The organism is Bacteroidales bacterium (genome assembly GCA_014860575.1).
Taxonomy (GTDB): domain Bacteria; phylum Bacteroidota; class Bacteroidia; order Bacteroidales; family JAAYJT01; genus JAAYJT01.
In genome coordinates this window covers 57,672-115,342 of record JACZJK010000043.1, presented here as the reverse complement: position 1 = coordinate 115,342, position 57,671 = coordinate 57,672, and the positions used below count along the sequence as shown (strand labels likewise).

The window sequence follows — 57,671 nt, the reverse complement described above, 5'->3', positions numbered from 1 at the left end:
CAAGCTACTAAGCATGACCGCACTGATAATCAGCACCGACTGGCCGGCAACCTCACGGGCTTCGTCGGTCTGGTGGTTCACAAGCAACACTTCATCGCGTTCGAGATTTGAAATTATATCCATGATCTGACTGATGATCAGTGAGTTGTTTTTAAGCAATTCCAACTCTTTATCAAAAAGCTGTTGCTGTACCTGGGCTTCTTCTTCCCTGATATCAGTAAGTATTTTCTGAAGGCGGTAATAAAGTAATGTATCAGTTTGCACCAACATATTGGTATCGCGTACGATGACAGTTTCCTGCAGTACCTGATCATTATTTTCAGCAGTTTCTGACTTCTTTTCTTCTTTACTCGAAAAAAGGTCAGCGATTTTTGAGAAGAAGCCTTTCGACTGCTCTTCTTTGGTTACCGGAACCGGAGGGGGGCTCAAACGCAGTGTGTCAATAAGAGAAGTGGTAGTTGAAGTGCGTGTATAAACCCGTGTACGCGTAGTATCATAAGGGGATGTGCGCAATTCCTCCAATGCACGCCAGGCATAATCAACGGTATCGGCAGCGCGCTTGAACTTCATAAATTCATCAATATTTCTTAGCCTGGTATTGAGCAGCACAGAGATTTGCCTCACTTTCCGGTGTTGGTCTTCATGGTCGGCTGTGATCGTCTTCAGTGTATCAATGTTCAGGTTGGCCCTAAAGATATACGTGAGATAGGCTTCAAAGTAATCTTCATCTTTCAGCAGGGCATAAATCCGCATATTGTTTTCTGCTTCAGTGAGATCTCTAAGTACCTCGCGAAGTTTGGTAAGTTTTTGATCGGGCTGGGAGAGTTCAATTACGCTGCTCAGAAGCTTGGAAGTGCTTATGTAAGTGAAATAGCCGGCAGCCACCACGGCTATGATAGCAAAAGTGAAGCCAAGGATCACATTGGTCCTGATTCCGTAGGTTTTGGGTTTAGGTTTCTTTTCAGCCATTTTCCTTCAGGCTAAGCTTTTAATTTTGAGGCTAAAGATACATAAAAACGTTTGATAGCTGGGAATTGATATAGAGATCATGAAAAATGCAAGACAGATGTCGTTGAGTGTAATTGTTAAATGTGGCGAGGGACGAGGGGCGGATTGGAGAGATGGAGTAATGGAGTAGTGGATGGTTGATTGGTTAATTTGTAGATTGGTTAAGACGTTAAGACGTTATGAGGCGAACACCATAGTCGAATCTTAAACCTTGAACCCGGAACCTTGAACCTTGAACTTTGAACCCGGAACGCCAAACGTCAAACTTCGAACTCGGAACCTTGAGCCCGGAAGGCTGAGCGTTCCGTGGCGGATGCTAGCGCTAAATATCAATATCAAGTACTACTGGGCAGTGATCGGAATGCACGGCCTGTGGAAGGATTCGTGCCCCGGTAAGGTTTTCGCGCAGGTTTTCGCTCACCATGTTGTAATCTATTCTCCAGCCCAGGTTTCTTGCGCGTGCTGCTGTCCTGAAGCTCCACCAGGTATACTGGTGTGGTTCCTGGTTAAAAACCCTGAAAGTATCAACAAAGCCGCTATCGAGGAATTTACTCATCCATTCGCGCTCTTCGGGTAAAAAGCCTGAACTGGTGGCATTGCGAATAGGATCGTGAATGTCAATGGGTTTGTGGCAAATATTAAAGTCGCCTGAAATAATCAGTTTTGGCCGGGATTTTTGCAATTCAATAATATAATTATGGAACTCATTGAGCCATATCATTTTGAACGCCTGGCGCACATCGCCGCTGGAGCCGGACGGATGATAAACACTTACAATGCTTACATCGCCAAAATCTGCTCTTAAAAAACGGCCTTCGAAATCATATGCCGACATATTCATACCGGTAACAACCGCGTCGGGTGTTTTCTTTGTGAGCATTCCCACCCCGCTGTATCCTCTTTTCTGAGCCGAGAACCAATACGATTGATAGCCGAGCGCCTCAAAATCCAAAACCGGGATTTGATCCGGCTGCGCCTTGGTTTCCTGGAAGCAGACCACATCAGGATTGGCGGCCTGCAGCCATTCCAATAAACCTTTTGAAAGCGCCGAGCGGATTCCGTTAACGTTGTAGGTGATGATTTTCATGCGAGGTGAATTGGTTTTATTATAAAGGTTCAAAGAAAGGAAAAGTTTGGGAGAACTAAAAATTGCGCAAAATGCGTTACGCATTTTGCGTAATTTTTATAAAACACTGATTAACCGCGCTCCAAAATTTGCCACCCCATCCAAATTTGTAAATTTGCCCGATGAAAAAGCACAAGCGTAAAACATATATTCTTACATGGCGTCGCGATCGCTTCAGCGAGCGCCAATGGTTGATCGTTCTCAGTTTTGTGATCGGAATTCTTAGCGGTGCCGCGGCTGTGATCCTGAAAAACACCGTACACTATACCCACGAATTTGTTACCACCCAGTTTGACGTTAGCCGTGTGAACCTCCTTTACCTCGCAACCCCGATGCTTGGCATCATTCTTACGGTCTTGTATGTCAAGTTCTTTGTTAAAGATAATATAGGTCATGGGGTCAGCAAGATATTATATGCTATCTCAAGAGGTCGTGGAAAGTTAAAACCACATAATACCTATTCATCCATGATTGCCAGTACACTTACTGTTGGTTTTGGCGGATCCGTGGGTCTTGAAGCGCCTATTGTTCTTACAGGTTCGGCTATAGGTTCCAATATCGGAAGCTTTTTCAGGATGAGCCAGCGGAGCATTATCCTACTGATTGGTTGTGGCGCTGCCGGTGCCGTTGCCGGCATTTTTAAAGCCCCCATTGCAGGTGTTTTGTTCGCACTCGAAATTCTGATGCTGGATCTGACCATGACAGCCCTCATTCCTTTGTTAATTGCTGCTGTTACTGCTGCTGTTCTCGATTATTTCTTTATGGGAGAGAATGTCCTCTTTTCTTTCGGCGAGGTTCAACCATTCCTGCTGAATGAAATCCCCTGGTTTATTGTACTAGGTGTTTTTACTGGACTTGTTTCGCTTTATTTCACCCGGGCAAATATTAAAATTGAGTCGTGGTTTTCAGGAATCAAAGAGGATTACAAGAAATTCCTTGTCGGCGGGGTGGCGCTGAGTGTAATGATATTTCTGTTCCCGCCACTTTTTGGCGAAGGCTATGGAGCACTAAAAACCATACTTGCCGGCAACGGTGAAGAGCTGGCCAATAACAGCCTTTTCTTTCCTTTGAAGGACAGTTTCTGGCTTTTTCTCGGCTTTCTTGGTTTAATACTGACATTTAAGGTGGCAGCAATGGCCGTTACTACCGGTAGCGGCGGGGTTGGGGGTATATTTGCCCCTTCGTTGTTTATGGGCGGAGTAAGTGGATTTTTTGTCGGACGTGCACTTAACCGGCTCACCTTTATTGATATCTCAGAAAGTAATTTTGCTTTGGCAGGCATGGCCGGTGTGATGGCTGGTGTAATGCACGCACCGCTGACTGCCATCTTCCTCATCGCTGAAATTACCGGAGGATACGGTTTGTTTATTCCACTCATAATTACTGCCACAACCTCCTATATAGTGATTATGTATTTCGAACCGCACTCCATTTACACAAAACGCCTGGCGAAAAGAGGTGAACTGGTTACCCATCATAAGGATAAATCGGCGTTGGCGATGCTGAGGATTGACAAACTGATAGAAACCAACTTCCAAACCATCAATCTGGATGCGAACCTCGGCGAGTTGGTAAAAGTGATAGAACAGTCTGAACGCAATGTTTTTCCGGTGGTGGATGAGGATAATAATTTTTATGGTGTCGTGTGGCTGAATTATGTCCGCGATATTATTTTCAAGCCTGAGAAATACGAAACTACGATGGTAAGAGATCTTTTATACATGCCTGATGTTCCGGTTGATATCAATGAAACCATGGAGGAGGTGGCCATGAAATTCCAGAACTGCGGGCATTATAACCTTCCTGTGCTGGAGAATGGCAAGTATCGGGGCTTTGTTTCACGGGCCAATGTATTTTCGTCGTACAGGCAGATTATTCATGAGTTTTCGGAAGAGTAGAGAAGAGAGGCTAAGGCTGAGGCTAAGGCTAAGGCTAAGGTGAAGGCGTAGGCAGAATGAAATGTTGCAAAAACCTGCTTTTCAAACCTGACAGCGTGCGAAGCACCTCTCAGCGTTTAATTCCGGTAGCGTAAAAAACTTATTTATAGGAAACTCCTAAAAATTATTTGCGCCTTGTTTTGTGATAAGAAAATTAAATTCTACCTTTGCACCCCTTTTTAAAGGGAAATTATGTGTTGTACTGAACTATAAAATAACAATGGACACAACAAGTTATAAAACAAAATCTGCCAATGCGGCTACTGTTCAGAAAGAATGGTTACTCGTTGATGCAGAAAATCTGGTGTTAGGTCGCTTCGCGACCAAGGTGGCGGTGATGCTCAGGGGCAAGCACAAACCATACTTCACACCTCACGTGGATTGCGGCGACAATGTAATCATTATCAATGCTGATAAAATCAGGCTTACTGGTCAGAAATGGGATGACAAACTCTACATCAGGCACACCGGTTATCCGGGCGGACAGCGGTCTTTCACTGCAAAACAGATGTTGAAATCAAAGCCTACTTCAATAGTTGAGCATGCCATAAAAGGAATGCTGCCCAAAAATCGCCTTGGCAGCGAGTTGTTCCGCAACCTTAAAGTATATACCGGTGCCGAGCATCCGCATGAAGCACAAAATCCCAGGTTAATAGATCTTAATTCAATCAAATAGCTAACATGGAAATTATCAATAGCTTAGGCAGAAGAAAAACCGCTGTTGCACGCGTATATATGAAAGATGGCAGCGGCGCAATCACAGTAAACGGAAGAGATTTTAAAGAATATTTTCCAATCTCCACACTTCAGTACGTTGTTAATCAACCATTGGAGATTACCGAGATGAGTGGCAAATTCGATATTATGGCCAATCTTGACGGTGGTGGCGTTAGCGGACAAGCAGAAGCATTACGTTTGGCAATCAGTCGTGCACTATGCGAACTCAACCCTGAATTTCGTCCCCCACTTAAGGCCAAAGGCTTGCTAAAACGCGATCCAAGGATGGTTGAACGCAAGAAACCGGGACAAAAGAAAGCCAGGAAAAAATTCCAGTTCAGTAAACGTTAATTTCAAAATAATTATCTGTTTAGTATCCAAATTGCCGGGACTCCCACTTTTACGGACTACCTGGCAATTGATTTTTAAGGAAGGTAAACCAATTTAAACAAACATTATGTCGAGAGTAAACTTCGAAGAACTTCTGGATGCCGGTGTGCATTTCGGACATTTAAAAAGAAAATGGAATCCCAACATGGCGCCCTATATTTTTATGGAGCGCAACGGAATCCACATCATTGATCTTTATAAGACCCAGGCCAAGCTTGAAGAAGCTGCCGCAGCGGTGAAACAGATTGCCAAATCGGGAAAGAAAATCCTGTTTGTAGCAACAAAAAAACAAGCAAAAGACATTGTTGCCAACCTGGCCACCAGCGTTGGAATGCCCTATGTTACCGAACGCTGGCCAGGTGGCATGCTGACCAATTTTGCAACCATCCGTAAGGCGGTTCGTAAAATGTCATCCATAGATAAATTAATGGTAAACGAAAATTTTACCAGGTTTTCAAAACGCGAACGGCTCCAGATTGCCCGTGAACGTGCAAAACTTGAAAAACAACTTGGCAGTATTGCCGATTTGAACCGCCTGCCCTCAGCGCTTTTTATTGTTGATATCCTGAAGGAACATATTGCCGTGGCTGAAGCCCGCAAACTCAATATCCCAACGATTGCGATTGTTGATACTAATTCCAACCCCAACGAGGTTGATTTTCCAATTCCAGCCAACGATGATGCAGCAAAATCAATTCAACTGATTTTGTCAAAACTCACCCAGGCCATGGAAGAAGGTTTGACAGAGCGTAAACTTGACCGCGACAAACGTGCTGAGGAAGACGATCACGAAGAGTACGAAGTTGACGATCAGGGCAGAAGAATTTACGCTGACGATGAAGAAGAAGAAAAAGTTGTTGGCACCCGCGAAAAAGGCGAAAAAGCACCAGCACGCCCCCGGGGCGAAGAAGGTGACGATCGTTCACGCCGTCCGCGTAAAGCCATAGCCAAGCCTTCACCAAGAAAAGGCCCACCGAGAAAATAATTTTTAAACAACGCATAAACGCTAAAATTTCTATAAAATGGTAAATATTACTGCGGCAGAAGTAAACAAACTGCGACAAATTACTGGTGCAGGTATTATGGACTGCAAACAAGCCCTCAAGGAATCAGAAGGAGATTTGGAAAAAGCAATCGAATATCTGCGTAAAAAAGGACAAAAAGTTGCCAACAAACGTGCCGATCGCGATGCCAACGAAGGTATTGTGCTCGCACAGGTGGCCAATGGAAATAATTTTGGAGCCATGATCATGGTTAATTGCGAAACTGATTTCGTTGGCAAAAACCAGGATTTCACTGATTTCGCCAAATCAATTCTGGAGTTGGCTATAAAAGAAAAGCCCAATACAATAGATGAGCTGAATGCCCTGACTTTGAATGGTGTAACCGTTGCCGACAGAATCATGGAAATGACTGGCAAGACCGGTGAGAAAATTGGTCTGAACCATTATGAGGTTATTTCAGCACCCATCGTGTTTACATATAACCACCACGGAAACCGTCTTTCAAGCATGGCTGGCTTTAGCAAGGCTGATGTCAAGGAAATAGAATCGTTCGGACATGACATTGTTATGCAGATTGCAGCAATGAGCCCTATTGCAATTGATAAGGATGACGTTTCTCAGGAAGTTGTTGCCAAAGAAATTGAGATTGGCAAAGACATTGCCATCCAGGAAGGCAAACCTGCTGAACTGGCTGAAAAAATTGCTATGGGAAAACTCGGCAAGTTTTTCAAAGATAATACCTTGCTCAACCAGGATTTCATCAAGGAAAGCAATATTACTGTGAAAGAATACCTTGCACGTTTTGATAAAGAGCTCAAGATTACAGCGATCAAGCGATTGATGCTTGGAGCTTAAATCCAGACTCTAAAAAAAAAATAGCCGCCATCGTTGATGAGCGGCTTTTTTTTTGGGCTTAAGACCCTAAGGGTTCTGAAAAACCCTTAGGGTCTTTTTACAGTTTAAGCAGCAACATCTACCTTTTTGAGTATCAGGTTGGCCCAGGCAATAATCACTCCGGCAGTCAAGAACATAATCAAGCTGTAAATAGCTGGCGAAATAGCGATCACATTATTATGCAAGAGTGTGCTGGCTATGGTAATCCCTAGGGTACCGTTCTGAATTCCGGACTCAATAGAAATAGTTATGCTTTGAGGTCTTTTTAGTTTCAGTAAACTTGCCGAATAATATCCAATAAAAAGCATCAATACATTTAAAGCCAATGCAATTGGACCTACATCCCTGAACGAGCTCAAGAAAATTTCTTTATTCGACACGATCGCAGCAAGGATGATTACAAAAAGAAGTATGCCCGAAACCAATTTCACAGGTTTGTCCATTTTCTTTGCGAAGTTGATGGCTTTCGCCCTGATAGCCATTCCAATAGCTACAGGCAACAACGTGATGAGCATGAGCTTGATAATCGTATCAAAAACCGGCAACGGGATATACTCGCCTTGTTGCATAAAATGCGACAGCGCAAAATTGACAATCAATGGAATTGTTATCACCGCGATCAGGCTCGAAATGGCAGTGAGCGTGATAGAAAGCGCTGTGTCACCTTTTGAGATATGACTGATAAGATTTGAAGTTGGACCGCCAGGACAGGCAGCCAGTACCATGATGCCTACTGCCAGTTCAGGGCTTTCGAGCCGGAAAACAAGTAGAAGCAAATAGCCAACAACAGGCAGTACAATGATCTGGTTGATGATACCGATCGTGGTTGCTTTCGGATAAAGCACGACCCGTTTAAAGTCAAACGGCGTAAGCGATAAACCCATGCCCAGCATAATAATTGCCAGGGATAAAGGCAGCATAATGTCAGTAAGATAGTTTGTTTCCATACTAAGGGGTGAGTTAGTTGGTAAATAATGCGGCAATAATACAACTTTGTTTTGAACCTGACCAATACGCGTTGACTGTAGTTCAGTTCAGGATATAAGTTGAAGTCTTTTCTGGTAACGTAAGCCCGGATCAGATACTTTCCTTATCAACCAGTATCATGATTGAGCGTGGAGGGATCATGGTCTTGTCGGTTTGGTCTTTCCCGAATCCTTTTGCTGTGAACCCTTCTTCGACAACAGCATCTTTGGTAGCTACGATCACCCATTCACCGACTGGGAGCTCAACTTCAACTACTTTTGGGTTCGCGTTATAGAAAACGAGGATATCTTTCCACTTGTCGCCGTTGGCATTCTCTGAAATCTGATATCCCACCAGCAGAGTTTTTTCGAACTCAAAGAAGCTGATATGCTTCTGAATCATTTCTGTGGTGGTCATGCGGAATGCGGGATGATTCTTCCGAAGTTCTATCAATGCTTTGTAGTAATCGAAAACATCCTTGTAAATGGATTTGTCATGCCAAACCAATTGATTGATTGAATCGGGCAGGTTGTATGAATTATGCTCCCCGAATTTGGTTCGCACAATTTCCTCGCCGGCATGAAGCAACGGCACTCCCTGCGAAGTGAGAACTATGGCATTCGCAAATTTTTGAATATCGAGTTTGTCTTTTTTCGTGCAGTTGATACATGTGCTGACAATCTTATCCCATAAGCAGGGATTGTCGTGGCAGGTTACGTATGTAATTGTCTGGAGCGGGCTGGGTGCGTAGGGTTCATCAGAATAATTCACCTTTGGGAAGTCAATTTGCGGATGATTGGTTGATGCCACTACGCCAAATTTGATACTTTCTTCCAAATCTTTGCGGCCAGTCATAAATCCAGGGGCATCTTGTTCCCACCATGCACCGCGGATCGCATCGCGGATATCATCACTGAAAACGGCAATTCCATTAAGTTGTTCGGCCTGGCCCTTCAGTGCGCGGTTTTCCAAATGCAGCGGGGTATCACCGGCTGTCCAGCCTTCGCCATACATAAAAATCGTGGTATCAATTTTATCTAACTCAACCCTGATAAGGTTCATGGTTTCAATATCGTGTAAACCCATGAGGTCGAACCTGAAGCCGTCAATGCGGTATTCTGTTGCCCAATATTTAACGGATTCAATCATGAATTTGCGCATCATTGTTTTTTCAGATGCTGTTTCATTACCGCATCCCGAGCCATTAGAAAACAATCCATTCGCGGTCAAACGGAAATAATATCCTGGAACCAGTTGCTCGAATGATGAGAGTTTGGCATCAAAAACATGGTTATAAACAACATCCATAATTACCCGGATGCCATTGTTGTGCAGGGCCTGAACCATTTTTTTGAACTCATTGATGCGCACATTGCCATCGTAAGGATTGGTCGAGTAGGAGCCTTCGGGCACATTGTAATTTTGTGGGTCGTAGCCCCAGTTAAACTGTGGTACATCAAGACGGGTTTCGTCAACGGTAAAGTAATCGTAAACCGGCAGAAGATGCACATGTGTGATGCCGAGTTCTTTCAGGTGGTCAACACCGGTTGTTTCGCCTTCGGGGCTGCGCGTTCCGGTTTCGGTGAAGGCCAGGAACTTTCCTTTATGCACGACCCCTGAACTTGGATGGATTGAGAAATCCCGCACATGGATTTCCCAGATAACCATGTCAGCGAAGCTTTGAAGTGGTGGGCGGTTGTCGTTTTCCCAACCTTCCGGATTGGTTGAATCCAAATCCACAATCATTCCCCTCTTCCCATTTACACCCACAGCCTTGGCGTACATGTCAGGAACTTCTTCCATCCAATTTTCTCCGATCCGGGCCTGTAGCGTGTAATAGCGATTTTTCCAATCGCCTTTGAGTTTAAGCAGCCAGGTGCCGTCCTCATCGGATTTCATATTATGGGTCTCAAGCAGATTTCCTTCATGGCCCTGATCATAGATGCGAACCAGCAACTCCGCAGCAGTTGGCGCCCAAACGCGAAAACTTGTTTTTTCAGGAGAGTAAATTACTCCGAGATCATTGCCGTGATAAACCGGATAACCGTCGGAAGTTTCTTTTGTTTCAGCAGGCTGGCAACCGCTTTCTAATAGTACTGTAGCAGTAATCATTATAAGTGTTAATGTTTTAAATGTTTGCATCGCTGATGGTTTATTAATGCCATTAATATTGTTTCGGTGTGATTAAACAAGAAGCCAAAAGTAAGATTTTTCCGGAGTTCTGAAGACAAGTTCATACTTCCAAGCATGATTTTCCTACTTTTACCGGCGCAAAACATGGCCAAATCAGAGCTTGCCGGGATGAAAAAAATCTTTACTTATTTTGTTGATTTTCACAAAACATACTTCCAGGCAAAGTTGTATCTGCTTGCGCTCTTGTTTATTGCACTGCTGGTAACTTTCAATTATTTGCTGGATTTTGAAGACCACTATATTGACACGTTGCCAAAGAATTTGCGAGTGTTTTGCTATTTCCTTTACAATTGTGTTGCATACTATGGAATACTGCTTATCATCTGGGTTTTTGGAAAAGAAAAGCTCAAGCTGACGAGAAACTTCTGGATCAAAAGCCTGTTAGGCTTTCTTATTCTGGGAATTGATAATTCATACGTTTCCTGGTACGGTGTAATCAGGGAAATCGCTCCGGCAGCCACTGTCACCTTTTATAACAAATTGGTAGTTAACAGCGTGGGTTTGCTTACCATGTTTTTCCCTCTACTTATTGTAAAACAAATCTTCGACCGTGGCGATCATCAGGGGCTTTATGGCTTAACATTCAGCAAAGTGGATTGGAAGCCCTATTGGATCATGCTACTGGTTATGGTTCCATTGATCTATGCGGCTACTTACCTTCCCGATTTCCTTGATTACTATCCAACCTATAAACGAACCGGAGGCGACAGGTTCGCAGAGTACTACAACATTTCAGAAAACTGGGCCATTACCTGGTATGAGGCCTTTTATATTGGCGATTTCCTTTTTACGGAACTCTTTTTCCGTGGTTTTCTGATCATTGGAATGGCAAAACTACTTGGTAAGAACGCTGTGCTGCCTATGGTAGCCGCTTACTGCATGCTGCATTTTGGAAAACCGCTGGGCGAAGCGATCAGTTCAATTTTTGGTGGTTATATCCTTGGCATTATCGCCCTTTACAGCCGGAATATCTGGGGCGGAGTGTTCGTGCATGGCGGTATCGCCGGATTGATGGAGTTGTTTGCGTTTTGGCGGATGAATTGATTTTGCTTAGCTTTGGGCTGGCAAATTCAAATATTTTTTTCCAGTTGCAGAATTAAGCATTTTCCTTGAAAAGTTTTTATACAGTCTCTTACGATTGACAAACATTCACTTCAAATCCTAAACAATGAAAATTAAAATCAGGTTATTCAGTTTTTTTGCAACCGCACTTTTTGGAGTTTTATTCATCAAGCAGGTTCAGGCCCAGATCAGCCTTGATCTTGAAACCGGCATCGTATTTACCGGTCTGAACCATGCCCGCATTCCTGGCAATGATGGCACATTTATATCCTTTTCCGGTGAGTTGGATGCCGACCCAAAGCCATTTGCCAGGTTTAAAGCGGGCTACCGCTTCGGCAAGCGCAGTGAAGTATTGATTTTGCTGGCGCCACTAAAGTTCACCTACGAGGGTTCGGTTAACAGGGATGTGGTTTTCCAGGGCGAAAACTATTTGGCGAACACAGCATTAACCGCTAACTACAAGTTCAATTCTTATAGAGCAACATACCGTTATTACCTGACGGACCGCGAAAATCTTACAATAGGCCTGGGTCTGTCCCTTAAGATCAGGGATGCATTGATAGGCCTTGAAGGAGGCGGTTTGCAATCCGAAAAAACTGATTTTGGTTTTGTGCCTTTGATCAACTTTATTGTTCACTGGCAGCCAACAAAACGTTTCGGACTGCTGCTTGATGGCGATGCCCTGGCTGCTCCACAAGGGCGTGCCGAAGATGTGCTGGCTGCTATCACTTATCAGGCAACCGAAAAATTATACCTCAAAGCCGGTTACCGCATCCTCGAGGGCGGCGCCGATAATAAAACGGTTTATACTTTCTCGCTGTTTCATTATGGGGTGGTGGGGGCAGTTTTGAAGTTTTGATACCGGTTGCTTTGTTCTAAGGAATATCATTTAATTGACATATGGATTTTTATTACCGATAGCATCGCTTTGAGCGATACTATCGGTTAAACAGATGAAATTTGCAATACCCTTCTTCAATCCTCCAATGCAGATTTCAGCTAAACCACATTTTCACGTATCAATTGAAATACTATCTTTGGCCGTCAAACCAAAACCATTACTGCTATGACTGACAAGAACAACGAAATCAAAGGCCTGCCCGAAAATGCGTATCGTGAACTCAAGCCTGGTGAAACGTATGAACCAATTATGTCGCCTTACAAGGTTTACCCCGAAGTGAACCTGCGTTCGGTTTTGTTAGGCCTGTTGATGGCAGTCGTTTTTTCAGCGGCAGCCGCTTATCTTGGACTTAAAATCGGCCAGGTTTTTGAAGCCGCTATTCCCATCGCCATCATTGCAGTTGGACTTTCCACACTCGGGAAACGTAAAAATGCGCTGGGCGAAAACGTAATTATTCAATCCATAGGGGCCAGTTCCGGGGTCATAGTAGCAGGCGCCATTTTCACCCTTCCGGCGCTTTATATTCTGGATCTCCATGCTGAGTTTTCCCAGGTCTTCCTTTCTTCTTTATTGGGCGGGTTTCTGGGAATTCTTTTTATGATCCCATTCCGCAAGTATTTTGTTGATGATATGCACGGCAAGTTCCCTTTCCCTGAGGCAACGGCCACCACCGAAGTGCTGGTTTCAGGAGAGAAGGGTGGTGATCAGGCCAAGGTGCTTCTTTTCAGCGGGCTCGTTGGCGGAATCTATGATTTTGTGATCGCAACTTTTGGTTGGTGGAACGAAGTATTTACAACCCGTGTGATCGCTTACGGCGATGTGCTGGCTGATAGGGCCAAAATTGTTTTCAAGCTGAATGTGGGCGCAGCCATTGTGGGTCTTGGTTATATAATAGGACTGAAATATGCCGTGATCATCTGCGCCGGTTCATTTGTCGGCTGGTTTGTTATCATTCCCATGATCGCTCATGCTGCCGCTGCTTTCGGTGGTGATGCCACTGCCGTTGCTGCCATGACTGCAGAGTCCATCTTCCGGGAATATGTGCGTATGATTGGCATCGGAGGCATAGCCATGGCAGGTGTGATTGGCATTGTCCGTTCTTCTGGCATTATTAAATCTGCAATCAGCCTTGCGGCCAAAGAGATTTTCAGCAAAACGGCAAACAGCGACAACAACCTGCGAACCCGCCGCGATTTGCCCATGAGCCTGATCATGGGTGGCATCCTGGTAACAGCTATACTGATCTTCGTATTCTTTCAGTTTGGAGTGGTTCAAAACCTAACGCATGCTTTGATCGGCTTGCTTATCGTGATGGTAATTGCTTTTTTGTTTACTACAGTAGCAGCCAATGCCATAGCCATTGTAGGAACCAATCCGGTTTCGGGCATGACTCTGATGACTTTGATCCTGACTTCCCTCGTTATGACATCCGTTGGATTATCGGGAGCTTCCGGCATGGTGGCTGCACTGGTGATCGGTGGCGTGGTTTGCACTGCCCTGTCAATGGCCGGAGGTTTTATCACCGACCTGAAGGTTGGTTACTGGTTAGGTTCATCGCCATATAAACAGGAAACCTGGAAATTTCTTGGAACCGTTGTTTCGGCAGCAACCGTTGGTGGTGTGATTATTATTCTGAACCAGACCTACGGTTTTAAAGGCGAAGGAGCGCTGGCAGCTCCCCAGGCCAACGCTATGGCTGCCGTAATAGAACCCATGATGACAGGCGGCGCAGCTCCCTGGCTCTTATACGCATCAGGCGCATTCCTTTCACTGATCCTTACTATGCTTGGAATTCCCGCGCTTGCATTTGCATTGGGAATGTTTATCCCGCTTGAACTTAACACACCTTTATTGGTTGGTGGTATTATAGCTTATTTCGTTCAGTCGCGAAGCAAAGATGTGGGTCTTAACAATGCCAGGAAAGAACGCGGAACTTTGATAGCCAGCGGATTTATTGCCGGTGGCGCTTTGATGGGTGTGGTAAGCGCTATGATGAAATTTGGCGGGCTGGATTGGCAAGCAGCAGAGTGGCTCAGATCCGACGGTTCACAATGGCTGGCAATAGCGATGTTTGCCCTGCTATGTGTGTATTTATACCGGAATTCTATAAAAGCTAAAGTGGAATGAATGTAGAATTTAGAATGTAGAATGCCGCCTTTTTGTGATGCAGTTCCCGAATCACTTCGTTCTCGGGATTTCGCTTCGCTCAAGTTGCAGTGATGGTATATGGGGCTTTTGCCAACTGCCAACTTTTCACCAAAAGGCTTTTTTCTGAAAGGGAGAATATTAAATGAAGAATATAGAGTACCGAATTTGAATCTTAAATTTGGAATTTTGAATTAAAGAAAAATCATGAAAAACGACGAATTACTTGAAAGGTTTCTGAGATACGTGAAAATTGACACACGATCGGACGATACTTCCAGTACTTTTCCGAGTACTGAAAAACAGTGGAATCTTGCCCGTTTGCTTATCGACGAACTTAAAGACATGGGCATGCAGGAAGTCAGCATTGACAAATATGGTTATGTGATGGCAACCTTGCCTTCCAATCTCGACAAAACGGTTCCGGTAATTGGCTTCCTGGCACATGTGGATACCAGTCCCGAAATGTCTGGTGAAAATGTGAACCCGCAAATAGTTGAGAATTATCAGGGTGGAGACATTGTCCTGAACCAGGAAAACAATGTTATACTCTCGCCCCTTGATTTTCCCGAACTTGGAAATTACATCGGCAAAACCCTCATCACTACCGACGGTACAACCTTGTTAGGCGCCGACGACAAAGCCGGCATCGCCGAGATCATGACCGCACTTGATTACCTGCTAAAACATCCTGAGATCCCACACGGAACCATTAAAGTTGCCTTCACACCCGACGAGGAAATTGGCAAAGGCGTGGACTTTTTTGATGTGAGGAAGTTTGGCGTTGACTATGCTTACACCATGGATGGCGGTGGCATTGGCGAGCTCGAATACGAAACTTTCAACGCCGCCAGCGCTATAGTAAAATTGCAGGGAAGGAATATACATCCGGGCTATGCAAAGAACAAAATGATCAATGCCATGCTGCTTGCCATGGAGTTTAACAGTTTGTTGCCGGAATTTGAGAAACCTCAATACACCCACGATTACGAAGGGTTTTATCACCTTGTTAAAATGGAAGGTGGCGTCGAAAACTCTACGTTGCAATACATCGTTCGCGACCACAACAAAGGGATTTTCGAAAAGCGCAAAAAATTCATGGAATCGGTTGCCGCATTCATGAACACAAAGCATGGCGAAGACAGGGTTGTGGTGGAACTTAAAGACCAATATTACAACATGCGCGAAAAAATTGAACCGGTGATGCACGTGGTTGATATTGCCCAGAAGGCAATGGAAATGGCCGGAATTGAGGCAATCATCAAACCCATTCGCGGTGGAACCGATGGCGCCAGGTTATCATACATGGGTTTGCCCTGTCCGAATATTTTTGGTGGCAGCCATAATTTCCACGGCAAATACGAATATGTGCCACTGGAAAGCATGCATAAAGCTGTTGAGGTGATTTTGAATATTGTGAAGCTGTATGCTGAGAAAGCGAAATAGCGCTCTTCGACTTTTATGTAAATACTATTCCTCGTCCAGCTAACAAGATTGTAACTAACAACTTTGTTAGTTGGTTTCAGGTTCTGATAAGCAGAAAGTAAATCATCTAACACCTTTGTGTTTGGAACCGGCTGACCTGATTAGAAACCAGATCCTTGCAGCCTTTGCCACCAGGTCAATGGCGTCAAAGGCATCTTCGAGGGTTGGGCCTGTGGCAATGATGCCGTGCTTTTCCCAGATAGCAACCCTGAACGTTTTCATGGCTTCGGCGCTTGCTTCTGCAAGTTCATTGCTGCCCGATTTCAGGTAGGGAATGTATGCAATGCCTTCGGGAAGGTAGATGCTGAATTCAGGAAGAATATTGCAAAGTGCTTCGTTGAGTGCTTCCTGGTTATTAAGTTTGCTAATTTGTGAAAGGGCAATGATTTCTGCCGGGTGGGTGTGGAGCACTGTCTTATGATCCGGCCGGTGGTTTTGCAGGGTTTCATGTATCAGCAAGTGGCTCGCAAATTCTGAAGTAGGGGAGGGAGATTGGTTGTGTTCTGAAAGCGGAATGATAGAAAATTCTGATTGTTCGCTGCAATGTACGAGGCAGCATCCTTGCTCCGGATTTTTCATGATCTGTCGCATGCGGGAGCCGGAAAGACTGGTTAGAAGGCTAAGGCTGAGGCGATGGCTAAGGTTTGGAATTGGGTAGATTTGATGATTTGGGTTTTGATGTAGATTGGCTTCATAGATCAGACCGCTAACATTTACCGAGATATTACCTGCACCCCATTCAGCCCAGCCCCGATCCCAAAGCCAGGTGGCCACAGTGCGTATGTCCTTGAATATTAGGTCAAGTTTTGGATCAAAAAGCGAAGAAGGCATATTTTCGATTTTCAGGCTGACGTTATTCGTTGAAAAGGGACGGGAAAGTTTCCTGTTTTATAGTCTCAACAGCGTTAGCAAATGCTTTGGCTTCTTCAATAAACCTTTCAGCAATTGGCCGTGATAGCTCTGGGTACTCTTCCATTCTTTCAGGATGCCATTGAACGCCAAGCAGAAATGGCTTGTTTTGATAGTCTTCCCATTCAACAGCTTCAATAACGCCATCCTCCGCAACTGCACTCATTCTGAGTCCCGGTGCCGTTCCCCTGATGGCCTGATGGTGATTGGTCGTGACTGTTCCCTGTGTTTGATCAGTAATTTCCTGTAACAAAGTCTGATGAAAAACAAACACCTCATGCTGGCATTGAAGCGGGTCTTCATCGCAACGATGTATTACTTGCCTTCCGATATCATCAGGAATATCAATAAAAAGGGTTCCTCCAAGGGCTACATTAAGTATCTGGTGTCCACGACAAATGCCAAGAATTGGCAAGCCCATTTCAAGGGCTTTCTGAATGAGCATAATTTCAAGGGTGTCCCTGTAGCGATCAAACTCGCCGCATCGGGCAGTATCACGGATCCGCCCATACAAGCCGGGGAAAACATCTTCGCCGCCTGTTATAAGCAGTGCATGGTGTTTTTCGAGCATACTTACTGCCGAATCAATTTCCAGCCCATACATATCAGTGATCGCAATGCTTGGATTGCTTTGCAGCAGCCAGTTACTGTAATTATCAGAGAGTTTTGATACTGCAATATGTAACGGTTCTTCCTTGGTTTGTGAGCAGGAAATGAGCACTAACGAAAAGAAAAGACAACAACTGTATGCGAAAAACTTAGCGCGTTTTGATTTCATAGCTGATATAATTTGGTTGGTTCTATCAATCAAACTCAAACTGTGTTAAAAGTTCAAACGGAAATTATAAACTTTCGGAAATCCCATGCCTGATTTCCTTGGGTTTAATTTCCTGTGAGTAACTCCTTAACAATAGCGGCCACTGTTTTGTTATCGGCTTTCCCGGCAAGCTGCCTGGAAGCCTCGCCCATAACCCGGCCCATATCCTTGATACCCTGCGCGCCACTTTTTTCGATGATGGCGGCAACTATTATTTTCACATCTTCAATATCAAGCTGTTTCGGTAAAAATGCCTCAATCACGGCATATTGAAACTCTTCGGGTTCAGCCAGATCAACGCGACCCTGTGTGCGATAAATCTCAGCCGATTCTTTGCGCTGTTTGACAAGTTTCTGTAAAAGGCGGATTTCATCTTCCCCGCTGAGGGTTTCACCGGCTGAGCCGCCTTTAGTTTTTTCAAGCTGGATCGCGGACTTTACTGCCCGAAGGGCTTCCAGTTTTTTGGCATCCTTTGCCAGCATGGCTGCTTTAATATCAGCCATTATTTTTTCTTCGAGGTTCATAATTTCAACGATTTACAATTTTCCGACTTCTTTTGAATTTTGGATTTTGAGCTTTGGATTTTGAATTTGTCTAATCCACATTATCATGCAAGTAAGAATTGTTTGTGCGAATATCCGTATTATTATCATCATCGCTTGATAAAGTATAACGCGAGGTTTGCTGTCCAGTTTTGGGCGGAGGATCAGTAAGTTCCATTTTTTTACGAATATAGGCCGGTTCGCGTTCGAGTTCAGCCAGACCGCCAGGGGTTTTAAGCTTTACGCTGAGTTCGCGTAACCTCATGGCGCGTTCCTGGGCTTTACGCTGCTGTTCCATGGTATCCCCGTTTTCTGGTTCGGGAGTTGGTTCCTCAACTTGTTTTCTCATGGATACGAAGGGTCTTTCTGGTTCACTGACAGGAGAAGGAATAAACATTGGCGTGGCTTCCTCTTTCTGTGGCGCTTTAATTTCCTCTTTCTGTGTCAGTTTCATTTCCTCAGGCTTGCTTGCTTTTGCAACAGGAACTTGCTCGGCATTGGGCTGTGGTGGGCCAAACTCGAATGTATAAACCCGCGGAGCTTCTGCAATGGCTTTGGGTTCATCCGGCTTTTTGGTACTAAGTTTCATTTCCTGACTGTCATCAACTTCCGGTTTCTTTGGTTCCTCTATCGGGGTTGGTTTTTTAATATCGTCAAGCGATCCAACAAAAATTTTACCAGCATTTGGGTCCGTAATTTTCTTTGAATCAAACCCTGTGGCGATCAAAGTAACACATACTTTTGAGCCTAAGGATTCATCAGTTCCGTTGCCCCAGAGTATTTCTGCTGTCTGGCCAGCTTCATTCTGAATAAAATCTGTTATTTCGGTTACTTCATCCATGCTGATTTCCTCAGTGCCTGAAGCGATATAGAGCAAGATATTATCGGCTCCTTTGATATTGTTGTCATCGAGCAACGGCGAGCTTAAAGCGCCTTCAACGGCTTTGAGCGCGCGGTTTTCACCTTCTGCAACGCCTGATCCCATGATAGCCTTACCACTGTTTTTCATAACGGTTTTCACATCCTCGAAATCAACATTTACATAACCGGGCACGGTGATGATTTCGGCAATTCCCCTGGCGGCTGTTGTAAGCACATCGTCGGCCTGGTGGAAAGCCTGGCTGAGTTTGAGATCGCCATATAACTCTCTCAGCTTGTCGTTATTGATTATCAGCAGCGTGTCAACGTATTTGCGCATTTCCTGTATTCCGGCTTCAGCTTGAAGCGTACGTTTGCGGCCTTCAAACTTAAAGGGTATTGTTACGATCCCAACGGTGAGGATATCGAGCTCCCTTGCTGCCTGGGCAATTACAGGCGCACCGCCGGTTCCTGTTCCGCCGCCCATTCCGGCAGTGATGAACAGCATTTTGGTGTTCACACTTAACAGTTCTTTTATTTTCTCGATATTTTCGCGTGTGGCTTCGCGTCCTACTTCCGGGATGGAACCGGCTCCCAATCCCTTGGTTCCAAGTTGTATTTTTGTGGGAACCGGGCTCAGCTCAAGCGCCTGTGCATCGGTATTGCAGACGATGAAGTCCACATCTTTGATTCCTTGCTGAAACATGTAAGAAACGGCATTGCTTCCACCGCCTCCAACGCCCAAAACCTTTATAAGGTTAGAGCGGTTTTTAGGTTGAATAAATTCTAAGTTTGGCATGGCTAAATCTCCTTGTGTGTGGTTTAAGTATTTATTTGTGTAGTGATTAAGTTATTCTTCGTCGAAAAGGCCCTTGATCTGATCAAAAAAACTGATCCTTTTCTTTTTCTTTTGTTTGATCTTATTTTCTTCATCTGGCTTTTTCCTTCTTTCCCTTTCCAGCCTGTCGAAACCAATCATTACCAGTCCTACTCCTGTGGCATACATTGGGCTGCTGATTTCTTCGGGCGAAGTGCTGGCAAGATGCTCATTCGGATATCCGATGCGGGTATCCATCCCGGTGATAAAAGAAGTGAGCTGGGCTAAATGCTTTAGCTGTGCGCCACCACCTGTGAGCACAATTCCGGCGATCAGTTTTTTCTCGAGGTTCGAATTTTTTATTTCATAGTAAACATGTTCAATGATTTCTTCCATACGGGCCTGAATGATACTGGCAAGGTTGCGCAATGTGATTTCCTTTGGCGGCCTGCCGCGAAGACCGGGAATAGTTACAATTTCTTCGTCTTTGTTTTCGCTTGCCAGTGCTGATCCGAATTTCACTTTCAGATCTTCTGCATGCCTCTTGATGATGGTGCAGCCTTCCTTGATATCCTCACTGATAATATCACCACCGAAAGGGATCACCGCCGTGTGGCGGATGATCCCATCCTGAAAAATAGCCATATCAGTGGTTCCTCCTCCGATGTCAACCAGAACTACGCCTGCTTCTTTCTCTTCCTCACTTAGCACTGCCTCAGCCGATGCAATGGGTTCAAGGATAAGTTCAGAAACTTCCAAACCTGCTTTCTTAACGCATTTGTAGATATTTTTTGCGGCCAGTGTTTGACCGGTGATGATGTGAAAATTTGCTTCGATATTGTTTCCAAGCATCCCCTTGGGGGATTTGATTCCCGGTTCGCCATCAATGGTATATTCCTGAGGAATAACTTCAATGATTTCTTCTCCCGGGTTCATTGCCAGCTTGAACATGTTTTCAGTGAGCTGATCAAGATCTTCCATGGTAATTTCATCTTCCTGCTTGCTGCGGATCAAACTTCCATGATGCTGAAGGCTTTTGATATGTTGCCCTGCAATGCCAACACAAACGGTATTGATGTCAACATCAGCGCGCTGGCTGGCTTCTTCCATCGCTTTCTGGATGCTTTGCACCGTATTCTCGATATTGGCTACCATTCCTCTTTTAACCCCATAAGATTCGGTTCGCCCAAAACCAAGTATTTCAATTTTACCAAATTCATTTTTACGACCAACGATGGCTGCAATCTTAGTTGTTCCAATATCGAGTCCAACAATTATTTCTGATGATTTCATAGTTTTTATGATTTTGAACACACTACCTGACCGCTGTATTTTAAGTTAATGGTTTTATATTGGCTTAGCCCGGTGGCAGAATGCGCCGAGCGATAGAACTGGAGTAGATTATTGAATTTATGCGCAAGGTTGTCGGCTTTGCCAAATAAAATACGGTGGCTGCCAACATAAGTGTAAAGTTCAATCTCGCCTGCAGGGTTCACATAAATTTGCTCAATCAAGCGCTTGAGATTGGCATCGTGATAAACATAGTGTGCCACTTCAATCAATTGGTTCAGCATGCTTACTGCAAATACTTTATTTGTGTCGGCAAGTGCGCGCAGGTCGTTTCCTGGTTTCAGCATGCCAGTGTGACCCAAATGCCCGCCTGCAACCGGCACCATTGCACTATAGTGTGAATGCCTTGGCATCACAATTCCCTGATCGTCTATGAACCAGGTTTGACCTTCGGTATTTAATCTGAGTATTGGAATGCGTTGATTGGCCCTGATCCGCAGATCGCCGTTCAAAAGGAAATCTACATCACAATCTTCGATATATACTATACCGGTAATTGAATTTCTGATCCTTGCTAAATTGCTTACCGTAAGCGCTTTTCCTTCCAGGGTATCAAATTCGGAAATTAGAAGGTTCCTTATCTCATCCTTGCATACGAGGGTATCAGTACTTGCATATTCTATGAATACTTTAATATTGTTGCAAGAAGCATGGCTGTGTTCCTGCCTGATAAAACCAAGCAAAACAAACATGCCGGCAAGCAATAGTAAAGTAAACGATATGATTAAAATGCGTTTCATAAATTCTTAAAGGCTTTTTCAATAGGTTCAACAAGGCGGTCAATATCACCGGCGCCAAGTGTGAGCAATACTTCTGGCTGAATGGCAAGCAGATGATCAACTAGTTGTGTCTTTGAACAAAGCTTTTTATCAGCATGATTGATCAAATTCAGCAACATGCCGGAATCTATGCCTTCAATAGGAAGTTCCCGGGCAGGGTAAATATCAAGCAGGATAATTGTATCAAGTGCTTGCAGACTTTCAGTAAATTCCGTTGCAAAATCACGCGTACGTGTATAAAGGTGAGGTTGGAATACACCTGTTATTTTTTTGCCGGGGTATAATTTCCGAACCGAATCAATACAGGCACTGATTTCTTTTGGATGATGTGCGTAATCATCTATGTAGACAAAATTGCTGCCTGAAATCCTGGTATCGAACCTTCTTCTCACTCCTTTGAATGAAGTTAATCCCGCGCTGATGCTGCGTTTTCTGACCCCGGCAAGAATAGCTGCCGCCGATGCTGCCACTGCATTTTCAAGGTTCATCATCCCGGGAATGCCCAGTTGCAATCCCTCAATTTCACCAAAAGGCGTTACAAGATCGAAGTGATATAATTGGTTTCTCAGTTTGATGTTCACAGCCTGGAAATCTGCCTGTTCATAAATTGAGTAGGAATACCTTGCAACCGTTTCATGCGATTCTGATTTCAGGTCGGTTCCCATTTTAACCAATAACTTTCCGCCCTTGCGGATTCGGGAGGTAAATGCAGTAAAAGCCATTTTCATGTTTTCCAGACTACCATAAATATCAAGGTGGTCGGCATCGGTGGAAGTGATGACTGCAATCCAGGGATTTAACTGCAGAAACGAGCGGTCGAATTCGTCTGCTTCGGTGACGAAAAGATCAATGGCCGGAGCAAATATCAGGTTCGAACTGTAATTTTTTGATATGCCGCCCAATATAGCATTGCTGCGATCCGGCAACTGGTTCATGATAGTGGCAAGCAGACACGATACACTTGTTTTACCATGTGTTCCGGCCACGGCAATCAGTTTTTTATCGCGGGTTATCATACCCAGCAGTTCCGATCTCTTGATCATCGAAACGCCACAATTTGAAAGCAATATAAACTCCTTATTGTCTTTTGGTATGGCAGGTGTGTAAACCACCAGGTCAATGTTGCTTATGTCCAAATCCGTTTTTTCTTCGAAATGAACAGGAATTCCTTCTGCAATCAGTTCATCAGTAAGTTTTGATGGAGTCCTGTCATAACCCGAAGCTTCAATTCCTGATGACTTTAAATACCTGGCCAAGGCGCTCATGCCAATACCACCAATCCCCAGAAAGTACACTTTCTTCCAGGGTAAAGCCGGGGTGATATGTTCTAGGTTCAAGCTCATTATCAATTCTTTGTTTTAGATTGTTTTGCCAATGCAATCACTTCATCAGCAATCTTTCCGGCAGCATCGCTGAAAGCCATTTTCCTGATATTTTCCGAAAGTGACCGTGTTTTTTCTGCATCCGCGATCAGATCAATTACCATTGCACCAAGCTTTTCATTTGCTTCAACATCTTTCAATAATATCGCAGCATCATTTCCGGCCAACGCCATTGCGTTATGGGTTTGATGATCCTCGGTTACATTGGGCGAAGGGATGAGGATCACAGGTTTTCCTGCTATGCAAAGTTCAGCAAGGGCAATAGCGCCAGCCCTGGAAATTACAATGTCGGCCATCGCATATGCCAGATCCATCCGCGAAATAAATTCCATGATCCGGATGCCTTTATTTTCAATTGTCGGGATCATTACTGAGGCTAAGGGATAATAACTTTTGCCGCATTGCCAGATTACCTGCAAACCATTCTGGATAAAGAGATCAATATGCTTTGCAACGCTCTCGTTGATGGTTCGGGCGCCTAGACTTCCACCTGTAATCAAAAGCGTTTTGCGGTTTGCGTCCAGATTAAAAAAACCGGCGGCTTCCTGCTTTTTCCCGTTTAGGTTCAGGATATCATTGCGAACCGGGTTACCACAAACAACAATTTTTTCGATTGGGAAATACTTTTCCATGCCATTGTAAGCCACGCAAATCTTCTTTACTCGTTTCGCAAGAAGCCTATTGGTGATTCCCGGATATGAATTTTGTTCCTGAATTATTGCCGGAATTTTAGCGCTCACTGCCATTCGGAGTAATGGGCCTGAAGCATAACCGCCAACACCTACAGCTACATCGGGTTTGAAGTGCCTGAGTATGTTGCGCGCTTCAACCAGACTCACCAGTAAGCGGAAGGGGAAAATCAGGTTCGAAAGCGTGAGCTTTCGTTGCAAACCGCGAACAGGGATTCCTTCAATTTGATAACCTGCTGCGGGAACTTTTTCCATCTCCATTTTACCAGTGGCACCAACAAAAAGAATCTGAGCATTGGGCACCTGCTTTTTGATTGCATCGGCAATGGCAATGGCCGGAAAGATATGTCCTCCGGTTCCGCCACCGCTAATGATGATATGTAGTTCCCTGTCAGGCATCAGCTAATTTTTTTTCTTCATTTTTCTCAATCGAACGGCTAACGCTCAGCATAATTCCGATTGCAATACTAGTGAACCAAAGTGAAGTTCCGCCCATGCTGATCATTGGCAAGGGTTGTCCGGTAACTGGCACAAGACCAACAGTAACACCCATATTAATCATAGCCTGGAACACCAGGCTGAAACTCAAGCCAAAAGTGAGTATGGCCCCGAAAAGATTTTCTGACTTCGTTGCGATCCGGATTCCTCTGAACAATAATATAAGGTATAGTAGTACGATGATCCCCCCGCCAATTAATCCATATTCTTCAATAATTACGGCATAAATGAAATCCGAATAGGGTTGGGGCAGGAAGTTTTTTTGCGAACTGTTTCCGGGTTGTTTACCAATTATGCCGCCGCTTGCAATAGCTATCTTTGATTGTTCAATCTGGTAGTTTTCTCCTTCATCAGGGCTGATAAAGCTATTGATCCGGTTTTCCCAGGTTTTAAACCTGCCCATTTCGGGATAGGCTTTCAGAATAATAATAAAAATGGCGAATAAGAGCAAAGTGCTTCCGGCAATTGCAGCCAGGTGTTTAATTCTGACCCGGCCCACAAACATGATAATCATGCTGGTAGCATAAATAATTGCCGCCGTGGATAGGTTCGCAGGTAAAATCAAAGCTACAACAATCACCATCGGTAGAATAATCCAAAGGATGGTGCTTCTCAAATCTTCAATATAGGCCTGATTTTTGGCCAATGTCCTTGCCAGGTAAATAAACAGTGCAAGTTTGGCAAAATCAGAGGGTTGTATGCTGATGTTAATGATAGGCAGGGTGTACCACCTGGCGGCATCATGAATTGCGGTTCCAAATAATAAGGTATATGCAAGCATAGGAATGGCAATGATAATGGCCAGCTTCGCTAAACGACCATAAATATAGAAAGGCACCTTGTGAGCGAGGTACATCAGTACCAATCCCAGTCCCATGATGCTTAAATGCTTCAGTAAATAATATTCGGTATTGCCCTGTTTGTACCGATAGGCAAGGGTTCCAGTAGAACTGTAAACTGCTAATATAGAAATGAAAGACAATAGAATTACTACTGCCCAGATTGCCCTGTCGCCTTTGATATTACTGAAGATGGAACTTTTTTCCATGTTAACTAGAGTTGTTTTACTGCTTGCTTAAATTGCCTGCCACGGTCTTCGAAGTTTTCAAATAAATCGAAACTTGCACATGAAGGCGATAGCAAAACTGTGTCCCCAGGTTCAGCGAGGCGATAGGCTGCCGTCACGGCCTCAGCGGCTGAGCGGGTTTCAACAATGGTTCCTACCAGGCCGGCGAAAGCGCTGTAGATCCTTGCATTATCAACACCAAGGCACACCATTGCTTTTACCTTTGTCTTGACGAGTTCATGAAGGATGGAATAATCGTTGCCTTTGTCGGTTCCACCCGCAATCCAGATCACTGGCTTGTTTGTGCTTTCCAGCGCCCACCAGGTTGAATTCACATTGGTTGCCTTTGAATCGTTTATAAATGCAATACCATGCACATTGGCCACAAACTCAAGCCTGTGTTCAATATTCTGGAAATCGGCAAGGCATTGTTTGATGGTTTCTTTGCGAAGCCCAATAAGGCTGGCGCTGAGGCCCGCCGCCATTGAGTTGTAAATGTTGTGCCGGCCTTGCAGGGCCAATTTCTCGATTGTCATGCGTGTTTTATTTGCATTTGTTTGAATAACCAATTCATTTTTTCTTACACAAGCTCCGTGATGCTCAATGGATTCCTTCAAACTGAAGGGATACTTTTTCGCAACGATTTTCCTGTTTCCAATCAACTTGCTGATAACTGGATCATCAGCACAATAGATGAAAGCATCGGAGCTTGTTTGATTTTGTATGATCCTGAATTTTGATTCGGCGTAATTGTTAAAATCATTTCCATAGCGGTCAAGATGATCTGGTGTAATGTTTAGCAGAACAGCAATATCAGCCTTGAAGCTGAACATTCCATCCAGCTGAAAACTGCTGATCTCAAGCACATAATAATCATGCTTTTCCGTTGCTACCTGCATGGCATAACTTTTCCCCAAATTCCCGGCCAACCCTACATTTAAACCGGCATTTTTAAGGATATGCCAGGTTAGCAGTGTAGTAGTTGTTTTGCCATTGCTTCCAGTGATGCAGATTTTAAATGCATCGGTAAAACGGTTCGCAAATTCAATTTCCGAGATAATGGGCGTACCTTTTTTCCTGAAAGCTTCCAGCAACGGGATCGTGTCAGGAATACCCGGACTTTTTACAACTTCGCCGGCTTTTAGCAATTCAGCATCGGAGTGCTTACCCTCTTCAAAATCAATTTCATACTGTAAAAGAACGTTCTTATATTCAGTCTTTATCTTTCCGCGGTCTGATACAAAAACCGGAATTCCCCTGGTTTTTGCCAGTATTGCCGCACCCACTCCGCTTTCACCGGCGCCTAGCACTGCAATACCCTTTTTTATCATCCCAAATTCCCTTTCTTCATTTTACCTGATCTTTAATGTTATTATCGTCAGAACCGCAAGCATCAAACCCACGATAAAAAACCGCAGTACTATTTTCGGTTCGGCATAACCCATTAACTGGAAGTGGTGATGTAAAGGCGACATTTTAAAGATCCGCCTGCCTTCACCGTATTTTCTCTTTGTTCTTTTGAACCATGCCACCTGTATAATCACCGAAAGGTTTTCAACCAGGAAGATTCCACAAAGGATCGGGATCAATAATTCCTTGCGGATCATAATGGCAAAAACTGCAATTACTCCTCCGAGGGCGAGGCTTCCGGTGTCGCCCATAAAAACCTGGGCAGGGTAAGAGTTGTACCACAAAAACCCAATACATGCGCCAACAAAAGCGCTCATATAAATAGTGAGTTCCCCGGTGTTGGGCAGGTACATGATGTTCAGATAGTCAGCAAAGATGATATTGCCCGAAACCCATGCAAGTATTCCAAGTGTTGCTCCTATGATTGCCGAAGTACCGGTGGCAAGCCCATCAATCCCATCAGTAAGGTTCGCACCATTTGAAACTGCCGTTATGATGAGGATCACAAAAGGTATGTAAATCAGGTAAGCATATTTGTTGGCCTTACTTCCCATGAATCTGAGCAGAAATGCGTAATCAAATTCATTGTTTTTAAAGAACGGGATCGTCGTTTTTGTTGACTTAATTGACTCTCTCGAAAAACTTGCAACCGGGCCGGTTTCTACTCCCGGGGTGGATTGAATTTCAGAGATTTCCAGTTGATTGGCAGGAACCTTTTCCCTGATCACAACTTCATCGCTGAAGAAGAGCGTTATGCCAACCACAATCCCCAGGATTATCTGACCGGCCAGTTTGAATCGGGCCGCAAGTCCTTTCTTCTCATGTTTGAAAACCTTTATGTAATCGTCTACAAAGCCTATGAATCCAAGCCAGATGGTTGTAAAAAGTATTAGAATAATGTAAATGTTGTCGAGTTTGGCAAACAGTAAAACAGGAATCAGTATGGCGGCCAAAATGATTAATCCGCCCATTGTAGGTGTTCCTTCTTTTGCTTTCTGGCCATGGAGCCCAAGGTCGCGCACACTCTCTTTTACCTGTTTCTTTTTCAGGTAATTGATAAGCTTTTTTCCAAAAATCAGCGAAATTATGAGGGAAATAATGACTGCTGCCCCGGCACGGAAAGAGATGTACTGAAACAGCCCTGATCCTGGCAGATCAAAATATTTATCGAGGTATGAAAACAAATAGTACAGCATTTTTACTTTTTGTTTTTATTGTTATCGGTGTTATCTGTAATCAAAATCTCCCTTAGAATATTCTTATCATCAAAAGGGTGTTTTACGCCCTTGATTTCCTGGTATTTTTCATGGCCTTTGCCGGCAACAAGAATTATATCTCCGGGTTTCGCCAGCGCACAGGCAGTACGAATAGCCTCTTCGCGGTTCACAATGACGAGTGTATTTTTCTTCTTATCCACTGGAACACCTTGTTTCATTTCATCCACAATGGCTTCAGGATCTTCAAATCTTGGGTTATCAGAAGTTAAAATTACCCGGGTGCTGTTATCGCATGCTATGCCAGCCATGAGCGGGCGTTTGGTTTTGTCGCGGTTGCCGCCTGCACCAACAACAGTAATCACTTGTTCATTGCCAGTTCTTACAGCGCTGATGGTTTTCAAAACGTTCTCCAGGGCATCGGGGGTGTGGGCGTAATCAACGATAGCTGTGACCCCTTCGGGTGAGATAAAGTGGTCAAACCGTCCTTCAACCGGACTTAATGCAGAAAGCACCGTAAGGACTTTTCCTGGGTTCTCTCCAAGTAAATTGGCCATTGCGTAAACTGCCAGCAGATTGTACGCGTTAAACAAACCTATCAGTCTGAACCATGTGTCAATGCCTTCAATGTTGAGCTGCAAGCCGTCAAAGCGGTTTTCAAGAATACGGCAGCGAAAATCAGCCATATTTTTTAAGCCAAAACTGTGTTTTTTGGCGCGTGTATTTTGAACCATGATTCGGCCATTACGATCATCGGCGTTGAAGAGAGCAATCGCTGTAGCCGTTAGATCGTCGAAGAATTTTTTCTTGGCATCACGGTATTCATCAAAGGTTCCGTGATAATCCAGATGGTCGTGCGTAAGGTTCGTAAAAATGCCACCGGCAAACTCTACACCAGTTATACGGTGCTGCGCAATTGCATGAGAACTGACTTCCATGAAGCAATGTGTAACGCCCTCATTGATCATGTTTTCAAAAAGCATATTCAATTGCAGGGCATCGGGGGTTGTATGCGTAGAGGGGATTTCACGCAGCCCGATATAATTTTTTATTGTTGACAGCAAGCCACAATGATAACCCAACCCAGTAAAAAGTTGGTAGAGTAAAGTCGTAATAGTGGTTTTACCATTGGTTCCGGTTACTCCAATTACCTTCAATGATTGTGATGGGTTGTCATGATAATTTGCCGCTATCTGACCCAAGGCGCTGCTGCTGTTTTTCACCTTTATAAAACTGGTTCCTATGGGCATATCGTCTGGAAATTCTTCGCACACTATCGCAGTCGCACCTTTATTAATTGCCTGGCTGATATAGTGGTGGCCGTCAGTTTGTGTACCTCGAACCGCGATAAAAAGGCAGCCGGGGAAAACATTCCTTGAATCAGCGGCGATTCCATCCACTAATTGTGAAGTATCTCCCTGCACCTCAATGATGCCTGACTTGTATAATATGTCTTTCAGCGCTCTCAAGGTTCTGTTCAAATAGTTAGGTGCAATATTATTTCCTGGCTTGGGTCAATGCTGGTTCCCGCTTCCGGCGATTGCATTGTAACAATGCCTACACCATTTATATTCACCCTTAATCCTCGTCTTTCAAGTATATAAGAAGCATCTCGGGCACTCATGCCAACAACATCCGGCATCAGGTCGGGCAGTATCTCATGATCATTTATCCTTACAGTGTCGGCATTGATATTCACAGTTACAAAGTCACTTGCGCTCTGGTCAATAACCTGATAATTCATGTTGTTGAATATTGTGCACAGCTCACTTCTTCGTCCTGCAATCAACCTCGGAGCTACTGAATCATTGAGTGCCAACAGCGTAGTTTCAGGTTGAATTTCCAGGCTCGTGGAATAGACTTTGTCCGCAATTTCACGGAACACCGGTGCTGCAATATGGGCTCCGTAATAGACTCCCTTGCGCGGATTACTTATTACTACGATCATGCTGTATTTTGGATTGTTGGCAGGGAAGTAGCCTACAAAAGAAGCCTGGTAATCCGATTTGTTATATCCTGCACTACCCGATGCAATTTGTGCGGTACCTGTTTTTCCAGCTACACTATATGCATCATTCATAAGGTGTTTTGCAGTTCCGTTTTCTACTACACCAAGTAGCATTTTCTGCGCTTTTGCAATGCTGCTGCCTGAAGCTATTGAGGGGTTGATAACCACCGGGTCAAATTTCTGAACGCTGAAGCCTGTTTGTATGATTTCCTTTACGAAAAGCGGCTTCATAAAACAACCATCGTTGGCAACGGCGTTATAAAATGAGAGTGTTTGTAGTGGTGTAAGGGTTAACTCATATCCAATTGACATCCATGGCAGTGTAACCTTCGACCAGGTTTTGTCATCAGCGTTTTTGATAAGCGGCCGTCCCTCGCCGGCAAACTCCAGCCCCAGCGGCTGGTTTAACGACATGTCTTTGAGCCGTTTTATAAATTGTGCCGGTTTATCTTTGTAATATTCATTTATGATCTTTGAGATCGCCACATTCGACGACACTTCAAAAGCATGCTGTACCGTGATTGTTCCATAGCCTCCGCGATGAGAATCTTCCATTTTCCGGTTCGCAAAGTAAGTAATGCCTTTACCAGTTGCGATGCTATCATTCAGGTCAACAACATTGTCCTCGAAAGCAGCGAGCATTGAGGCCAGTTTGAATGTTGAGCCGGGTTCACCGCTATGAGCAATTGCATAATTATAGCGTTCTTCATAGGATTTTTGTGCGGTAAGCATCAGGTTCACAATAGCTTTAATATAACCAGTTTCAACCTCCATGAGTACAACACAACCAAGCTCGGCTTCATGTGCCTGCATCTGTTTTAGCAATGCATCGTAAGCCACATCCTGGATCAATGCATCAATGGTTGTTATAATGTCCTGGCCGTTTTGTGGTTCTATTTCGTATTCATCGTTCAATGGGCGGTACATTCCATTTCCGACTCGCTGTAGTAAACGTTTTCCGCTAACTCCACTAAGTATTTCGCTGTAGGCTCCTTCGAGACCCACATCATTCTCTGTTCCTTCCTTGTCCCAGCCAATTGTTCGTGATGCCAGATTCTTAAAAGGTTGTTCACGACGAGTTCGTTCAATTACTATGAGGCCTCCCCTGAATTTTCCAAGGTTGAAAATTGGAAAGGTTCTCATTTCCTTTAGCTGCTCATGAGTAACATTACGTTTTAAAAGGTAATAACGGTTTTTGGTGTTTCTTGCCTGAACCAATGCCTTTTTGTATTCAGATTTGCTCCGGTCACCAAAAAGTTTCGAAAGGCGCAGAGCCAATGAGTCAACCTTTTGATCGAAGAATTCCTGACTGTAGTGTTCAGAAGCAACATCTATACGGATCTCAAAATCAGGAACCGATACGGCAAGCAACTTTCCATCAGAGGAATAGATATTTCCCCGTATAGGCTCAACAGTTTCATACTTCATCGTAAGTGTTTCAGCCTTTTCTATCCATTCATCGCCTTCAACCAATTGAATGTATGCCGCTTTGCCGATAATAGCAAAAGCTGCAATCAACACTATGAAGTAGATCACATAGGTTCTCATCAATATGGTTTTCCTGCCTTCTTCCAACTTATCTAATCTTGGGTGGTTTTTACAATAATTTTATGTGGCGGGATCGTTGATTCTTTCAGCCCTGTATCTTTTAGCTTTCTGGCCACTTCAGATTGCCTGCTGTAGTGCATCAACTTCGACTTCATTAGAATTTGTTCGTACCGCAGTTCTTCATTTGCTTTTTTAAGCCTTTCTGTTTTAATCGCCAGTTTTTCTGAACTATAGCTATTCGCAATGTATAAAAGTGAGAGCAGCACTATGAAGATCAGGAATGGCAGCTGTTTTACGACATACTCCCTGGTAAGAAAATTTCCACCCATCACTTCCGTTACGGAATGAGCAACCTTTTGAGTGCGATTTTTCCCACCGGTTTTATCGGCATTTTTAGCAGATTCATTCATATTAAAGCCGTTCTCCAATTCTTAATTTTGCACTTCGCGCACGCTTATTTTCTGCGATCTCTGTTTCAGATGGAACAATAGGTTTGCGATTGATTTGCCGGAAAACCAATTCAGGGTTCCCATAAAAATCTTTTTCAAGCTTACCATCAATATTTCCAGCCTTGAACAGGTTTTTCACCAGCCGATCTTCGAGCGAGTGATACGCAATAACCACCAACCTTCCTCCTGGTTTTATTGCCTCGGTTGCCTGATTGAGCATCTCTTTCAATGCGCCCAATTCATCATTTACCTCAATACGCAATGCCTGGAATAGCTGTGCGCCAATCTTGTTTTCCCGGTTTGCCGGCGAAACCGACTTTACAATCTCCATCAGTTGCCCTGTTGTTTCAATGGGTTGCTGGTCGCGGTAACTGCAGATCGCCGCTGCCAATTGGTGAGCATTTGTAAGCTCGCCATATTCTTTGATGATCTTTTTAATTTCCTGTTCCGGGTAATTATTCAGAATATGGCTGGCAGTAAGCTCCGAACCACGATTCATACGCAAATCAAGCTGTGCATCAAATCTTGTAGAAAAACCCCTGCTGCCTTCATTAATCTGGTAAGATGAGATACCCAGATCGGCAAGAATTCCATCTACTGGAAATGCTTTGTAAAGCTTCAGGAAATTGCGCATAAAACGGAAGTTGGAATGAATGAGGATCAATCGCTTATCATCAATGCGGTTTATCAAAGCATCATCATCCTGATCAAAGGCGATCACCATACCATCACTTACGCGTTCAAGCATAGCAGCAGTATGCCCACCACCACCAAAAGTGAGATCGGCATAAATGCCCCCGGGCCTGATATTGAGCCCTTCGATTGCTTCGGTAAGCATGACAGGTTTATGATACATAGTTCGTTCAATCTTCGTCAATTCCTATATCGCCCATAGCCTCTTCAACCAAATCGGGCAGATTTGGAGCACTATTCTCCAACACCTGTTGGTAATTTGCGGTATTCCAGATTTCCAGGTAGGTGAAAAAAGGTGAAAAAGTTACCTCATCGCTGATCTCGGCATAATTGAGCAAATCCTTTGGCAGCAGCAATCTTCCCGAAGCATCAAGATCAACCTCCCTCACTCCGTTAAGCAGATGTCTGATTACTTGCTGATGTTTTTCTTTATATCTGTTAAGTTTTTTTAATTTTAGCAATTCTTTCTCCCAATTGGCTTTGGTATGTAATTCCAATGATTTGGTGAAAATGGAACGTTTGAGTACAAAACCTTCAGACAGGGCATCACCCAGTGACTTCCGGTATGCAGCCGGAAACATCAGCCTGCCTTTGGCATCAACTTTACATTCCTGAGATACTGTGAAAGAAGACATTGAGTTTTTTGCATTTTATTGATCAAATTTAGATAGTTTTTACCACTTTCTACCACTTTCTACCACTTTGTTGATAACTTTTTTGCATTTTTATTTACTTTAATGCCTAATATATAGTGTAATTAATTGATTATTAGCAGTCTATTATTTGATCAACAAGAGATCGGTTATCTGGGATCAGATAAAAATTTTACAACATATAAGCGAACTTCTTTTTAATATTTCAAAAACTCCGGCTATCACCTTGTTCTTGAGGTGGAATTCTACTTGTTATTCGCTAATTTTGCGAAACTATTTCAAGAGGCTTTAACAAGAGGTTTATGCATCAAACTATTGATACACCCATAGCCGGGACAAGATTGATTGATATTGAAAGAGTGTTTGCCGAGAAAAACCCACGCTTGCTCAAACTTATGCCTGGTTTTATCATCCGTTATCTGAAACGGGTAATTCACCAGGATAAGTTGAATAATGCGCTTGAACTTTATAAGGGATTGCAGGGACTCGATTTTATTGAAAAAATTCTTGAAGAACTTGGAGTGAAAATTACTGTTGAAGGGCTTAAAAATTTAACTGTTGATGGCCGCTATATTATTATTGCCAATCATCCCTTGGGTGGTCTTGATGGTATGGCTTTAATGAAAGTAGTAGGCTCGGTTCGCAAGGACATTCTTTTCCCTGTTAATGATTTACTGATGTATTTGCCGAATTTGAAACCGCTGTTTATTCCTCTTAACAAGCATGGAAGAAATGTTGACAATATCCGCCTGTTTGACGAGGCGTTTGCTTCGGATGCTGCAATTCTTTATTTCCCAGCCGGATTATGTTCCCGGAAATTAAAGGGAAATATCATTGACCTTGAATGGAAAAAAACCTTTATAGCAAAAGCCAAAAAATTCAAGCGCGATATAGTACCTGTCCATATTAAGGGCAGCAATTCAAACTTTTTCTATAACCTTGCCAGGTGGCGGGTAAAATTAGGTTTGAAAACGAACATAGAGATGCTTTACCTTGTTGATGAAATGTTTAAGCAAAAAGATAAAGAAATTTTGCTAAAGTTTGGAAAGCCTGTTCCTTACCAGTTTTTTGATGGCTCAAAACGCGACAATGAGTGGGCTGCTTACATGAAAGAACATGTTTATTCATTATCAGAAACTTCAGCACTAAACCACGAATGAATCTTAAAACTTTATGAAAAATATAATCCCACCTGTTTCCCGTTCACTGATTGAAGCAGAACTTAATACTGATCGTTTTGTTCGCATGACCAATAATGGAAACAATGAAATTTACATTGTCAGTTGGCATAATTCTCCCAATACACTCCTTGAAATAGGACGACTTCGGGAAATCTCTTTTCGTGATGCCGGTGGCGGTACTGGCGATGAGTATGATCTGGATGATTATGACAAATGCTATAATTGTTTTGATCAGCTATTGGTGTGGGATCCAGTCGAAAAGGAAATTATTGGGGGTTATCGTTATATTCACGGAAGAGATCAGAAAATTGACAAGGAAGGCAACCTGATTGGGCCGACTGGTAAGCTTTTTAAATTTTCCGAACACTTTTTAAAGAATTACCTGCCGTTTTGCATTGAGTTGGGCAGATCCTTTGTTCAGCCAAAATACCAGCCGATGTACAATATTCGAAAGGGTATGTATTCATTGGATAATATCTGGGATGGGCTTGGAGCTCTCATCGTTGATAACCCAGATATCCAGTATTTATTTGGTAAGATTACAATGTATCCGCATTATAACAGGCAAGCCAGAGATATGATACTGTACTTTCTTCATCGCTACTTTCCCGACAAGGAAAAATTTGCATGGCCTTTTCACCCCTTGAAAGCGGAAACAGAAGACAGTGTATTTGAAGAGCTTTTCACAGGCAATACCTATGAAGAGAATTACAGAATTCTGGTTCAGGAGGTTCGAAAGCGCAAGGAGAATATACCCCCATTGGTGAATGCCTATATGAATCTTTCATCCACCATGCGAACCTTCGGAACTGCAGTAAATTATGGCTTCGGTGATGTTGAAGAAACCGGCATCATGGTTACAATTGGCGATATTTACAACATGAAGAAGTCGCGCCATTTGGATTCGTATAAGAATGAAAACGTTTAGAGAAAAGTGGCAGCGACAGTTGGCAGTAGCAGTTGGCAAGTAGCAGTAATTAATATCTTGAACCCAGAGCCCGAAACACCGAACCTTGAACATCGAACATTGAACCTTGAACCAAATCGCCTCCATGATAATTAAAACAGCGAGCTTCCTGAAGAGCAGCACATCGGTAAGTCAGTGCCCAACGCCGGATCTTCCTGAGTTTGCTTTCATCGGGCGGTCGAATGTAGGTAAATCTTCATTGATCAATATGCTTGCAGGCAGGAAAGGCCTTGCCAAAACTTCCGGTACACCAGGAAAAACTAGGCTGCTCAATCATTTCATTATCAATGATACCTGGTATCTGGTTGACTTGCCCGGATATGGTTTTGCGCGTATTTCGAAGAAAGCCAGGGCGGAATGGGAGAAAATGATCAACGATTATTTAAAGATCAGGCGGAACCTTCTTTGCATATTTCTGCTTGTTGATGCTCGCTTGGCCCCGCAGGCGCTTGATCTGGAAATGATGGATTGGATTTCAGAACAGGGCCGCCCTTTTGTAATTATCTTCACAAAATCGGATAAACTGGGCAAGACAAAACTCGATGAGAATGTAACTACTTACAGAGAACTTCTTATTTCTGAATGGGAAATTCCTCCAGCGACCATTATTACATCTTCAAATACCAAAATAGGTAAAGAAGAGATTTTGGGTCTGATCAATGATCAACTAAAATTGTAAGATAATCTTAGTCAGTGGCAATTATTCAATCTCGATCAAGAGTTGGCTTTTGGATACAGTTTGTCCAACTTTTATGAGAATTTTACCAATTTTACCATCAACAGGCGATAACATCGTGTTATTCATTTTCATTGCTTCAAGCACCAATAACTGATCTCCTTTAGCTACTTTGGCGCCTTCGCGGACAAATATCTTTTTGATTGTGCCAGGTATAAAAGCCATGATTTTTTTTGGATCAACTGGTTGATAAGGTTTTCTCAGCGTGTATTTCTTAGATAATCGTGTCCGGTATTTATCACCGTCAACAATCAATGTTTTGTAACAATCCTGGGCTTCGCTTTCTTTCATTCTCATGTTATTAGGTTCAACAATTTCTTTGATATTTCCTGGGTGAATTAGCCTTTTCCAAAAATTGTAATTAGATTCGGAAAAGTGTGAGTGAAATATCTAAGAGTGACTAAAATGGTGGTATGCCATGCTTTTTATTGGGTCGCACTTCACTTTTATCAGAAGAGATTTCAAGTGCGTGAATCAGTAAACTTCTGGTTTCTGATGGATCAATCACAGCATCAATATAACCATAAGCTGCTGCTACGTATGGATTTGCAAACTTTTCCTTATACTCCTTGATTTTCTGCTTGCGCATTTCATCAGGTTTTTCAGCATTCTTTATTTCATTTTTGAAAATGATATTGGCTGCTCCTTCGGGTCCCATGACTGCAATTTCTGCAGTTGGCCATGCGAACACGAAATCAGCCCGCAAGTGACTGGAGCACATGGCAATATAACCACCACCATAGGCTTTTCGCAAAATCACGGTAATTTTAGGGACTGTTGCTTCGCTGTAGGAATACAATAATTTTGCACCATGACGGATAACGCCGGCATGTTCCTGGTCAATGCCAGGCAAGTAACCAGGCAGGTCAACCAATGTGACCAACGGAATGTTGAAGGCATTGCAGAAGCGAATGAAACGAGCGGCTTTGTCGGATGAGTCTACATCCAAAACACCGGCAAGTACCATGGGCTGGTTCGCAACGAAGCCAACGGTATGGCCTGCCATTCGTGCGAAGCCTATTACTATATTCTGTGCAAACATTTCCTGCACTTCAAAAAAGTCAGAATCATCAACCAGCGATCTTATGATATCCCTGATATCATAAGGTTGCTTTGGGTTCGTTGGAAAGAGGTTTTCGATTTTATAAAGACGGCTGCGAGGGGGTTTTTTAGGGAAAGGATCAGCTTTTTTGATATTGTTCCAGGGGATAAAACTGAACAATCTTTTGATCTGATCAAAGCATTCCTGTTCGCTGTTGGAGAAGAAATGAGCGTTTCCGGTAATTTCTGCCTGTATGCGGGCACCACCTAGTTCTTCCATTGATATTTCTTCACCGAGAACCGTTTTAATTACTTCCGGACCCGTGATGAACATCTTGGAAATCTTATCTACAACAAATACAAAGTCGGTAAGGGCTGGTGAATAAACTGCACCGCCGGCGCAAGGGCCAAGAATTACAGAGATTTGTGGTATAACTCCTGAAGCCTGTGTGTTGCGATAGAAAATTTCGCCATAACCGGCCAGCGAGTTCACTCCTTCCTGGATACGGGCACCACCTGAATCGTTGATACCAATTAATGGAACCTTCAGCTTCATGGCATGATCCATGATTTTCGTGATTTTTTTTGCGTGCATCCAGCCAAGAGATCCGCCGGCAACAGTAAAATCCTGTGCAAAGATGCATACCGGATAGCTGTTGATTGTTCCTGTACCTGTAACAACACCGTCGCCGGGAAGGTATTTGTCACTCATATCAAAATCTTTGCCTGCGTGTTCAACAAACAGGTCGTATTCATGAAATGATTTCGGGTCAAGTAAAGCAATGATACGTTCACGGGCGGTCATTTTACCGGTAGCTTTTTGCTTTTCAATGGCTTTTGCGCCTCCGCCGAGCAGGGCTTCCTGCATTCTTTTCTTAAGTTCGGAAGTCTTTCTATGTAAAGACATAGTATGGATGTTGGTAATTATTCTGTTTTGTCCCTAAATGCGAAAACTGCTTTTCCTCCAAAGGAACACAAAAGTATGTATTTAATCCTGAAACTCGCTTAAAAAGATTTCAACAGCCATATCGAAATAGGCAAGTAATTGTCAGTCAGTGTCTGTAAGTTCGTAAAATATTACTAAATACTGCTGAAATAATTATTTTTGCACGTTCTAATAATAGCCTTATGAACATTGAGAAATTACGGGATTACTGTCTTGCGAAACCTGCTGTGAGTGAAGATTTTCCTTTCGATGAAACTACCCTGGTATTTAAAGTGGTGGGGAAAATATTTGCCTTTACCGATCTTGAAGGAGAACTCAGAATCAATCTTAAATGCGATCCTGAGAGAGCAATCTCATTAAGGGAACAATATCCCGCAATAATGCCTGGTTACCACATGAATAAGAAACATTGGAACCCGTTATAGTTGATGGATCAATTGATATTTCATTATTGCTGGAACTTATTGACCATTCATATGACCTGGTAGTTGAAAGCCTCCCAATGAAAGTAAGATCACAATTTGCAGTCTGAACCTGAATCGCTAACCGTTTTTAACTTCTTTACCAGGTTTCAGATAATTTGCCACCATATCAAGAAGCAGGTAACCCATCAATCCGCCCCAAAGCATACTCATATAGGGGTTTGATGTTATTGCACAAGTGCCTGATTGGCAACCTACGAATTTGAAGTACAAGTAGCCGCCTGCAATACCAAGCGCAAGGCCAATCAACTGGAGGTAATATTTTTTAATTGTTTTCATGTGGTAATAACGTACTGCCTTCTTAAATGTTCTTAGTGTTACCGTATTTGTTTTGGTGTTTAAATCTTAAAAGAAACAGTTGTCATTCCTGCTCCTCCGCGATCAGGGTGCCCTTCACTCAGGTTTTTTACCTCTGCAATATTTTTAAGATAGTCTCTGATAACCTGCCGGAGAACACCATCGCCCTTGCCGTGAATAATTGTAATTTCAGGGATGTTTAAAAATATTGCATCCTCAACATGTTTTGTGACTATTTCAAGGGCTTCATCAGCTTTTTTTCCCCTGAGGTCAATGCTCAATTTAAAATTGGCTGACAGGTCTTGTATGTTTTGATATATGGTGTGATGTCTTGCCCCGGATGAAGTGGACTTTCCTGATGCAGGAGGTTTGGTTGCCACAACTTTATCTGCTTTGACATGCAGAATCATCTGGCCGGCTTCAAGGATTATTTCCTGATCGCGAACTTCAATAATTTGTCCTACAATATTTTGGCTTTTAATTCTGACCCAGCTTCCAACCTGCAATACTGGAGGTGAAGTTGCAGGGTCATCATCATGGTTTGAAGGCTTATCTGATTTAGCTTCTGCTTTTGCCTCCAATGATTGACGATAATCCTTAACATCGTTTCGTAATTTCGTAACAATTTGTTTTTCCGCCTGGCTTTCTTTGATCCCACGGATGGTGTTCTCAATCAGTTTGTTTGATTTTTCAATAATGCGGAGGGCTTCATCTTTGGCTTGTAGAATGATTTTTTCCTTTTCAGTTTTTAAATCAGTGTTCAAACGATTGTATTTTTCAATCATTTCTGCCAAAAATTCGTCAGCGACATTTAAACCGGTTTGTTTCTCCAGCAGTGCAGCTTTTTCTACTTCCAGTTCCTGAAGCAGTTTATCATAATCAATTGCACTTTGGCTGATTTTGCCGGCGGCAATTTCGAGCAGGTTTTTAGGGAACCCAATTTTATCAGCGATTTCAAAAGCATAGGAACTTCCGGGGTTTCCTGTTTTCAGAATAAATAAGGGGGATAAACTTTTCGGGTCGAATAACATTGCTCCATTGGCAATGCCGGCAATGCGGCCGGCAGCCTCTTTAAGATTGGCATAGTGGGTAGTAATGACACCGAAACTTAATTTTTTTGCAAGATCTTCAAGAGCCGCTTCAGCTATAGCTCCACCAAGTTGAGGTTCAGTGCCGGTTCCGAATTCATCAATGAGTATGAGGGTGTTGGACTCGGCATGTTCTATAAAATGCTTCAGGTTTTTAAGATGAGAAGTGTAAGTACTCAGATCGTGCTCCAGGGATTGCTCATCGCCAATATCAATGAAAATATTCCTGAAGATCCCTGCTGTACTATTGTCGTCAACCGGGATCAGCAAGCCACATTGAAGCATGTACTGAAGTAGTCCTGTTGTTTTTAGCGCTACCGACTTACCGCCTGCATTGGGTCCGGAAATCAATAAAATACGCTTTTCATGGTTCAAAGTAAGATTAAGAGGTACAATGGTTTTTTTTTGTGCCCGATGGGAAAGATATAATAGTGGATGAGTGGCATTGATCCAGTCAATGATGGGTTCAGATTTGAAATGCGGCAGGCGGGCATTGATGTCAATGGCAAGCTTAGCTTTTGCCCGTATAAAATCAAATTCACCAAGTATTTGATAATTTGCCAGAAGGGTATCAATATGCGGTCTTATGAAATCGGCAAGGCCGGTAAGTATTTTGATGATTTCCCTGATTTCGGCATTTTCCAACTCACGAATTTCATTATTGATTTCAAAAATCTCAGCAGGTTCAATAAACACAGTTTGGCCTGTGGCGGATTCATCATGCACGAACCCTTTTATCTTTCTCTTGAACGCGGCGGGAACCGGAATTACCTGTCTGCCGTTACGGATAGCGATTTGCAGGTCTTCAACGGTCAGACCCTCTTTTTTAACCTTTGAAAAAATCTGTGCCATTCTGGATTCAGATTCCCTGTGTTTGCGCGCCATACTGCTGCGGATGTCCTTCAAATTAGCAGAAGCGCTGTTTTTTACCAATCCTTTATCATCAATGATCCGGTCAATTTCTTTCAGAATTTTTGGATCAACATAAGCCTGGTTGCTGATGCTCAAAAGATGCTCAACCTTTTGGGGATTTTGTTTCGCAATAAAATGCTGAATTTCTAAAATAGTATTTGATGAAATTCTTAAATCAACCACCGATTCAAGTTCAATTGCTGTACCCGGTGTTTTGATGCGTTTCAGTTCGGTGGTCGGGTCGAAATAATCCTGTCTTGGAAATGAAGCGCCACCGCGCATTAAATTGGTAAGTTCATTCACCTGATTCAGCTTCTTCTGAAGCAATTCTGCATCATCATTGAAACTCAGATCATCAAGAATTTTCTTCCCGAGCGGGCACAGAATATGTTTGCTCAGAATCATCCTTATGGAGTTGAACCCAATCTTTTCTTCGAAATTGTGAGGGTAGATCATTTTCTGTTTCGCCTTTTTCGGCTCGACAAATATACAGCTAACGAAATAAGTAATACCAGGGGAATGACGAGAAGCCAGGCTGAGAGGGCTGATTTTAGAAGAACTGGCTCAGTATTTCCAATATTTACAAATCCTGCCCAGTAATGCGGATGTGCTTTAAGACGGTCCGTAGCTTCAAGGTATTCAAGTTTTGCAGCCTGCAATGCAATGTTTTTATCAGCTCCTGTTGCCAGGTGCTTGTAAAATAGTGTTATCAATTCTGAACTTGAATGGTCGTCAACTTCCCATAATGTCATAATAATACTTGGAACCCCTGCATAGAAGAATCCTCTTGCCATACTCATGATCCCTTCGCCTCGCTGCAAGCGACCATCACCCGTCTGGCAGGCACTTAACACTGCCAGATCAGCATTGAGTTCCAGGTTAAATAATTCGTAGGTATTCAGGTATCCATCATGGATTGAATCCTGAACCTGGGAGAAAACCAGCTTTGAAAACATAGGGTTATCATTGTCAATAAGAGTATGCATAGCCATATGCAATACCTGGTAGTCCGGAGCTTTTTCCTTGAAATTGCTTTCAGATGCATTACTTCCGGTTAAAGCAACGCCCCTGAATGAACGGATCAATGATTTTGCTTCGTCAATGGCCCAGGGAATCGTCAGTAATTCATTGTGTCTGGCTGCAGAAACAGTAATGGAATCGGATCCGAAGCCATAGCTCGGGGCGACTGCAAATATTTTTCCATTGGTTCTGACATTGACCCTTTGTTTCTTTTGCATCAAGGTTGCTGAGTAGGCATAACTTACAGGAGTGGTTTTGATAAGGTAGGGGAGTAGTTTAAAATCTAAGCTACCAGAGGTTTTATCATTTGTAAGCAGTACCTCAAAAGGCAGGTAACCGAGCTGATTGTCTGGAACGATGATAAGTTTGCGGCCAGCAATGATTTCTTCAACCGGTTTTATCAGCGCTTTATATATTTCGTGAGATGAGCTTACGAATTCGTTGTAATCACTAAGAGTATATGATTCGATGTTTCCACCACTCAGGTGCTCACGTAAGCCTTCCAGGTTAGCCTGAAAATCTTTTGGCAAGGTAAACCGGAACCCGTTTGAAGAACTATTCGTAATGGCAAAGATGTATAATTCCTGCTCGCTCAACGTGAATTCGATAAGTGCCTGATCATCATCAAGATTCTTCTGAAGTTCCGGAAGGGGTGTAATACTCAGGTCAAAGCGAAGTGCATAATAATCAGGGTATTGCTGATAAATGGCATTGATGAGGCTGTCGTAACGCTGGTTGAGATTAAATGTAATGGACTGCCAGAGATTAATTTTCTTTTCATCGGGTTGATTGGCCAATCTCTCTTCGTGAATCAACTGGTTGTAAGAATCAAGGCTAAGGGTCAGATCTCTTTCGAACCTTTGAACTTCGTCAGGTACACGGGCGAGTTGCCTTGCTTCAAGATCATTCAACGATGAAAGTAGGACTGCAGCTTTGCCTTTTTCAGAATATTCGAAGGCTTTTTCAAGGTAGATTCTATCATTTGTGCTCTTATATAAATCAAGTGAGCAATCCAAAGCTCCAATGAGGATTTCAGAAGTAATGCCGGTAATTATCAGCTTACTTTCATTGCTTAGATAAGCACTCCTTATTTTATTGATAAGATTTGAGCTGAGTTCGTAAGTTTCAAGGGAAGTTAAAAGATGAGAGTCTTTTTCTTCACTCTTATACAACTCATGTAATGTTTTAGCTTTAAGATATAATGAATTAATTAAGTATTGATCTGGTAAGAGTTGATCAGGGTGAGGATTTTGCAAAGGATCTTTGTCGCTGAAATTTATTGCCAGTGATATTATTGACTCCTGGAAAGTATTAAGAGCCATTGCGTAGTCACCTTTTTCAAGATAATTGCTACCAATCCTGAATAATGTATTGGAATAATCTCTATCGTTCGATCCTAATTTCTCCAGGTAAATATTTTTTGCTTTTTGAAGCAGTTCATGTGATTCATTAAACCGCTTTTCCCTGGTAAGGAATCTGGAATATGTTACGTATGATAATGCCGTTTCTGTATGTCTGGCTCCGAAAATACCAATGCTCTGATCAATAGCTTTTATATAAAAGAGTTCAGCCTGATAGTAATCGGCTAACAGGCTGTAAAGGTTGGCCATGTTTCTGTAAGTTGCAATATTTGATGGTGTTATACGCTCTTCATTTATGCTCTTTTGGTAATATTCAATGGCTTTTGGGTAATCTTCTTTTTTTTCATAGTAGTAGCCCATGCTCAGATTTGCTGCTGAAATATGTGGATGATCAGGGCTAAGATTCTGCTGAAATATTGCCATTGCCCTGTTGATATAATTAAATGCCCGCTCATAATCGGTAAAGCTATTATAAATATTGGCTTTGTTGAGATAGATGATTCCGATCGAAATATTATCAGGACCAAACCCTTTCAGAAAAATATTTTCAGCCCGATCATAGTATTCAATAGCCCGGTCTATTTTTCCGGAGAGTTGGACCATCCTTCCGAAATTAAGATAAAATCTACCCAGGGATATATCATCAGTTTCATAGATTTGCTCATAAACGCTCTGCGCTTTTGAGAAATAATGTCCAGCAAGAATATAATCACCCAGTGTGGCATAAAGAATACCAGTGTTCATAAAGCACAAACCAACATGTCTGTTTTCACTGATTTCGCCCAGTTCGATGATGTTGATTGCTTTTTGATAATAGCCCATCGCCTGATCAAAAAGTCCCAGATAATACGAGGTTATACCTAGATTATTAAAGGTCAATACAAGATTGGTATCGGTTTCGCCTGAAATCCTTTTTCTGATGCTGACTGATTTATTAAATGCATCAATTGCTGGGTCGTGGTTGCCCTGGTTCAAAAAAATGGCACCTTGCTTATGATAATAATCAGCCCATAGCTCTTCGTCTGCATTATCACCCTTTTGCAATAACACCCGGGATTTCCCCAAAAAAATCAAAGCACTGTCGAATTCCTGCTTGCTGCGCTTAATATCAGCCATGTGAAGATAAGTATTTACCAGATCGGTGTTATGACTAGTCTGATCAGATTGATATAAAAATTGCCTGAAATTCAGCAAGGCGCTGTCTGGCTGATTTGCGTGGAATTGTTTCATTGCAAGCCGAAACAAAGTTTCAGGTTCAACCGATTTGCCCTCAGTTCCATTGCCATCTATTGTAATGAAAACCAATATTATGACCACCAGGCAATGGATAGTAAAATGATGCCGTCTCATCAGAAACTATTAATAGATGCAGGATTTGTGCAAAGGTGTAAAAAAAATTTGATGTTTAGTTTAACAATACAAAATTCTTTGCAGCAAGGCAATCAGGATGAAAAAGTAAAATGCATAAAAAAAATAAAGGGCGCCGGTCGGGGCGCCCTTACTGCGTCGGGGGGAACGGATCGATTAATCAGAAGTTATGATCATGACGCGGGTATCTTGAACCGGATTAAAACCTTCGGTGTACATGCGAAGGAAATATGTTCCGGAAGCTAATGCTTCTTTTTTGTACGTTACCTGGTAAATACCTTCAGCCTGAAATTCGTTTACCAGGATAGTGATGAGTTTGCCATCCATGCCATACACCGCCAGGTTCACAAGGGATGGGTTGGCAACCCTGTAATTGACAGATGTTTGGATTGAAAAAGGATTAGGATAATTGGCCATCAACTCGCTCCTGTCTTTTTTGTAATTAATAACCGGCAAAGTGATTTTTGGAGAGATCATTTCAGCAGTTGCACCTGCAAAATGACTTTCTTCGCCTATGCTAAAAGCAATTTCATCCTGTTTTAAGAAGCTAGCTGATGTACGAACTCTCAAAGTGATAATCTCTTCGCCTTTGTTTAAGATTTGTGATTTGACGTTGGAATTGGCAGCGCTTAAAATTATCCTGTCCGGATGTATTACATAATCAAATTCACTGATGGCAGATTCGATGCCCAGCACTTCTATCAAATGTCCCGGATAGCTGATAGAAAGATGCATTCCAGTTAACTCAGTGAGTTCATCCATTTTAATTGCGATACTTAATTCTTCATTATGCAAAGCCTCAAGGTTTTCAATTGATGCGAAATAAGCTATTGGTGAATTGGAAATACCTGGATCAAAAGCTCCGCCGGTATCGCCCGTACTTGTGCCGCCAATCCCTTTTTCACTGCCAGCGCTTTTCATTCCATCTACTATAGCAGTAACTTCTTCAAAAATCCATTCTCCGGCGGGAAATGGGTTTCCATGAACCAAATAACTTACTAGTATGTTAGAGAAATCAAAACCGGTAATTTGACCGTCATTGTTTACGTCAGCAGCCAATTGCTGGATAGGATTTAACAACTGTTGTCCGTTAATGTGTTTCAAAACTTTTAGTGCGCTGACAACTGAAACACCACCGGCAGGCAGATCGCAAGTTCCTGTTAATGTATATAAACCATAGGGAAGATCCGGAAATTCATAATAACCATCTGCATTTGTGATAGTAGTTGCAACAAGGTTTCCGGTTTCGTTATAAAGCAACACAGTTACATCTGGTATAACCCGTATGCCATCATTATGATAGCTTACTGTTCCATAAAGGGTGGAAACCTGTGAAGACAGATTCATGGCCATTAAGCTCATCAGCAAAACGGCTAAGGTCTTAAATGTGTAAAGTTTTCTCATTGCTTCTGATGTTGAATTGGCAATTTGTTTTTTGGATTGACTTACGCTGTTAGTGATGGCAAAACAAGTGTAAGCTTTAAACCTTTATCAGAAAAAAGACAAAAGGTAACACAAAAACACAAAAAAAAATTAAAAAAAATGTAAAATATAAGATGCCTCGACGCAAATATTTGATAAAGAGCAAGATATAACCACTGAAAATAAATTTATTTATTTGAAATAAACTGTCAACAATGTATTTCTTGTAATAATCGTGTGAAAAACATGCTGTACATCGCAACTTCCCCAATGCAAATATAGCCAATGTTTCAAATGTTGATATGTTTTGTGAAGAATATGTTAAACAAGAGATTTAATTCTAGCCATATATTATTGGTTCATAGCGCCGTGGGAGCTTCTGAATTACGCAGAATTGAACAGATGCCTTAAAATGTAATCAAAAACCAATTGTTAATAAAAAACGCCTCTGTAAATTGCATTAAATCAATGAAATATAACATAAATTGCAGTGGCAGGAAAAAAAAAATTGTAATTTCGCGTTACCTTTTAACAAAATCCGGATAAAGGAATGAACAAGATGCAATACTCCGATGAAGAGATCCTGGAAGGGATCAAGTTACGAAAAGCTGTGGTATTAGAATTCGTATATGAAGAATGCTATCCACTCATTAGAAATTTGGTTCTTAAAAATTCTGGAGAAAAAGAAGATGTGCAGGATCTCTTTCAGGATGCAATGGTTATCTTGTTCAAAAAGGTTAAAGACAACGGACTAACACTGCAATGCACTTTTAAGACTTATTTATTTAGTATTTGTCAGCACTTATGGTTGCAGCGGCTTGAGAAAAGAAAGAAAGACACATCAGTATTCAAGAGAGTATCAATAACAGCTGAATTGCAAGAGGAAGAATTAATTGAAATTTTTGATGATGAGGAAGAAAAATTTAGGATTTACCAGAAACATTTTCTTAACCTGGATCCGGAATGCCAGCAAATACTTAAATTGTTTCTGAAAAAATCCACAATCCGAGAAATTGCTGATTTGCTGGGATACCAAACAGAAGAATACACGAAGGTTAAAAAGTACAGATGTAAAGAAGAATTGAAACGTAGAATAGTTAACGATCCAGAATATAAAAATTTATTTTAAGACCTAGTATCATGACAAACCATTCGAGAAAAATAGAAAATTATTTGGCCGGTGAAATGTTGCCGGAAGAAATTCAGAGTTTTGAACTTGAACTAAAGCTCAATACACAGTTATCGAAAGAGTTTAACCTCTCACTAGAAATTGATGAAATGATCAATGAAGATGAAGATATATTATCTTTCAGAAATCAATTGCGGGAAATTCATGACCGTAAATCTTCGTCGTCAACTAAAATATTCTCCCTGCGTGATTTTAACAGGCGCTGGTATTACGCTGCGGCCAGTATTACATTGCTGATAATGATTTCCGGAATGCTTTACCTCATAATACCAAAAGATTATAGCAATGAGCGCTTATTCAGTATGTACTACAATACCGAAAAAGTTCTCAACGTATCCCGTTCGGCTGATAATCAACTTCTTGATGCTCTTATAAAGTACCAGCAAAAAGAGTTTTCAGAAGCCGCGCGGCTGTTTGAGGCTATCTTGCGCGAAGATGAAAAAAACATTGTGATCAGGTTTTACAGTGGCATTGCCTACATCGAAACTCAATACTACAACGATGCTATTGTTGCATTCAAGAAAATACTTGAAGGTGAAGACAACCTGTATACTGAACATGCAAGTTGGTTCCTGGGCTTAACCTATCTGAGAATTAATGAAACCGAGAAAGCAATAAGTGCATTTGATAACATTCTGCGTGATTCTGGAAATTACTATCATGCACAGGCTGAGGATATTTATACTAAACTGACTAAGAGGAACTAATAAGATATTTTATTCTGATTGAATTGGTTTGATTTTTGGTTTGATTTTCCCCGTCGTTGAGGCAACAACGGCGGGGTTTTTTAAAGAACACTTTTTTTTACTTTACTGCATTCAGTTTCTCAATCACAGGGGAGTATTGTTTTCCTTGCGATGCTAATATTGAGTTTCGTTGGCACGAAAAATCTCGACGCACTGAGTTCCGGAAAAAAGAAAATCCTGTAACGCCAGACTTCAGTAGGAGGCCGAGTAATAACCACTAAGGAATGGGTTCCGCAGGAACGAAACATGGATATGAAAAGGTGAAATGTACCGATCCTGCGGGCTCTCCAGGTAGTTGGTTGGATTTCATGATCACTGAACTAAAGTCCAGCTTCACAAGATGAGGCGAGTTTTCATCTCTTAATTTAAGAAAGATCCTGCTAACATTTTTTGAGCCGGAAGCGCCTGCCCTCAGTGCATCTTTGCAATACTTTAGCCTTTATAAAGCCTTTTGTTTTCGCAGTATGAGGAAAACATAAGCGCTGAAAATCGCTGTGGTAATGAGTTGGAGATAAATCGGTGTTGAGATCAACCCACCCTGGATCATGGCAAAGCTTAGCATACCAAATTTAAGTGCATAATAAAAGACTTTGCTGCCAATGATTGCAACAGCCATTGCAGCAAACTGATTGCGGATTACTTTGCCCAGTGCAAAAAATAGCCAGACGTTCAAAACCAGCTCCAGCGAGATTAAAAGCGACTTTAGGAAAACAGGGTGTGCTGAGATCGCAAATGAAAAGAGTGGGAGCGTTAAGGCAAGCAGATATGCGTTACGCTTCGTGGTGTGAGCAATTGCCAGTATTAGCATGATGCGCATAGGTTCAATCAGGTAGATCGGAACTGCAAGCATGTGGGAAAGCGCCGGTAGAAAGAAAACAAAAGCCAGTGCAGCTACATCAATTAGAATGGTGCGTAAACGCAGTGCGGAAGTGGAAACGATAGTTGTGCTCATTATTCTGACAGTTTTAAGATTAAGCAGCGGTCAGTTGCAAATTTAATTTTTTTCTGTTTACAGCCGTTTTTTTCTTTTTTATTGTCTGATTCTTCATACATGGCGGCAATGTTTTTTATACTTTGAGTATCTTTACAGCAAAATTTTTAGCAAGGCAATATTGCCAGATTCCTGTAATAGCTTGAACCATCTGAAGCTTGTAATATGAAAAGACGAGATTTTTTGCAAAAAACAGCGGCTGCTACCCTGGTCGCGGGAACTGCCTTTAAATTTGGAAGTTTTTCTTCGCTATGGGCGATGGAAGCCTCAGCTGTCAATGACAAGCCATACGACCTGGTTGCTGTGCGCAATGGCGAACCCGAGGCTATGTTCGACAAGGCAATTGAATCACTTGGTGGTATTGGTAAGTTTGTAAAACCTGGGCGAAGTGTTGTTGTAAAGCCAAATATCGGCTGGGATGTGAGCCCCGAAAGAGCTGCAAATACGCACCCCGGCTTAGTAAAACGGATTATCGAACATTGTTTCCAGGCCGGAGCAAAAGATGTTTTCGTTTTTGATAACACTTGCGATCTTTGGACGGCATGTTATAATAATAGCGGAATAGAAACTGCTGTAAAAAGTGCCGGCGGAAAGATGGTTCCCGGAAATGTTGAAAAAATGTATCATGAAGTGCAAATACCTGGTGGAGAGAAGCTGAAAACGGCCCTGGTTCACGAGACTATTTTGAATTCAGATGTTTTTATTAATGTCCCAATACTCAAGCATCATGCATCAGCACGTGTTACGATTGCTATGAAAAATCTTATGGGAATAGTATGGGATCGCAGGTTTTGGCACAGGAATGACCTTCACCAGTGTATTGCTGATTTTTGCCTTTATTCAAAGCCAACGCTAAATGTTGTGGATGCTTACCGGGTTTTAACCCGTAATGGGCCGCGTGGAGTGTCGGAGGCAGATGTTTTATTAACGCGCAACCTGCTTGTTTCAACTGATATAGTTGCCATTGATGCAGCCGCAACCCGTGTTTTTGGTTCGGAACCGGATGAAATTCCACACATTGTAATTGGTCATGATATGGGCATCGGGAATATGAACCTCCAGCAACTCTCAATCAACCGTATTAGCATGTAAAACATGTTCAAACCACACAATCTTAAGAAATTAAGGGTCTTTGTTTCAATAGTGTTTCTGCTTTCTCTTTCCTTTATCTTTTTAGATACCAAAGAAACCTTCCCGGTCTGGTTCAGGGAATCCTTTTTGTTTCTGCAATTGGTTCCTTCTGTTATTCAGGCTACAACCGTCATTGGATGGATGGCACTGGGCATTCTGGTTGTGATAATTCTTACCTTACTTTTTGGCCGGATTTATTGTAGTTTCATCTGCCCACTGGGCATCCTGCAGGATGTAATAACAAGAATCGCAAATTTGTTCCGGAAAAAGAAACGCAGGTTCAGGTTTTTAAAGGCCAGGAATATACTTCGTTATAGTCTTCTTATAGTAGTTGTTGCTGCGTCATTTTCAGGATTTATAATCATTTTAGGCTGGCTTGATCCATTCAGTGTTTTTGGCCGTTTTATGACCCATGCAGTCAGGCCAGTGTATATCTATATAAACAATGGTATATCCTCCCTGCTTTTCAGCATTAATAATTATTGGCTGAACCCGATTGAATTTCGTGCGTATAGTTGGGCATCAGCAGGAGCAGTTGTTGCATTAATGACCCTGGTGGTTTGGATGGCTGCCGCTTATGGCCGGCAGTATTGCAATACGGTTTGTCCGGTAGGAACATTTCTGGGTTTATTATCAAAATTCTCGCTCTACAAAATCAGGCTTGATCAGCAACTTTGCAACTCATGTGGATTGTGCCAGCAGGTTTGTAAAGCGGGCTGCATCAACACCAAAGAGAAATCAGTTGACATGTCCCGCTGCGTAGGTTGTTATAACTGCCTGACAGCCTGTAAATCAAATGGGGTGTTATATAGCATTGGGCTTCCAATTACTTCAGATGCTTCGCACAATTCTTCAAGGAGGCAATTTCTGGGCAGTTCGGCTTCACTGGTGATTGCCACTGCCGGCCTTGCAAACACTATAGATCAACCACAGCATGAGAATCCTACAACAATACCTGAAGAGAAAAACTTTCCCGTTTCGCCACCGGGATCAAAAAGTCTTGACCACTTTGTTTCAAAATGTATTGCCTGCCACCTTTGCGTGAGTGTATGTCCAAAGCAAGTACTACAACCCTCCCTTTTTGAATATGGGCTGAAAGGATTTCTGCAACCACGAATGGATTACCATACGAGCTTCTGTAACTTCGATTGCACTTTATGCGGCGAAGCATGTCCGACCGGTGCAATTTTGCCGTTAACACTGGAACAAAAACACGTTGAGCAGATAGGGAAGGTTGTATTTATCCGCCGCAATTGTATCGTGCGAACCGATCTCACCGACTGCGGTGCCTGTTCGGAGCATTGCCCTACCAAGGCTGTGATTATGGTTCCCTGGCGGAAGGTATTGCTGATTCCAGAAGTCAAGCCCGAGATTTGTATTGGTTGTGGCGCGTGTGAATATGCTTGTCCGACCAAACCCTTCAAAGCCATTTATGTGGATGGAAATAAAGTTCATCAAATCGCTGACAAACCTGAGGTTCTGGAACAGCTTGCAGCACCAAAACCGGAAGATGATTTCCCATTTTAATAAAAAAACCCACCAGTATATAACCAGCGGGTTTACAAGTATCAGATTCAAGTTCTTATGAAAGCCGGGCCCTTTTAAGTAAATCATCGGAATTCAGCAGCGCATCCACATACTGAGCGCGTTTGTAAACAAAAGGATCATTGAGCGTAGCAGCCGACAATTTGCCCTGGAAAGCCTTCAGACTATCGTAGCCTTTTGCCTCCATCCAGGCTTGTAAATCGCTGAGCATTTTCGCAATATGTTCAGGCTTATGACGATATAAGACGCTGACCACCTGTACGGCATCAGCCCCGGCAAGGATCATAGCAGCAATGTCTTTTCCTTCAAACACTCCTGTACTACTGCAAATATTGGCATTCACTTTATTGTAGAGCAAACCTGTAAAACGCAACGGCAAACGCTTGTCATTGGCATCGCTCAGGTTCCAGGGAGTAATATGCTTTTCTTCATCCACATTAATTTCGGGTTGAAAAAGCTTGTTAAAAACTACCAGGCCGTTTACACCCAAATCATCAATCTGTTTAATAAAATGCAGCGGATTGGTGTAAAAAGGGCTGAGCTTAACGCTTACAGGAATCTTTAGTTTGCCTTTTATAGCTTTGATAATGTCAAGTTGTTCTTCCTCTATTGATTTCCCATCATTGGTGAACTTTGTTGGGATCGCAAAAAAGTTCAGTTCGAGGGCATCAACACCTGTTTGTTCAATGAGTTGTGCATAATCAACCCATGATTCTTTGTACACTGCATTCAAGCTGGCTATCAATGGAATCTCTAGGCTTGCTTTCGCTTTTCTGAGATTTTCGAGATGGGCTTGGGGGCCGGCATGTTCAATACTCGGGAAAATACTGATCATTTCAGCATGGCGTTCATTGTACTCGCCAAGATCTTCTTCCATCTGGTATCGTTCTAATTGGATTTGCTCTTCAAAAAGCGATTTGTACACAATGGCAGCTGCACCGCTATCTTCAATCCTTTTAAGTACCGACGGATCGGTGCTGAGGTTCGAACTTCCAGCGATAACAGGGTTCTTAAGATTAAGTCCGAGGTAAGTAGTATTCAGGTTTGTCATATCTTTTGCTTTGAGGTTAGTGACGGATGATTATTAGTTTCTAATTGCTGACAAATATACAATCTTCGGCTGGAATTGTTCATCATTTTTTGGTTTCCATCCAAAGAGGCCTGATTAATCTCATAGAAAATGTATTTACGGATAATCGTGTATGGCAGATAATGCACAAATAGCAATCAGCTATTTTGCCTGGATTAATCCTCTGGAATGCTTGCCCGGCTGACTCCTGAAAAAGAGGTAATTTATAATGCTTACAAATAAGCTTACGCTATGTGTAAGATGAAAATAATTCAACTTTATTGAGTAATTTCGCCGGGAATTTGCGAATATCCAAAAGTGCTAAAAAACAGATTCTTAAATATATAGACTATGACCAAAAAGAGAAAATTCATTACTTGTGATGGCAATTATGCAGCCGCGCACATTGCTTATATGTTCAGCGAAGTTGCTGCCATTTATCCTATCACTCCTTCCTCAAACATGGCTGAATATGTTGATGAGTGGGCTGCCCACGGCCGCAAGAATATATTCGGTGAAACCGTGTTGGTGACCGAAATGCAATCAGAGGCTGGTGCAGCCGGAGCAGTTCACGGATCTTTGCAAGCCGGAGCGCTTACAAGCACTTACACAGCATCACAAGGTTTGCTGCTGATGATCCCCAATATGTATAAAATTGCCGGCGAACTGCTTCCCGGAGTATTTCATGTATCAGCCCGCAGTATCGCAGCACAGGCGTTATCAATTTTTGGTGATCACAGTGATGTAATGAGCACCCGCCAAACCGGTTTCGCGATGCTTGCAACAAGCAGTGTGCAGGAAATCATGGATATTGCAGCAGTAGCGCATCTTGCTGCTATTAAATCCCGTGTTCCTTTCCTGCATTTCTTCGATGGTTTCCGTACTTCGCATGAGGTTCAGAAAGTAGAATATTTCGATACCGAAGAATTAGCCGGACTAGTTGACCACAAAGCATTACAAGAATTCCGCGATCGCGCACTCAACCCTGAGAATCCTGTTACACGTGGTACAGCACAGAATCCTGATATTTATTTTCAGACCCGCGAAGTGGCAAACAGGTTTTACGACGCTTTACCCGACATCGTTGAAAATTACATGCAGGAACTCTCGGCTAAATGCGGACGCGAGTATCATCCTTTTATGTATTATGGTGATCCTGAAGCAGAAAATATAATTGTAGCGATGGGCTCAATTACCGAAACCATCCGTGAAACCGTAGAATATCTGAACGCGCAGGGTAAAAAAACAGGCGTTGTTGTAGTTCATCTTTATCGTCCCTTCTCTGAGAAATTTTTTTTCAATGTACTGCCAAAGTCGGTAAAACGCATTGCTGTATTGGATCGAACCAAAGAACCTGGCTCCATTGGCGAACCACTTTATCTTGACATAAAAAGCATGTTTTATGGAAAGGATAATGCGCCGGTTATTGTTGGAGGCCGCTATGGCTTGAGTTCCAAAGATACATTTCCATCGCATATTGTTTCGGTATTTGCCAACCTTGAGCAAAATGAACCTAAAAACGATTTCACCATTGGTATTGTTGATGATGTTACTTTCAAATCATTAGCCGTTCAACCGCAAATCAACGTACTGCCCAAAGGCACTTTCAGCGGAAAGTTTTACGGTCTTGGTTCGGACGGAACAGTTGGCGCCAACAAGAATTCCATCATGATCATTGGCGATCACACCGATAAATACGCCCAGGGATATTTTTCGTACGATAGCAAGAAATCAGGCGGTTTCACGGTATCGCACCTTCGGTTTGGCGATAAACCAATCCGGGCGCCTTATTTGGTGAAGAATTCGGATTTTGTGGCTTGCCACGTGCCGGCATATCTGGGTAAATACGACATGATCTCAGGTTTAAAAAGAGGAGGTGTATTTCTGCTGAACAGTATCTGGGATGCCGAAGAAACCAAGGAACGCCTTCCTGATGACATGAAGAAATACATGGCCCAAAATGAGATAAATTTTTATATCATCAACGCTACAAAAATTGCAGTTGAAATCGGGTTGGGCAATCGTACGAACACAATTATGCAATCGGCTTTCTTCAAGATTGCCGATGTAATTCCTTACGATGAAGCTTTAACCCATATGCGTAAAGCCGTTATCAAGTCGTTTGGCAAAAAGGGCGAAGAAGTTGTCAATATGAACTTTGCCTCAATAGAACGTGGCGCTGAACTTGAAAAAGTTGAGATCCCGGCAGAATGGGCCAATATCAATGTCCAGGTCACCACCGATGATCGCGATATCCCCGATTTTATCCGCAATGTGGTTGAACCTATGAACGCGCAACGTGGCGATGAACTTCCTGTAAGCACATTCCTTGGCCGCGAAGACGGAACTTTCCCACAAGGAACAACAGCATACGAAAAGCGTGGTATTGCTGTTGACGTACCCATGTGGATTCCTGAAAATTGTATTCAGTGTAACCAGTGTGCTTTTGTTTGCCCTCACGCTTGTATTCGTCCGTTCCTGATCAATGAGGAAGAAATGCAGCAATTGCCCGAAGGCCTTGACACCCTGACAGCCATTCCAAAAACATTTGATGGTTATAAGTACCGCATCCAGGTAAGTCCGCTTGATTGTACCGGTTGCGGCGTTTGCGTTGATGTTTGTCCTTCAAAAGTAAAGGCCCTTGAGCTTATGTCACTCGAAAGTCAGCATCACGAGATCGAAAACTGGAACATGGTTTCAAAGCTTGTTTCATACAAAGACACTATTGTTCCAAAGGATAAATCAGTCAAGAACAGCCAGTTTGCACAACCGTTGTTTGAATTCTCAGGAGCCTGCGCCGGTTGCGGTGAAACTCCATACGTAAAACTTGTGACCCAACTCTTTGGCGAGCGCATGATTATTGCCAACGCAACAGGATGTTCTTCCATTTATGGCGGTTCAGCACCTGCAACTCCTTATACTGTGAATAAAGATGGGCACGGGCCGGCCTGGGCCAACTCGTTGTTCGAAGACAATGCAGAGTATGGATTAGGGATGGCACTTGCATCACGCAAATTACGCGAAAGAATTGCGTTGCGCATGAAAGACGCACTTTCCAATGGCATCGGCGACACAGCCAGGGAAGCTTTCAGTTACTGGCTCGAAGTGATGGATGATGCTGAAAAATCGAATGGCGCATCATTGAAAGTAGTCGAAGCCCTGCAAGGACTCAATCATCCACTTGCCAGTGAAATTCTCAACCTGAAACATTATCTCACCAAGAAATCAGTCTGGATTTTTGGTGGCGATGGCTGGGCCTATGATATTGGCTACGGTGGTTTGGATCACGTGATTGCATCAGGTGAAAATGTGAACCTGTTGGTGCTGGATACTGAAGTTTACTCGAACACCGGTGGACAGGCTTCCAAATCAACCCCGGTCGGAGCTGTTGCGAAGTTTGCTGCTTCAGGCAAAAAGATCAGGAAAAAAGATCTCGGAATGATGGCCATGAGCTACGGCTATGTTTACGTAGCCCAGATTGCCATGGGTTCCAGCCAGTCACAGGCCTTAAAAGCCATTCGTGAGGCAGAAGCTTATCCCGGTCCATCGGTTGTGATTGCTTATTCACCATGTATTGCACACGGTTTACGTTCGGGCATGGGCATGACCCAGGAGCAGACAAAACTGGCAGTGGAAGCAGGCTACTGGCATAATTACCGCTTCAATCCTACGCTTGAAGAAGAAGGCAAGAATCCTTTTGAACTTGATTCAAAAGAACCCGATTGGAGCAAGTTCCAGGAATTCCTTCATAGCGAAGTACGCTATACTTCGCTTGTGAAAGCTTTCCCTACCGAAGCAACCGAGCTCTTCAAAGCAGCCGAACAAAATGCAAAATGGCGCTACAACGCCTACAAACGTATGGCCGCTATGGAGTTCTAAAATTACCGGTAAATTTAAAAACAACAGGACCCGACTGGCTTTCAAACCTGTCGGGTCTTTTTCATTATTTTTGTCACAAAATATTCAATACCATGAGAAAAATCAGCCTGGTTTTATCGAGCATTCTGCTTGCACATGTTTTATTCCTTCCTGCGTGTTTTCCACCTTTTGAACCAAAAGAACCTGCAACGATAACTGATACAATCGTTTCGGATACTATCCCTGTACCCGAATTAACCGAAGCTGAGCTTGCCAAAATCCCTATCGGGGAGCAGGCTGTGATGGCAACGCTTTATACACAACAGGCCGCAGAATATCGTGCGTTGTGTTATCAAACGTTTAACCTTGCACGCTTCATGCTTGAACGTGATTTACGCGATAATAATGTGAACTCACCCCGGGCGATCATCTGCGATATTGATGAAACCTTGCTTGATAATAGCCCACATAGCGCCAAATGCATCGAAAACCAAACTTCTTATCCTGATTTCTGGGATGAATGGTGTGAGTTGGGCAAAGCCAGGGCTTTACCCGGCGCTGTTGAATTTTTGAACCTGGCCCGAAACTACGGAGTTTCCATATTTTATATTACGAACCGCCGCGATCATTTACAGGAAGCAACAATGCGAAATATGCGTGAGTTGAACTTTCCCCAGGTTGAAGACAAGCATATGATGTTTCGAACCGCCGAATCCGGAAAAGAGAACCGAAGGATGGCCGTTGCCCGCAAGCATCATATTACCATGCTTATCGGGGACAATCTGAATGACTTTACCGATGTGTTCGAAAA

At 42.8% G+C, this 57,671-nt stretch carries 46 protein-coding genes and 1 pseudogene (2 of these 47 cut by a window edge); 19 read left to right on the top strand and 28 right to left on the bottom strand.

Annotated features, from left to right (window positions below):
• Both IH597_12150 and xth read right to left on the bottom strand, forming a co-directional pair.
• Positions 1–969: the 5' end (the start) of a response regulator gene (locus tag IH597_12150; protein ID MBE0663203.1), read on the bottom strand. 1,647 nt of this gene lie to the left of the window's left edge; only the first 969 of its 2,616 coding nucleotides appear in the window; it begins with the start codon at positions 967–969; its stop codon lies off the left edge, out of view.
• Positions 970–1,330: 361 nt separating this feature from the next.
• Positions 1,331–2,095 (bottom strand): exodeoxyribonuclease III, encoded by a 765-nt coding sequence (gene xth, locus IH597_12145; GenBank protein MBE0663202.1) that lies wholly within the window; start codon positions 2,093–2,095, stop codon positions 1,331–1,333.
• A 161-nt stretch (positions 2,096–2,256) separates the two neighbouring features.
• Between xth and IH597_12140 the strand changes: the two genes are divergently transcribed.
• The 5 genes from IH597_12140 to IH597_12120 all read left to right on the top strand — a co-directional run bounded on the left by IH597_12140 (position 2,257) and on the right by IH597_12120 (position 7,037).
• Positions 2,257–4,032: a chloride channel protein gene (locus IH597_12140; protein MBE0663201.1), complete on the top strand. Its 1,776-nt coding sequence runs from the start codon at positions 2,257–2,259 to the stop codon at positions 4,030–4,032.
• A gap of 259 nt (positions 4,033–4,291) precedes the next feature.
• Complete coding sequence (gene rplM / locus IH597_12135) at positions 4,292–4,747, top strand: 50S ribosomal protein L13 (GenBank protein MBE0663200.1); 456 nt, start codon at positions 4,292–4,294, stop codon at positions 4,745–4,747.
• Positions 4,748–4,752: 5 nt separating this feature from the next.
• The gene (gene rpsI, locus IH597_12130) at positions 4,753–5,139 is read left to right on the top strand and encodes a 30S ribosomal protein S9 (GenBank protein MBE0663199.1); all 387 of its coding nucleotides are present in this window, start codon (positions 4,753–4,755) and stop codon (positions 5,137–5,139) included.
• Positions 5,140–5,245: 106 nt separating this feature from the next.
• Positions 5,246–6,163 (top strand): 30S ribosomal protein S2, encoded by a 918-nt coding sequence (rpsB, locus tag IH597_12125; GenBank protein MBE0663198.1) that lies wholly within the window; start codon positions 5,246–5,248, stop codon positions 6,161–6,163.
• A 37-nt stretch (positions 6,164–6,200) separates the two neighbouring features.
• Positions 6,201–7,037, top strand: a complete 837-nt coding sequence (locus IH597_12120; GenBank protein MBE0663197.1) for an elongation factor Ts — start codon at positions 6,201–6,203, stop codon at positions 7,035–7,037.
• Between the two features lie 104 nt (positions 7,038–7,141).
• Here the strand turns inward: IH597_12120 and IH597_12115 are convergent, their stop codons facing one another.
• Together IH597_12115 and pulA are read right to left on the bottom strand one after the other, a co-directional pair.
• Positions 7,142–8,023 (bottom strand): bile acid:sodium symporter family protein, encoded by an 882-nt coding sequence (locus IH597_12115; GenBank protein ID MBE0663196.1) that lies wholly within the window; start codon positions 8,021–8,023, stop codon positions 7,142–7,144.
• A 130-nt stretch (positions 8,024–8,153) separates the two neighbouring features.
• Positions 8,154–10,154, bottom strand: a complete 2,001-nt coding sequence (gene pulA / locus IH597_12110) for a type I pullulanase (protein MBE0663195.1) — start codon at positions 10,152–10,154, stop codon at positions 8,154–8,156.
• Positions 10,155–10,289: 135 nt separating this feature from the next.
• Here pulA and IH597_12105 point away from each other — a divergent pair, with 135 nt between their 5' ends.
• The 4 genes from IH597_12105 (at position 10,290) to pepT (ending at position 15,789) form a co-directional block, all read left to right on the top strand.
• Positions 10,290–11,279 (top strand): CPBP family intramembrane metalloprotease, encoded by a 990-nt coding sequence (locus tag IH597_12105; GenBank protein ID MBE0663194.1) that lies wholly within the window; start codon positions 10,290–10,292, stop codon positions 11,277–11,279.
• 124 nt (positions 11,280–11,403) lie between these two features.
• A complete protein-coding gene (locus tag IH597_12100; protein MBE0663193.1) occupies positions 11,404–12,156 on the top strand; it encodes a hypothetical protein in 753 nt (250 codons plus the stop codon).
• 207 nt (positions 12,157–12,363) lie between these two features.
• A complete protein-coding gene (locus IH597_12095; GenBank protein MBE0663192.1) occupies positions 12,364–14,325 on the top strand; it encodes an oligopeptide transporter, OPT family in 1,962 nt (653 codons plus the stop codon).
• Between the two features lie 225 nt (positions 14,326–14,550).
• Complete coding sequence (gene pepT / locus IH597_12090; protein MBE0663191.1) at positions 14,551–15,789, top strand: peptidase T; 1,239 nt, start codon at positions 14,551–14,553, stop codon at positions 15,787–15,789.
• 102 nt (positions 15,790–15,891) lie between these two features.
• On the opposite strand, the gene rhaD is transcribed toward pepT, so the two are convergent.
• The 16 genes from rhaD to IH597_12010 all read right to left on the bottom strand — a co-directional run bounded on the left by rhaD (position 15,892) and on the right by IH597_12010 (position 33,492).
• On the bottom strand, positions 15,892–16,659 hold the full coding sequence (gene rhaD / locus IH597_12085) for a rhamnulose-1-phosphate aldolase (protein MBE0663190.1): 768 nt from the start codon (positions 16,657–16,659) through the stop codon (positions 15,892–15,894).
• Positions 16,660–16,681: 22 nt separating this feature from the next.
• Entirely contained in the window at positions 16,682–17,515 is an 834-nt protein-coding gene (locus tag IH597_12080; protein MBE0663189.1) for a gamma-glutamyl-gamma-aminobutyrate hydrolase family protein, read from the bottom strand.
• A 104-nt stretch (positions 17,516–17,619) separates the two neighbouring features.
• Positions 17,620–18,078 carry a GatB/YqeY domain-containing protein gene (locus tag IH597_12075; GenBank protein MBE0663188.1) on the bottom strand — a complete coding sequence of 153 codons (459 nt, stop codon included), beginning with the start codon at positions 18,076–18,078 and terminating at the stop codon, positions 17,620–17,622.
• A 70-nt stretch (positions 18,079–18,148) separates the two neighbouring features.
• Entirely contained in the window at positions 18,149–19,753 is a 1,605-nt protein-coding gene (ftsZ, locus tag IH597_12070; GenBank protein ID MBE0663187.1) for a cell division protein FtsZ, read from the bottom strand.
• A gap of 51 nt (positions 19,754–19,804) precedes the next feature.
• Positions 19,805–21,064 carry a cell division protein FtsA gene (gene ftsA, locus IH597_12065; GenBank protein MBE0663186.1) on the bottom strand — a complete coding sequence of 420 codons (1,260 nt, stop codon included), beginning with the start codon at positions 21,062–21,064 and terminating at the stop codon, positions 19,805–19,807.
• Positions 21,065–21,069: 5 nt separating this feature from the next.
• Positions 21,070–21,861: a hypothetical protein gene (locus tag IH597_12060; GenBank protein ID MBE0663185.1), complete on the bottom strand. Its 792-nt coding sequence runs from the start codon at positions 21,859–21,861 to the stop codon at positions 21,070–21,072.
• The gene (locus tag IH597_12055; GenBank protein MBE0663184.1) at positions 21,858–23,243 is read right to left on the bottom strand and encodes a UDP-N-acetylmuramate--L-alanine ligase; all 1,386 of its coding nucleotides are present in this window, start codon (positions 23,241–23,243) and stop codon (positions 21,858–21,860) included. Before IH597_12055 ends, IH597_12060 begins: the two co-directional genes overlap by 4 nt.
• A 2-nt stretch (positions 23,244–23,245) precedes the next feature.
• Positions 23,246–24,370, bottom strand: a complete 1,125-nt coding sequence (gene murG / locus IH597_12050; GenBank protein MBE0663183.1) for an undecaprenyldiphospho-muramoylpentapeptide beta-N-acetylglucosaminyltransferase — start codon at positions 24,368–24,370, stop codon at positions 23,246–23,248.
• Positions 24,363–25,517: an FtsW/RodA/SpoVE family cell cycle protein gene (locus tag IH597_12045; GenBank protein MBE0663182.1), complete on the bottom strand. Its 1,155-nt coding sequence runs from the start codon at positions 25,515–25,517 to the stop codon at positions 24,363–24,365. Before IH597_12045 ends, murG begins: the two co-directional genes overlap by 8 nt.
• A gap of 5 nt (positions 25,518–25,522) precedes the next feature.
• Positions 25,523–26,866 carry a UDP-N-acetylmuramoyl-L-alanine--D-glutamate ligase gene (gene murD, locus IH597_12040; protein MBE0663181.1) on the bottom strand — a complete coding sequence of 448 codons (1,344 nt, stop codon included), beginning with the start codon at positions 26,864–26,866 and terminating at the stop codon, positions 25,523–25,525.
• 21 nt (positions 26,867–26,887) lie between these two features.
• Entirely contained in the window at positions 26,888–28,141 is a 1,254-nt protein-coding gene (locus IH597_12035; protein ID MBE0663180.1) for a phospho-N-acetylmuramoyl-pentapeptide-transferase, read from the bottom strand.
• A gap of 2 nt (positions 28,142–28,143) precedes the next feature.
• Complete coding sequence (locus tag IH597_12030; protein MBE0663179.1) at positions 28,144–29,628, bottom strand: UDP-N-acetylmuramoyl-L-alanyl-D-glutamate--2,6-diaminopimelate ligase; 1,485 nt, start codon at positions 29,626–29,628, stop codon at positions 28,144–28,146.
• A gap of 8 nt (positions 29,629–29,636) precedes the next feature.
• Positions 29,637–31,715: a transpeptidase family protein gene (locus IH597_12025; protein MBE0663178.1), complete on the bottom strand. Its 2,079-nt coding sequence runs from the start codon at positions 31,713–31,715 to the stop codon at positions 29,637–29,639.
• A gap of 32 nt (positions 31,716–31,747) precedes the next feature.
• The gene (locus IH597_12020; GenBank protein MBE0663177.1) at positions 31,748–32,125 is read right to left on the bottom strand and encodes a hypothetical protein; all 378 of its coding nucleotides are present in this window, start codon (positions 32,123–32,125) and stop codon (positions 31,748–31,750) included.
• Between the two features lies 1 nt (position 32,126).
• Positions 32,127–33,020: a 16S rRNA (cytosine(1402)-N(4))-methyltransferase RsmH gene (gene rsmH / locus IH597_12015; protein MBE0663176.1), complete on the bottom strand. Its 894-nt coding sequence runs from the start codon at positions 33,018–33,020 to the stop codon at positions 32,127–32,129.
• Positions 33,021–33,027: 7 nt separating this feature from the next.
• Positions 33,028–33,492: a division/cell wall cluster transcriptional repressor MraZ gene (locus tag IH597_12010; protein MBE0663175.1), complete on the bottom strand. Its 465-nt coding sequence runs from the start codon at positions 33,490–33,492 to the stop codon at positions 33,028–33,030.
• Between the two features lie 320 nt (positions 33,493–33,812).
• Here IH597_12010 and IH597_12005 point away from each other — a divergent pair, with 320 nt between their 5' ends.
• From IH597_12005 to IH597_11995, 3 genes are all read left to right on the top strand, one after another.
• Complete coding sequence (locus IH597_12005; protein MBE0663174.1) at positions 33,813–34,670, top strand: 1-acyl-sn-glycerol-3-phosphate acyltransferase; 858 nt, start codon at positions 33,813–33,815, stop codon at positions 34,668–34,670.
• A 13-nt stretch (positions 34,671–34,683) separates the two neighbouring features.
• Positions 34,684–35,619 (top strand): GNAT family N-acetyltransferase, encoded by a 936-nt coding sequence (locus tag IH597_12000; GenBank protein MBE0663173.1) that lies wholly within the window; start codon positions 34,684–34,686, stop codon positions 35,617–35,619.
• A 124-nt stretch (positions 35,620–35,743) separates the two neighbouring features.
• Positions 35,744–36,337, top strand: a complete 594-nt coding sequence (locus IH597_11995) for a YihA family ribosome biogenesis GTP-binding protein (protein MBE0663172.1) — start codon at positions 35,744–35,746, stop codon at positions 36,335–36,337.
• Positions 36,338–36,358: 21 nt separating this feature from the next.
• Here the strand turns inward: IH597_11995 and IH597_11990 are convergent, their stop codons facing one another.
• Complete coding sequence (locus IH597_11990) at positions 36,359–36,685, bottom strand: acetyl-CoA carboxylase biotin carboxyl carrier protein subunit (GenBank protein MBE0663171.1); 327 nt, start codon at positions 36,683–36,685, stop codon at positions 36,359–36,361.
• 109 nt (positions 36,686–36,794) lie between these two features.
• The gene (locus tag IH597_11985; protein ID MBE0663170.1) at positions 36,795–38,342 is read right to left on the bottom strand and encodes an acyl-CoA carboxylase subunit beta; all 1,548 of its coding nucleotides are present in this window, start codon (positions 38,340–38,342) and stop codon (positions 36,795–36,797) included.
• Positions 38,343–38,563: 221 nt separating this feature from the next.
• Between IH597_11985 and IH597_11980 the strand changes: the two are divergent.
• A pseudogene (locus IH597_11980) lies at positions 38,564–38,913 on the top strand (MmcQ/YjbR family DNA-binding protein).
• A gap of 10 nt (positions 38,914–38,923) precedes the next feature.
• Here IH597_11980 and IH597_11975 read toward each other — a convergent pair.
• The 4 genes from IH597_11975 to IH597_11960 form a co-directional block, all read right to left on the bottom strand.
• Entirely contained in the window at positions 38,924–39,142 is a 219-nt protein-coding gene (locus IH597_11975) for a hypothetical protein (GenBank protein ID MBE0663169.1), read from the bottom strand.
• A 59-nt stretch (positions 39,143–39,201) separates the two neighbouring features.
• A complete protein-coding gene (locus IH597_11970; protein ID MBE0663168.1) occupies positions 39,202–41,616 on the bottom strand; it encodes a Smr/MutS family protein in 2,415 nt (804 codons plus the stop codon).
• The gene (locus IH597_11965) at positions 41,613–44,891 is read right to left on the bottom strand and encodes a CHAT domain-containing protein (GenBank protein MBE0663167.1); all 3,279 of its coding nucleotides are present in this window, start codon (positions 44,889–44,891) and stop codon (positions 41,613–41,615) included. The genes IH597_11970 and IH597_11965 overlap by 4 nt, the downstream gene beginning before the upstream one ends.
• 174 nt (positions 44,892–45,065) lie before the next feature.
• The gene (locus IH597_11960) at positions 45,066–46,313 is read right to left on the bottom strand and encodes a carboxypeptidase regulatory-like domain-containing protein (protein MBE0663166.1); all 1,248 of its coding nucleotides are present in this window, start codon (positions 46,311–46,313) and stop codon (positions 45,066–45,068) included.
• A 568-nt stretch (positions 46,314–46,881) separates the two neighbouring features.
• Between IH597_11960 and IH597_11955 the strand changes: the two genes are divergently transcribed.
• Both IH597_11955 and IH597_11950 read left to right on the top strand, forming a co-directional pair.
• On the top strand, positions 46,882–47,460 hold the full coding sequence (locus IH597_11955) for a sigma-70 family RNA polymerase sigma factor (GenBank protein ID MBE0663165.1): 579 nt from the start codon (positions 46,882–46,884) through the stop codon (positions 47,458–47,460).
• Between the two features lie 11 nt (positions 47,461–47,471).
• The gene (locus IH597_11950) at positions 47,472–48,227 is read left to right on the top strand and encodes a hypothetical protein (GenBank protein MBE0663164.1); all 756 of its coding nucleotides are present in this window, start codon (positions 47,472–47,474) and stop codon (positions 48,225–48,227) included.
• 478 nt (positions 48,228–48,705) lie between these two features.
• Here IH597_11950 and IH597_11945 read toward each other — a convergent pair whose 3' ends face one another.
• Positions 48,706–49,218: a hypothetical protein gene (locus IH597_11945; protein ID MBE0663163.1), complete on the bottom strand. Its 513-nt coding sequence runs from the start codon at positions 49,216–49,218 to the stop codon at positions 48,706–48,708.
• 204 nt (positions 49,219–49,422) lie between these two features.
• Here IH597_11945 and IH597_11940 point away from each other — a divergent pair, with 204 nt between their 5' ends.
• Positions 49,423–50,349, top strand: a complete 927-nt coding sequence (locus tag IH597_11940; protein MBE0663162.1) for a DUF362 domain-containing protein — start codon at positions 49,423–49,425, stop codon at positions 50,347–50,349.
• Between the two features lie 3 nt (positions 50,350–50,352).
• A complete protein-coding gene (locus tag IH597_11935) occupies positions 50,353–51,915 on the top strand; it encodes a 4Fe-4S binding protein (GenBank protein MBE0663161.1) in 1,563 nt (520 codons plus the stop codon).
• Between the two features lie 55 nt (positions 51,916–51,970).
• Here the strand turns inward: IH597_11935 and IH597_11930 are convergent, their stop codons facing one another.
• Entirely contained in the window at positions 51,971–52,984 is a 1,014-nt protein-coding gene (locus tag IH597_11930) for a dihydroorotate dehydrogenase-like protein (protein ID MBE0663160.1), read from the bottom strand.
• A gap of 369 nt (positions 52,985–53,353) precedes the next feature.
• On the opposite strand from IH597_11930, the gene nifJ reads away from it, so the two are divergent.
• A complete protein-coding gene (nifJ, locus tag IH597_11925; protein ID MBE0663159.1) occupies positions 53,354–56,881 on the top strand; it encodes a pyruvate:ferredoxin (flavodoxin) oxidoreductase in 3,528 nt (1,175 codons plus the stop codon).
• A 92-nt stretch (positions 56,882–56,973) separates the two neighbouring features.
• Positions 56,974–57,671, top strand: partial view of a 5'-nucleotidase, lipoprotein e(P4) family gene (locus IH597_11920; protein ID MBE0663158.1) — the 5' portion only. 181 nt of this gene lie beyond the right edge of the window; the window shows 698 of its 879 coding nt (coding positions 1–698); it begins with the start codon at positions 56,974–56,976; its stop codon lies beyond the right edge, outside the window.

Bases quoted from the DNA above. Each gene is read 5' to 3' on its own strand.
- xth (MBE0663202.1), bottom strand. From the start codon at position 2,095: ATGAAAATCATCACCTACAACGTTAACGGAATCCGCTCGGCGCTTTCA.
- IH597_12140 (MBE0663201.1), top strand. From the start codon at position 2,257: ATGAAAAAGCACAAGCGTAAAACATATATTCTTACATGGCGTCGCGAT.
- rplM (MBE0663200.1), top strand. From the start codon at position 4,292: ATGGACACAACAAGTTATAAAACAAAATCTGCCAATGCGGCTACTGTT.
- rpsI (MBE0663199.1), top strand. From the start codon at position 4,753: ATGGAAATTATCAATAGCTTAGGCAGAAGAAAAACCGCTGTTGCACGC.
- rpsB (MBE0663198.1), top strand. From the start codon at position 5,246: ATGTCGAGAGTAAACTTCGAAGAACTTCTGGATGCCGGTGTGCATTTC.
- IH597_12120 (MBE0663197.1), top strand. From the start codon at position 6,201: ATGGTAAATATTACTGCGGCAGAAGTAAACAAACTGCGACAAATTACT.
- IH597_12115 (MBE0663196.1), bottom strand. From the start codon at position 8,023: ATGGAAACAAACTATCTTACTGACATTATGCTGCCTTTATCCCTGGCA.
- pulA (MBE0663195.1), bottom strand. From the start codon at position 10,154: ATGATTACTGCTACAGTACTATTAGAAAGCGGTTGCCAGCCTGCTGAA.
- IH597_12105 (MBE0663194.1), top strand. From the start codon at position 10,290: ATGATTTTCCTACTTTTACCGGCGCAAAACATGGCCAAATCAGAGCTT.
- IH597_12100 (MBE0663193.1), top strand. From the start codon at position 11,404: ATGAAAATTAAAATCAGGTTATTCAGTTTTTTTGCAACCGCACTTTTT.
- IH597_12095 (MBE0663192.1), top strand. From the start codon at position 12,364: ATGACTGACAAGAACAACGAAATCAAAGGCCTGCCCGAAAATGCGTAT.
- pepT (MBE0663191.1), top strand. From the start codon at position 14,551: ATGAAAAACGACGAATTACTTGAAAGGTTTCTGAGATACGTGAAAATT.
- rhaD (MBE0663190.1), bottom strand. From the start codon at position 16,659: ATGCCTTCTTCGCTTTTTGATCCAAAACTTGACCTAATATTCAAGGAC.
- IH597_12080 (MBE0663189.1), bottom strand. From the start codon at position 17,515: ATGAAATCAAAACGCGCTAAGTTTTTCGCATACAGTTGTTGTCTTTTC.
- IH597_12075 (MBE0663188.1), bottom strand. From the start codon at position 18,078: ATGAACCTCGAAGAAAAAATAATGGCTGATATTAAAGCAGCCATGCTG.
- ftsZ (MBE0663187.1), bottom strand. From the start codon at position 19,753: ATGCCAAACTTAGAATTTATTCAACCTAAAAACCGCTCTAACCTTATA.
- ftsA (MBE0663186.1), bottom strand. From the start codon at position 21,064: ATGAAATCATCAGAAATAATTGTTGGACTCGATATTGGAACAACTAAG.
- IH597_12060 (MBE0663185.1), bottom strand. From the start codon at position 21,861: ATGAAACGCATTTTAATCATATCGTTTACTTTACTATTGCTTGCCGGC.
- IH597_12055 (MBE0663184.1), bottom strand. From the start codon at position 23,243: ATGAGCTTGAACCTAGAACATATCACCCCGGCTTTACCCTGGAAGAAA.
- murG (MBE0663183.1), bottom strand. From the start codon at position 24,370: ATGCCTGACAGGGAACTACATATCATCATTAGCGGTGGCGGAACCGGA.
- IH597_12045 (MBE0663182.1), bottom strand. From the start codon at position 25,517: ATGGAAAAAAGTTCCATCTTCAGTAATATCAAAGGCGACAGGGCAATC.
- murD (MBE0663181.1), bottom strand. From the start codon at position 26,866: ATGATAAAAAAGGGTATTGCAGTGCTAGGCGCCGGTGAAAGCGGAGTG.
- IH597_12035 (MBE0663180.1), bottom strand. From the start codon at position 28,141: ATGCTGTACTATTTGTTTTCATACCTCGATAAATATTTTGATCTGCCA.
- IH597_12025 (MBE0663178.1), bottom strand. From the start codon at position 31,715: ATGAGAACCTATGTGATCTACTTCATAGTGTTGATTGCAGCTTTTGCT.
- IH597_12020 (MBE0663177.1), bottom strand. From the start codon at position 32,125: ATGAATGAATCTGCTAAAAATGCCGATAAAACCGGTGGGAAAAATCGC.
- rsmH (MBE0663176.1), bottom strand. From the start codon at position 33,020: ATGTATCATAAACCTGTCATGCTTACCGAAGCAATCGAAGGGCTCAAT.
- IH597_12010 (MBE0663175.1), bottom strand. From the start codon at position 33,492: ATGTCTTCTTTCACAGTATCTCAGGAATGTAAAGTTGATGCCAAAGGC.
- IH597_12005 (MBE0663174.1), top strand. From the start codon at position 33,813: ATGCATCAAACTATTGATACACCCATAGCCGGGACAAGATTGATTGAT.
- IH597_12000 (MBE0663173.1), top strand. From the start codon at position 34,684: ATGAAAAATATAATCCCACCTGTTTCCCGTTCACTGATTGAAGCAGAA.
- IH597_11995 (MBE0663172.1), top strand. From the start codon at position 35,744: ATGATAATTAAAACAGCGAGCTTCCTGAAGAGCAGCACATCGGTAAGT.
- IH597_11990 (MBE0663171.1), bottom strand. From the start codon at position 36,685: ATGAAAGAAAGCGAAGCCCAGGATTGTTACAAAACATTGATTGTTGAC.
- IH597_11985 (MBE0663170.1), bottom strand. From the start codon at position 38,342: ATGTCTTTACATAGAAAGACTTCCGAACTTAAGAAAAGAATGCAGGAA.
- IH597_11975 (MBE0663169.1), bottom strand. From the start codon at position 39,142: ATGAAAACAATTAAAAAATATTACCTCCAGTTGATTGGCCTTGCGCTT.
- IH597_11970 (MBE0663168.1), bottom strand. From the start codon at position 41,616: ATGATCTACCCTCACAATTTCGAAGAAAAGATTGGGTTCAACTCCATA.
- IH597_11965 (MBE0663167.1), bottom strand. From the start codon at position 44,891: ATGAGACGGCATCATTTTACTATCCATTGCCTGGTGGTCATAATATTG.
- IH597_11960 (MBE0663166.1), bottom strand. From the start codon at position 46,313: ATGAGAAAACTTTACACATTTAAGACCTTAGCCGTTTTGCTGATGAGC.
- IH597_11955 (MBE0663165.1), top strand. From the start codon at position 46,882: ATGAACAAGATGCAATACTCCGATGAAGAGATCCTGGAAGGGATCAAG.
- IH597_11950 (MBE0663164.1), top strand. From the start codon at position 47,472: ATGACAAACCATTCGAGAAAAATAGAAAATTATTTGGCCGGTGAAATG.
- IH597_11945 (MBE0663163.1), bottom strand. From the start codon at position 49,218: ATGAGCACAACTATCGTTTCCACTTCCGCACTGCGTTTACGCACCATT.
- IH597_11940 (MBE0663162.1), top strand. From the start codon at position 49,423: ATGAAAAGACGAGATTTTTTGCAAAAAACAGCGGCTGCTACCCTGGTC.
- IH597_11935 (MBE0663161.1), top strand. From the start codon at position 50,353: ATGTTCAAACCACACAATCTTAAGAAATTAAGGGTCTTTGTTTCAATA.
- IH597_11930 (MBE0663160.1), bottom strand. From the start codon at position 52,984: ATGACAAACCTGAATACTACTTACCTCGGACTTAATCTTAAGAACCCT.
- nifJ (MBE0663159.1), top strand. From the start codon at position 53,354: ATGACCAAAAAGAGAAAATTCATTACTTGTGATGGCAATTATGCAGCC.